The 54,910-nt window shown below is 73.2% G+C and carries 57 protein-coding genes and 1 riboswitch (1 of these 58 cut by a window edge); of the genes, 26 read left to right on the top strand and 31 right to left on the bottom strand.

The window, feature by feature from the left end; all coding sequences use genetic code 11:
• Positions 1-483, bottom strand: the 5' portion of a protein-coding gene (locus tag ACZ6N8_RS28995; RefSeq protein WP_466013949.1) for a response regulator. It extends 198 nt beyond the left edge of the window; the window shows 483 of its 681 coding nt (coding positions 1-483); its start codon is at positions 481-483; its stop codon lies off the left edge, out of view.
• A 224-nt stretch (positions 484-707) separates the two neighbouring features.
• Here ACZ6N8_RS28995 and ACZ6N8_RS28990 point away from each other — a divergent pair, with 224 nt between their 5' ends.
• On the top strand, positions 708-1,535 hold the full coding sequence (locus tag ACZ6N8_RS28990) for a peptidoglycan-binding domain-containing protein (RefSeq protein ID WP_466013947.1): 828 nt from the start codon (positions 708-710) through the stop codon (positions 1,533-1,535).
• A gap of 125 nt (positions 1,536-1,660) precedes the next feature.
• Here ACZ6N8_RS28990 and ACZ6N8_RS28985 read toward each other — a convergent pair whose 3' ends face one another.
• The gene (locus tag ACZ6N8_RS28985; RefSeq protein ID WP_466013945.1) at positions 1,661-2,224 is read right to left on the bottom strand and encodes an AMIN-like domain-containing (lipo)protein; all 564 of its coding nucleotides are present in this window, start codon (positions 2,222-2,224) and stop codon (positions 1,661-1,663) included.
• A 285-nt stretch (positions 2,225-2,509) separates the two neighbouring features.
• Between ACZ6N8_RS28985 and ACZ6N8_RS28980 the strand changes: the two genes are divergently transcribed.
• Together ACZ6N8_RS28980 and ACZ6N8_RS28975 are read left to right on the top strand one after the other, a co-directional pair.
• A complete protein-coding gene (locus ACZ6N8_RS28980) occupies positions 2,510-3,697 on the top strand; it encodes a snapalysin family zinc-dependent metalloprotease (protein WP_466013944.1) in 1,188 nt (395 codons plus the stop codon).
• Between the two features lie 121 nt (positions 3,698-3,818).
• Complete coding sequence (locus tag ACZ6N8_RS28975) at positions 3,819-4,478, top strand: hypothetical protein (protein WP_466013943.1); 660 nt, start codon at positions 3,819-3,821, stop codon at positions 4,476-4,478.
• A gap of 10 nt (positions 4,479-4,488) precedes the next feature.
• On the opposite strand, the gene ACZ6N8_RS28970 is transcribed toward ACZ6N8_RS28975, so the two are convergent.
• The gene (locus ACZ6N8_RS28970) at positions 4,489-5,337 is read right to left on the bottom strand and encodes a DUF3152 domain-containing protein (protein ID WP_466013941.1); all 849 of its coding nucleotides are present in this window, start codon (positions 5,335-5,337) and stop codon (positions 4,489-4,491) included.
• 138 nt (positions 5,338-5,475) lie between these two features.
• Here ACZ6N8_RS28970 and ACZ6N8_RS28965 point away from each other — a divergent pair, with 138 nt between their 5' ends.
• On the top strand, positions 5,476-5,979 hold the full coding sequence (locus ACZ6N8_RS28965; protein ID WP_466013939.1) for a SigE family RNA polymerase sigma factor: 504 nt from the start codon (positions 5,476-5,478) through the stop codon (positions 5,977-5,979).
• Entirely contained in the window at positions 5,976-6,719 is a 744-nt protein-coding gene (locus ACZ6N8_RS28960) for a hypothetical protein (RefSeq protein WP_466013937.1), read from the top strand. Before ACZ6N8_RS28965 ends, ACZ6N8_RS28960 begins: the two co-directional genes overlap by 4 nt.
• A 12-nt stretch (positions 6,720-6,731) precedes the next feature.
• Here ACZ6N8_RS28960 and ACZ6N8_RS28955 read toward each other — a convergent pair whose 3' ends face one another.
• A complete protein-coding gene (locus ACZ6N8_RS28955; protein WP_466013935.1) occupies positions 6,732-9,545 on the bottom strand; it encodes an ATP-binding protein in 2,814 nt (937 codons plus the stop codon).
• Between the two features lie 205 nt (positions 9,546-9,750).
• On the opposite strand from ACZ6N8_RS28955, the gene ACZ6N8_RS28950 reads away from it, so the two are divergent.
• Positions 9,751-11,505, top strand: a complete 1,755-nt coding sequence (locus ACZ6N8_RS28950; protein ID WP_466013933.1) for a M28 family metallopeptidase — start codon at positions 9,751-9,753, stop codon at positions 11,503-11,505.
• A gap of 66 nt (positions 11,506-11,571) precedes the next feature.
• On the opposite strand, the gene ACZ6N8_RS28945 is transcribed toward ACZ6N8_RS28950, so the two are convergent.
• Positions 11,572-12,270, bottom strand: coding sequence for an SDR family oxidoreductase (locus ACZ6N8_RS28945; protein WP_466013931.1), 699 nt, complete (start codon positions 12,268-12,270; stop codon positions 11,572-11,574).
• A 161-nt stretch (positions 12,271-12,431) separates the two neighbouring features.
• Here ACZ6N8_RS28945 and htpG point away from each other — a divergent pair, with 161 nt between their 5' ends.
• The 3 genes from htpG to ACZ6N8_RS28930 all read left to right on the top strand — a co-directional run bounded on the left by htpG (position 12,432) and on the right by ACZ6N8_RS28930 (position 16,085).
• Positions 12,432-14,348, top strand: a complete 1,917-nt coding sequence (gene htpG, locus ACZ6N8_RS28940) for a molecular chaperone HtpG (RefSeq protein WP_466013930.1) — start codon at positions 12,432-12,434, stop codon at positions 14,346-14,348.
• 85 nt (positions 14,349-14,433) lie between these two features.
• Positions 14,434-15,087, top strand: coding sequence for a ThuA domain-containing protein (locus ACZ6N8_RS28935; RefSeq protein WP_466013928.1), 654 nt, complete (start codon positions 14,434-14,436; stop codon positions 15,085-15,087).
• Between the two features lie 154 nt (positions 15,088-15,241).
• A riboswitch (cyclic di-AMP (ydaO/yuaA leader) is annotated at positions 15,242-15,412 on the top strand.
• Positions 15,411-16,085, top strand: coding sequence for a transglycosylase family protein (locus ACZ6N8_RS28930; protein ID WP_466013926.1), 675 nt, complete (start codon positions 15,411-15,413; stop codon positions 16,083-16,085). (Overlaps the previous riboswitch by 2 nt.)
• A gap of 74 nt (positions 16,086-16,159) precedes the next feature.
• On the opposite strand, the gene ACZ6N8_RS28925 is transcribed toward ACZ6N8_RS28930, so the two are convergent.
• The 3 genes from ACZ6N8_RS28925 to ACZ6N8_RS28915 form a co-directional block, all read right to left on the bottom strand.
• Positions 16,160-16,519, bottom strand: a complete 360-nt coding sequence (locus ACZ6N8_RS28925) for a hypothetical protein (protein ID WP_466013924.1) — start codon at positions 16,517-16,519, stop codon at positions 16,160-16,162.
• Positions 16,520-16,625: 106 nt separating this feature from the next.
• Positions 16,626-17,813 carry a DNA polymerase IV gene (gene dinB, locus ACZ6N8_RS28920; protein WP_466013922.1) on the bottom strand — a complete coding sequence of 396 codons (1,188 nt, stop codon included), beginning with the start codon at positions 17,811-17,813 and terminating at the stop codon, positions 16,626-16,628.
• A 65-nt stretch (positions 17,814-17,878) separates the two neighbouring features.
• Complete coding sequence (locus ACZ6N8_RS28915) at positions 17,879-18,316, bottom strand: VOC family protein (protein ID WP_466013920.1); 438 nt, start codon at positions 18,314-18,316, stop codon at positions 17,879-17,881.
• 87 nt (positions 18,317-18,403) lie between these two features.
• Between ACZ6N8_RS28915 and ACZ6N8_RS28910 the strand changes: the two genes are divergently transcribed.
• Positions 18,404-19,402, top strand: a complete 999-nt coding sequence (locus ACZ6N8_RS28910; RefSeq protein ID WP_466013918.1) for a helix-turn-helix transcriptional regulator — start codon at positions 18,404-18,406, stop codon at positions 19,400-19,402.
• On the opposite strand, the gene ACZ6N8_RS28905 is transcribed toward ACZ6N8_RS28910, so the two are convergent.
• The 4 genes from ACZ6N8_RS28905 to ACZ6N8_RS28890 all read right to left on the bottom strand — a co-directional run bounded on the left by ACZ6N8_RS28905 (position 19,371) and on the right by ACZ6N8_RS28890 (position 23,287).
• A complete protein-coding gene (locus tag ACZ6N8_RS28905; RefSeq protein ID WP_466013916.1) occupies positions 19,371-19,865 on the bottom strand; it encodes a GNAT family N-acetyltransferase in 495 nt (164 codons plus the stop codon). The genes ACZ6N8_RS28910 and ACZ6N8_RS28905 overlap by 32 nt on opposite strands.
• Positions 19,862-20,386, bottom strand: a complete 525-nt coding sequence (locus tag ACZ6N8_RS28900) for a GNAT family N-acetyltransferase (protein ID WP_466013914.1) — start codon at positions 20,384-20,386, stop codon at positions 19,862-19,864. The genes ACZ6N8_RS28905 and ACZ6N8_RS28900 overlap by 4 nt, the downstream gene beginning before the upstream one ends.
• Before the next feature lie 70 nt (positions 20,387-20,456).
• A complete protein-coding gene (locus tag ACZ6N8_RS28895) occupies positions 20,457-22,031 on the bottom strand; it encodes a glutamate synthase-related protein (protein ID WP_466013912.1) in 1,575 nt (524 codons plus the stop codon).
• A 125-nt stretch (positions 22,032-22,156) separates the two neighbouring features.
• Positions 22,157-23,287: a peptidoglycan recognition protein family protein gene (locus tag ACZ6N8_RS28890; RefSeq protein ID WP_466013910.1), complete on the bottom strand. Its 1,131-nt coding sequence runs from the start codon at positions 23,285-23,287 to the stop codon at positions 22,157-22,159.
• Positions 23,288-23,476: 189 nt separating this feature from the next.
• Here ACZ6N8_RS28890 and ACZ6N8_RS28885 point away from each other — a divergent pair, with 189 nt between their 5' ends.
• Positions 23,477-24,580 (top strand): mechanosensitive ion channel family protein, encoded by a 1,104-nt coding sequence (locus ACZ6N8_RS28885; protein ID WP_466013908.1) that lies wholly within the window; start codon positions 23,477-23,479, stop codon positions 24,578-24,580.
• A gap of 209 nt (positions 24,581-24,789) precedes the next feature.
• Positions 24,790-26,025, top strand: a complete 1,236-nt coding sequence (locus ACZ6N8_RS28880) for an MFS transporter (RefSeq protein WP_466013906.1) — start codon at positions 24,790-24,792, stop codon at positions 26,023-26,025.
• 43 nt (positions 26,026-26,068) lie between these two features.
• Here ACZ6N8_RS28880 and ACZ6N8_RS28875 read toward each other — a convergent pair whose 3' ends face one another.
• Both ACZ6N8_RS28875 and ACZ6N8_RS28870 read right to left on the bottom strand, forming a co-directional pair.
• Entirely contained in the window at positions 26,069-26,455 is a 387-nt protein-coding gene (locus ACZ6N8_RS28875) for a VOC family protein (protein ID WP_466013904.1), read from the bottom strand.
• Between the two features lie 84 nt (positions 26,456-26,539).
• Positions 26,540-26,959, bottom strand: coding sequence for a YchJ family protein (locus tag ACZ6N8_RS28870; RefSeq protein ID WP_466013902.1), 420 nt, complete (start codon positions 26,957-26,959; stop codon positions 26,540-26,542).
• Positions 26,960-27,034: 75 nt separating this feature from the next.
• Here ACZ6N8_RS28870 and ACZ6N8_RS28865 point away from each other — a divergent pair, with 75 nt between their 5' ends.
• Positions 27,035-27,745, top strand: coding sequence for an MBL fold metallo-hydrolase (locus ACZ6N8_RS28865; RefSeq protein WP_466013901.1), 711 nt, complete (start codon positions 27,035-27,037; stop codon positions 27,743-27,745).
• 19 nt (positions 27,746-27,764) lie between these two features.
• Here the strand turns inward: ACZ6N8_RS28865 and ACZ6N8_RS28860 are convergent, their stop codons facing one another.
• From ACZ6N8_RS28860 to ACZ6N8_RS28850, 3 genes are all read right to left on the bottom strand, one after another.
• Positions 27,765-28,925 (bottom strand): magnesium and cobalt transport protein CorA, encoded by a 1,161-nt coding sequence (locus ACZ6N8_RS28860; RefSeq protein ID WP_466013899.1) that lies wholly within the window; start codon positions 28,923-28,925, stop codon positions 27,765-27,767.
• Between the two features lie 48 nt (positions 28,926-28,973).
• On the bottom strand, positions 28,974-29,585 hold the full coding sequence (locus ACZ6N8_RS28855) for a class F sortase (protein ID WP_466013897.1): 612 nt from the start codon (positions 29,583-29,585) through the stop codon (positions 28,974-28,976).
• A gap of 88 nt (positions 29,586-29,673) precedes the next feature.
• Positions 29,674-30,159, bottom strand: a complete 486-nt coding sequence (locus ACZ6N8_RS28850) for a hypothetical protein (RefSeq protein WP_139582903.1) — start codon at positions 30,157-30,159, stop codon at positions 29,674-29,676.
• 328 nt (positions 30,160-30,487) lie between these two features.
• Here ACZ6N8_RS28850 and ACZ6N8_RS28845 point away from each other — a divergent pair, with 328 nt between their 5' ends.
• Positions 30,488-31,732: a lycopene cyclase family protein gene (locus ACZ6N8_RS28845; RefSeq protein ID WP_466013895.1), complete on the top strand. Its 1,245-nt coding sequence runs from the start codon at positions 30,488-30,490 to the stop codon at positions 31,730-31,732.
• Between the two features lie 10 nt (positions 31,733-31,742).
• On the opposite strand, the gene ACZ6N8_RS28840 is transcribed toward ACZ6N8_RS28845, so the two are convergent.
• Together ACZ6N8_RS28840 and ACZ6N8_RS28835 are read right to left on the bottom strand one after the other, a co-directional pair.
• Positions 31,743-32,852, bottom strand: a complete 1,110-nt coding sequence (locus tag ACZ6N8_RS28840) for a serine hydrolase domain-containing protein (RefSeq protein ID WP_466013892.1) — start codon at positions 32,850-32,852, stop codon at positions 31,743-31,745.
• A gap of 61 nt (positions 32,853-32,913) precedes the next feature.
• Entirely contained in the window at positions 32,914-33,642 is a 729-nt protein-coding gene (locus tag ACZ6N8_RS28835) for a tyrosine-protein phosphatase (RefSeq protein ID WP_466013890.1), read from the bottom strand.
• Between the two features lie 83 nt (positions 33,643-33,725).
• Here ACZ6N8_RS28835 and rnhA point away from each other — a divergent pair, with 83 nt between their 5' ends.
• Positions 33,726-34,199 (top strand): ribonuclease HI, encoded by a 474-nt coding sequence (rnhA, locus tag ACZ6N8_RS28830; protein WP_466013888.1) that lies wholly within the window; start codon positions 33,726-33,728, stop codon positions 34,197-34,199.
• Between the two features lie 19 nt (positions 34,200-34,218).
• Here the strand turns inward: rnhA and ACZ6N8_RS28825 are convergent, their stop codons facing one another.
• The 4 genes from ACZ6N8_RS28825 to ACZ6N8_RS28810 all read right to left on the bottom strand — a co-directional run bounded on the left by ACZ6N8_RS28825 (position 34,219) and on the right by ACZ6N8_RS28810 (position 37,519).
• On the bottom strand, positions 34,219-34,455 hold the full coding sequence (locus tag ACZ6N8_RS28825; protein ID WP_139582895.1) for a preprotein translocase YidC: 237 nt from the start codon (positions 34,453-34,455) through the stop codon (positions 34,219-34,221).
• Between the two features lie 72 nt (positions 34,456-34,527).
• A complete protein-coding gene (locus ACZ6N8_RS28820; RefSeq protein WP_466013886.1) occupies positions 34,528-35,415 on the bottom strand; it encodes a pentapeptide repeat-containing protein in 888 nt (295 codons plus the stop codon).
• Between the two features lie 75 nt (positions 35,416-35,490).
• Positions 35,491-36,588, bottom strand: a complete 1,098-nt coding sequence (locus ACZ6N8_RS28815) for a DUF5919 domain-containing protein (protein ID WP_466013884.1) — start codon at positions 36,586-36,588, stop codon at positions 35,491-35,493.
• A 124-nt stretch (positions 36,589-36,712) separates the two neighbouring features.
• Positions 36,713-37,519: an SDR family oxidoreductase gene (locus tag ACZ6N8_RS28810; RefSeq protein ID WP_466013882.1), complete on the bottom strand. Its 807-nt coding sequence runs from the start codon at positions 37,517-37,519 to the stop codon at positions 36,713-36,715.
• Positions 37,520-37,561: 42 nt separating this feature from the next.
• Between ACZ6N8_RS28810 and ACZ6N8_RS28805 the strand changes: the two genes are divergently transcribed.
• Positions 37,562-38,164 (top strand): MBL fold metallo-hydrolase, encoded by a 603-nt coding sequence (locus ACZ6N8_RS28805; protein ID WP_466013880.1) that lies wholly within the window; start codon positions 37,562-37,564, stop codon positions 38,162-38,164.
• A 49-nt stretch (positions 38,165-38,213) separates the two neighbouring features.
• Here the strand turns inward: ACZ6N8_RS28805 and ACZ6N8_RS28800 are convergent, their stop codons facing one another.
• The 3 genes from ACZ6N8_RS28800 to ACZ6N8_RS28790 are packed head-to-tail and all read right to left on the bottom strand — an operon-like array spanning position 38,214 to position 41,320.
• Positions 38,214-39,635: a DUF6297 family protein gene (locus ACZ6N8_RS28800; protein ID WP_466013878.1), complete on the bottom strand. Its 1,422-nt coding sequence runs from the start codon at positions 39,633-39,635 to the stop codon at positions 38,214-38,216.
• Positions 39,632-40,249 (bottom strand): ABC transporter ATP-binding protein, encoded by a 618-nt coding sequence (locus tag ACZ6N8_RS28795; protein WP_466013876.1) that lies wholly within the window; start codon positions 40,247-40,249, stop codon positions 39,632-39,634. The genes ACZ6N8_RS28800 and ACZ6N8_RS28795 overlap by 4 nt, the downstream gene beginning before the upstream one ends.
• Positions 40,250-40,300: 51 nt before the next feature.
• A complete protein-coding gene (locus ACZ6N8_RS28790; RefSeq protein WP_466013874.1) occupies positions 40,301-41,320 on the bottom strand; it encodes a helix-turn-helix transcriptional regulator in 1,020 nt (339 codons plus the stop codon).
• A gap of 44 nt (positions 41,321-41,364) precedes the next feature.
• Here ACZ6N8_RS28790 and ACZ6N8_RS28785 point away from each other — a divergent pair, with 44 nt between their 5' ends.
• From ACZ6N8_RS28785 to ACZ6N8_RS28770, 4 genes are all read left to right on the top strand, one after another.
• On the top strand, positions 41,365-41,844 hold the full coding sequence (locus tag ACZ6N8_RS28785) for a hypothetical protein (RefSeq protein ID WP_466013872.1): 480 nt from the start codon (positions 41,365-41,367) through the stop codon (positions 41,842-41,844).
• Positions 41,844-42,302 carry a hypothetical protein gene (locus tag ACZ6N8_RS28780; RefSeq protein WP_466013870.1) on the top strand — a complete coding sequence of 153 codons (459 nt, stop codon included), beginning with the start codon at positions 41,844-41,846 and terminating at the stop codon, positions 42,300-42,302. Before ACZ6N8_RS28785 ends, ACZ6N8_RS28780 begins: the two co-directional genes overlap by 1 nt.
• 69 nt (positions 42,303-42,371) lie before the next feature.
• Entirely contained in the window at positions 42,372-43,859 is a 1,488-nt protein-coding gene (locus tag ACZ6N8_RS28775; RefSeq protein ID WP_466013868.1) for a flavin-containing monooxygenase, read from the top strand.
• Complete coding sequence (locus ACZ6N8_RS28770; protein ID WP_466013866.1) at positions 43,846-44,736, top strand: SDR family NAD(P)-dependent oxidoreductase; 891 nt, start codon at positions 43,846-43,848, stop codon at positions 44,734-44,736. The genes ACZ6N8_RS28775 and ACZ6N8_RS28770 overlap by 14 nt, the downstream gene beginning before the upstream one ends.
• Before the next feature lie 12 nt (positions 44,737-44,748).
• Here ACZ6N8_RS28770 and ACZ6N8_RS28765 read toward each other — a convergent pair whose 3' ends face one another.
• The 3 genes from ACZ6N8_RS28765 to ACZ6N8_RS28755 form a co-directional block, all read right to left on the bottom strand.
• Positions 44,749-46,209 carry a cryptochrome/photolyase family protein gene (locus tag ACZ6N8_RS28765; protein ID WP_466013864.1) on the bottom strand — a complete coding sequence of 487 codons (1,461 nt, stop codon included), beginning with the start codon at positions 46,207-46,209 and terminating at the stop codon, positions 44,749-44,751.
• Between the two features lie 78 nt (positions 46,210-46,287).
• Positions 46,288-47,475: a low temperature requirement protein A gene (locus ACZ6N8_RS28760; protein WP_466013862.1), complete on the bottom strand. Its 1,188-nt coding sequence runs from the start codon at positions 47,473-47,475 to the stop codon at positions 46,288-46,290.
• A 22-nt stretch (positions 47,476-47,497) separates the two neighbouring features.
• The gene (locus ACZ6N8_RS28755) at positions 47,498-47,917 is read right to left on the bottom strand and encodes a hypothetical protein (RefSeq protein ID WP_466013860.1); all 420 of its coding nucleotides are present in this window, start codon (positions 47,915-47,917) and stop codon (positions 47,498-47,500) included.
• 183 nt (positions 47,918-48,100) lie between these two features.
• Here ACZ6N8_RS28755 and ACZ6N8_RS28750 point away from each other — a divergent pair, with 183 nt between their 5' ends.
• Together ACZ6N8_RS28750 and ACZ6N8_RS28745 are read left to right on the top strand one after the other, a co-directional pair.
• Positions 48,101-49,186 (top strand): S-(hydroxymethyl)mycothiol dehydrogenase, encoded by a 1,086-nt coding sequence (locus ACZ6N8_RS28750; RefSeq protein WP_466013858.1) that lies wholly within the window; start codon positions 48,101-48,103, stop codon positions 49,184-49,186.
• On the top strand, positions 49,186-49,815 hold the full coding sequence (locus tag ACZ6N8_RS28745; RefSeq protein WP_466013856.1) for an MBL fold metallo-hydrolase: 630 nt from the start codon (positions 49,186-49,188) through the stop codon (positions 49,813-49,815). The genes ACZ6N8_RS28750 and ACZ6N8_RS28745 overlap by 1 nt, the downstream gene beginning before the upstream one ends.
• Positions 49,816-49,839: 24 nt before the next feature.
• Here ACZ6N8_RS28745 and tsaA read toward each other — a convergent pair whose 3' ends face one another.
• Positions 49,840-50,253, bottom strand: a complete 414-nt coding sequence (tsaA, locus tag ACZ6N8_RS28740; protein ID WP_466013854.1) for a tRNA (N6-threonylcarbamoyladenosine(37)-N6)-methyltransferase TrmO — start codon at positions 50,251-50,253, stop codon at positions 49,840-49,842.
• 49 nt (positions 50,254-50,302) lie between these two features.
• On the opposite strand from tsaA, the gene ACZ6N8_RS28735 reads away from it, so the two are divergent.
• The 3 genes from ACZ6N8_RS28735 to ACZ6N8_RS28725 all read left to right on the top strand — a co-directional run bounded on the left by ACZ6N8_RS28735 (position 50,303) and on the right by ACZ6N8_RS28725 (position 52,754).
• Entirely contained in the window at positions 50,303-50,737 is a 435-nt protein-coding gene (locus ACZ6N8_RS28735) for a VOC family protein (protein ID WP_466013852.1), read from the top strand.
• A complete protein-coding gene (locus ACZ6N8_RS28730) occupies positions 50,721-51,836 on the top strand; it encodes a DUF3626 domain-containing protein (protein WP_466013850.1) in 1,116 nt (371 codons plus the stop codon). Before ACZ6N8_RS28735 ends, ACZ6N8_RS28730 begins: the two co-directional genes overlap by 17 nt.
• Before the next feature lie 204 nt (positions 51,837-52,040).
• Positions 52,041-52,754: a hypothetical protein gene (locus ACZ6N8_RS28725; RefSeq protein ID WP_466013849.1), complete on the top strand. Its 714-nt coding sequence runs from the start codon at positions 52,041-52,043 to the stop codon at positions 52,752-52,754.
• A 58-nt stretch (positions 52,755-52,812) separates the two neighbouring features.
• Here ACZ6N8_RS28725 and ACZ6N8_RS28720 read toward each other — a convergent pair whose 3' ends face one another.
• Positions 52,813-54,183: a hypothetical protein gene (locus tag ACZ6N8_RS28720; protein ID WP_466013848.1), complete on the bottom strand. Its 1,371-nt coding sequence runs from the start codon at positions 54,181-54,183 to the stop codon at positions 52,813-52,815.
• 230 nt (positions 54,184-54,413) lie between these two features.
• Between ACZ6N8_RS28720 and ACZ6N8_RS28715 the strand changes: the two genes are divergently transcribed.
• Entirely contained in the window at positions 54,414-54,725 is a 312-nt protein-coding gene (locus ACZ6N8_RS28715) for a MazG-like family protein (RefSeq protein ID WP_387121273.1), read from the top strand.
• Positions 54,726-54,910 lie beyond the last annotated feature (185 nt).

Here is a 54,910-nt window from a genome sequence, read left to right as displayed (position 1 = left end):
CAGCAGCAGGCGGAACTCGGTGGCCGCCAACGCCACCTCGCGGCCGTGCCTGCGCACCACGAAGCCCTCCGGGTCGATCTCGAGGCCGCCGACCTCGATGGTGCTCGACGTGACCGGAGTGCTCGCCCGGCGCAGCACCGAACGGACCCGGGCCACCAGCTCGGGCAGGTCGAACGGCTTGCGCAGGTAGTCGTCGGCGCCGCACTCCAGCCCCACGACCACGTCGAGCGTGTCGGTGCGCGCGGTGAGCATCAGGATCGGCACCTGGCTGGTACGCCGGATCTCCCGGCAGACCTCCAGACCGTCGAGGCCGGGCAGCATGACGTCGAGCACGATCACGTCGACAGGCCCGGCCCGCCACGCCGCCAGGGCGTGCCGCCCGTCGACGGCGGTGTCGACCCGGAAGCCGGCGCGGCGCAGACCGAGGGCGGTGACCTCCCGGATGGAGGCATCGTCCTCGACCACCAGTACGCGGCCCTCCACCAGCCGAGCGTAGACCCGTCGCCACGGTGCGGAGCCTGGCGGAACGGTCGGTCTCCACAGCCCGGCCGGCCTGTTGAGCGGCACGCCGCACCCGGCTGGGCGTGAACTCGGTGGAAGGCGGTCCCGTGGATTTCGTACGCCCCGGCGGGGTGACAACTCAGCCTCCGCATTGAAGACTAGCTTCACTCTGCCATGCAGATTGGTCAATATCTTACGGAGGAAGCGTGCTCACGAGACGAAACCTGCTCGTCGCTGCCGGCGCGGCGGTCGTCGGCGCCGTACCGCTGGCCAGCTCGGCCTCGGCCGCGTTGCCGCAGCTGGACATGGAGGCGCTGATCAAGGCGGCGCAGATCGATCCGCGTCGACCGGACACCGCCCTGACCGAGGGGGCGAAGGACAGTGTCCTGCTCGTGGAGCGCGCGCTGGTGGCGAGAGGGCTGCTGTCGTCGACGTACGTCGACGGGCACTTCGGCACCAGCACGATCGCCGCGTACGCGGCCTACCAGCGGTCCCTCGGCTACACAGGTCTCGACGCGACGGGCCTGCCCGGCCCGTCGTCGCTGCGGTCGCTCGGCGAGGGGCGTTACACGGTGGTCAGGGCGATCTCACCCGGCAGCGTGGTGACCCTGCGCGGTGTGCAGGTCAACACGCGCACCAGGTCGATGCTGCTCGAGGCCGAACGCCTGCTCGGCCGTCAGCTCGGCATCACGCAGGGCTCGTACAGCAGCGGTGTGGGCGCGTCCGCCGGCACGCACGACGGCGGCGGCGCGCTCGACCTCTCGGTCAGCGGCCTCTCCTCGGCCGTGCGCACGGATGTGCTGCGGCGACTGCGGACGGTGGGCTTCGCCGCGTGGCTGCGGACCCCGGACCAGGGGGACTGGGGTTACCACATCCACGCAATCGCGCTGTCCGACACCGACCAGTCGACAGGTGCGCAGAACCAGGCCGGCGACTACTACCTCGGTCGTAACGGCCTGGCCAGCCGGGCCGCCGATGACGGGCCGGCGGTGAGCCCGAAGCGGACCTGGGAGGAGTACCAGCGCACGCTCTGAGAGGGTCGGCGCCGGTCACCTGGCACGACCCGCCTGCGTGGCCTACTGGCGTCCGATCCGCTGGCACCGCACGTCAGCCGACGTGCGGTGCCAGCGCCGATGGGCCGCGCGACGTCCGGCACTGATCACCACTGGTGGGCCACGTCGAGGACGACGCGACTGTGCGCGCCCGGACCGGCGAGGACGAACGTGCGGAACGGCAACCGCGCGCGTACGCCCACCGCGAAGGTGCTGTAGCCCTCGAAGCTGCCGCCGAAGACGACATCACGCAGGGTCGGGTAGCGCAGCAGGTTCGCGGCGTGCTCACCGACCGCGTACGGCACGGTGCCCTGGCGGGCGTCGTCGTACGCCGGCGCGCGCAGTGCGACCCGCAGCAGCGCTCCCCCCGCGGTGTACGGCGACAGCGCCAGCCCCTCTCCCTCGGTCCACGTCTCGCCGTAGCCGACCGTGTAACCGTCGACCGGGCCGGCGAACTCGAACACCACCCGGTCGTAGCAGTCGTGCCGGCCGGTGCGGACCTGGACGAGCGGGGCGTCGCTGAGCGTGCCTGCCGACTTCTCCGCGCTGCCCCAGGTGATGCCGCAGTACGCCGACCCGGTCGTGGTGCCCGCCGCGGCGCTGCTGCCCGCCCCGACGGCCAACCCGGCGAGGACGACCACCACCGCCGTCAGTGCGCCTCTGATCCTCATCGTGGTTCTCCCCTCCAGGGTCGGGGCCACGTGGCGGCGACACTGCCGGTGGCCCTCTGCCGCCACGGTCGTCCCCTCCCGGCACCGGCACTTCGCCGCGGCGTAACCGCTGGGTAACAGTGGCCTCGAGTCGACAGTGGGCGACCCGTCGAGGCGCTGATCGCCGCCGCTTCTCGGCGGTATGACGCCTCCGCTATGCCGGACATCGGCCGGCCGGGCCCTGGCATTCACATACATCGATGACTGGTGGCCGGTGGCCGCCGGGCGACCGCAGGGGAGTGCGTGATGTTCCGACGACAACTGAGACGTACGGCGCTGGCCATGCTCGTGGCAGTCCTGGCGGCGGCAGGTGTGCAGCTCGCCACCGGCGCGCCGGCCGCCGCCGTGCGGACCGTCTACTACGACGCGAGCCGCACCGGCGAGTTCCGCACCAACTTCGACCAGGCGGCGCAGATCTGGAACAGCCGGGTCAGCAACGTCCGGCTCCTGGCCGGCACCCCGGCCAGCATCACCATCTACGTCGACGACGGCTGGCCCCGGGCGCAACCGACAGGCCTCGGCTCGGGCCGGATCTGGATGGGCCGCACGGCCGTCAACCAGGGGTACGACCGCAACCGGATCGCCGCCCACGAGATCGGCCACATCCTCGGCCTGCCCGACAGGCGCACCGGCCTGTGCACCGACCTGATGTCCGGCAGCAGCGCCCCGGTCTCCTGCCGCAACGCCACCCCGAACTCGACCGAGGCGTCCCGGGTGAACTCGCTGTTCGCCGGCACCCTGGCCGCGCCCACCGCTGGCACGACGTACACCTGGACCGGCGAGGCCGGTGACATCGGCCCGCTTGTGGTCGGCGGTCGGCCGGCAACCGAGAACTACCCGTTCATGGTGTACGTCTCCGGCTGCACCGGCACGCTGATCAAGGCCAACTGGGCGGTCACCGCCAAGCACTGCTCCACGCCGTCGTCGGTGCGGGTGGGCAGCGTCAACCGCACCAGCGGCGGGACGGTGGTCCGGGTGACCCGCGCGGTCAACCACCCGAGCGTCGACGTCAAGCTGCTGCAACTGGCCAGCTCGGTCGCGTACGCCCCGGCCCCGATCCCGAGCGCCTCAGGCGCGGTCGGCACCGCCACCCGGATCATCGGCTGGGGTCAGACCTGCGCACCCCGGGGCTGCGGATCGGCCCCGACCGTCGCCAACGAGCTGGACACGTCAATCGTGGCCGACAGCCGGTGCTCGGGCATCAACGGCCCGTACGAGATCTGCACCAACAACACCAACGGCAACTCCGGCGCCTGCTACGGCGACTCGGGAGGCCCGCAGGTGCGCCGGGTCAACGGGGTCTGGAACCTCATCGGCGCCACCAGTCGGGCCGGCAACAACAACTCCACATGCGCCACCGGCCCGTCGATCTACGTGGACCTGCCGTCCATCAGATCCTGGATCTCGACCCAGGTCGGCGGCCTGCCCGTTTGACCACTGTGGATCCTCGGCGGTCGGGGAGGCGAGTGTCCCCGACCGCCACGCCGGGGTGTCACCCACAGGTGACCCGCTGTGCGGTAGCGTGCCTGGCACATCGACACATCCGAGGTGGACCATGCCTGCTGTCGTCGCCCTCGTGCTGACCCTCGCCCTGGCGCCCGCGCCGTCCCCGTCGACCACCTCGGGGCCGATCGGCGACCTTCTCGGGGGCGTCGGGCAGATCGTCGACGACCTGCTGGGCGGCGGTTCGGCGCCGAGCACGTCCCCGACGCCGGCTCCCACCGTGGCGCCCACGCCGAGCACGTCGACGGCGCCCGGCCGGTCGGATCCGGCGGTGCCGGCGAGCACCCCACCGGCCAGGTCGACGCCTCAGGCGTCAGCGGCGCCCGGCCCGCCCGAGCGTCCCGCGAACGGCCCGGGGCCCCGGGAGGCGTCGGTGCCGCTGCGCACCGGCGACGCGCCCGCTCCGGCCGCCCCGCCGACGTTCACCACCCCCACCCGGGGCGGCTGGCCTCCCGCGTACTATCTCGTGCTCGCCGCCGTCTTCGGGGTCCTGGCGCTGCTGCTGCTGTGGCGCCGCCGCCCGGTGGTCGTGGCGGCCGGTCCGACATCGGCACCCGCGCCCACTCCCGCACCCACGCCCGCTCCCGATCTCGATCCGGACCCCGGCCCGGTGCCGGACAATGTCAGCCGGCTGCCGACGAACCTGAACGCCATCTACGAGCTGGGTCGCCTCGACGAGCGGCTCGAGCAGGAGCGCGGGCGCCGGTCCTGAGCGGCGGTGCTCAGTGCGCCGGCCGGGCCCCCTCGGGCGGCGGGATCTCGTCGCGGTACGCCCCCACCGGCCCGGTGTAGCGGTCCGAACCGTGCGGGTACGGCCAGGCGTTGGCGGTGCAGCCGTGCAGGCCCAGCGTCTGCTGCTGCATCACCGGCGCCGCCCGTCCGCGCCCCGGGCACCGTTCGTGTCCCAGCCCGAGCCGGTGACCGACCTCGTGGTTGACCATGTACTGCCGGTAGGTGGCCAGGTCCGCGCCGTAACCAGGCACGGCCTTGACCCAGCGGGCCACGTTGAGCACCACCCGGTCGCCGTTGCGGCACGACGTGTAGCCGTCCGGCACATCCTGGCAGAGCGTGTCGCGGGTGCCGGGGGTCGCCAGGTAGATGGTGAAGTCGGCAGGGGTGCCCGCGCCCACCCGGCGCAGCCGCCATCTCCCGCCGGCCGTCCACCCGCGCGGGTCGTTGAGCGTCGCCGACACCGACGCCGCGACCTCGGCCGCCGGCAATCCCCTGATGTCGCGCTCCACCAGGACCCGGTAGCGCAGCGGGTGGCCATCGCCGCCGGCGCCGGCAGTCGTCTCGGCCGCCGCCGTCGTCCAGCGGTTGCCGCCGGTGGCGGGGTAACTGACCACGACGGGTGGGGGTGCGGCGCCGGCGCTCCCGGCGGCGGCAGCGGGCCGCCCGGTCGGCACCTGTCCCGCCGCGGGCTGCCCGCCGAGCGCCGGGCCGGTCGTGGCAGGCCCGGTCAGGGCCGGCTCGTTCGTACCGGCGACCGGCCTGTCGCATCCGGTGAGCAGTGCCACCACCAGCAACGCCGCGCAGGCGGCGTGACCACGGCGGGTAGCCTTCGTCGACATGTCTCTCCCCTCGCGCGCCGCACGGAGGCGGCGCGGGGGAGAAGACGGGTGATCGCGGCGAAAAGTTGAGGGGATCCGGACTCAACTTTTCGGCGGCCCCGCCCGTCGGTACCGGTGTGGCACGGGGGAGGGCGCGCGGTGGCGCGGGGTGACGCGGAGTTCGTCCAGTTCGCGCAGGCGGCTACCGCGCGGCTGGTGCACGCCGCGTTCCTGATGACCGGAGACCATCACCGGGCCGAGGACGCCGCGCAGACCGCTCTGGTCCGCACGTACGCGTCCTGGTCCCGGATCCGCGACGACGACGCCTACGGCTACGCCCGCCGCATCCTGGTGAACCATCTGGTGGACGGGTGGCGGCGCCCACTGCGGGAGTATCCGACCGAGCAGGTCCCGGAGCAGCGGCGCGACGACGTGGCCGACGAGGTGGTCACGCGGCGCTGGCTGACCGCCATCCTCGGCGCGCTGAGCCCTCGCGAGCGGGCCATCGTCGTGCTCCGCTACTACTTCGACCTTCCGGAGGCGCAGGTGGCCCGGGAACTCGCCATCTCCGTGGGTACGGTCAAGAGCACCAGCTCCCGGGCCCTGGAGAAGCTGCGCGCCGCCGGCCCGTTGACTGTCGACACCCAGGAGGTGCGGCGATGACCGAGCTGGACCGGCTCCGGGACGCCATGCGCACGACCGAGCGTCCCGCCGCCACCCTCGACCTGGCCGCCGTCATGCGGGAGGGACGACGGTTGCGGACCCGTCGACGGGTCGCCGGAGCCGGAGCGGCGACGCTGGCGACCGCCCTGGCCGCCGTCGTCGTCATGGTGGCGGTCGGGCCGCGGCCGGGGGAGCCGCCGCCTGTCGACCGTCCGCCGCCGGTGGCCGTCGCTCCGCCGCCGGCCGCCGTCTCGCCGACGCCGAGGTCGCAGGAGCCCACGCCGCCGCCGTCGACACCACCGCCGAAGCCGTTGGGCCGGACCGTCGACAGTGGGGTCTGGCACGGCACCCACCAGCGGGTGTACTACATGGTCAGGGTGTCGGTGCTCGGCCAGCCCGGGGTGTCCATCGGGCTGGCCGCCGGGCGCCGCGCCCCGGACGGCACCCTGACCACTGACTTCCTGGTCAACGACGTCGAGGGGGCCGACCGCAGTCCGGGCTTCCACCAGATCGGCTACGACGAGCGGTCGTCCGCCGCGCCGGTGCCCGCCTTCGGCTACTTCGTCGGCCCCGCCCACCGGATCGTCGGCACCGTCGGTGGCCGGCAGGTCGACGCCCGACTGGCCCGGTGGAGTCTCGACAAGCAGGTGGTCATCTTCTGGTTCGAGCCGGCCGAGCTGGCCCCGGGGCAGCGGCTGGACGGCATCGTCGCCCGCGACGGCGACGGCCGCCGCCTCTGACGGGTCTGTCGTTCAGGCCGGGTCGTCCAGCCGACGCTCGATCGTCACAGTCGTCCCCTCGGCGGTGGAGACCAGCCGCACGTCGCCGTACGCGTTCATCAGCAACGCCCCGCGCCCCCGGTCCATCGCCGGGCGGCGGTCCCGCCAGGTGCCGAAATCGCGGACCGAGATCCGGATCAGGCCACCGCCGACCTGGAGCCGGACCCGCACCTCCGGGCGACTGGGCCGCTGCGCGTGCTCGACGGCGTTGTTCATGGCCTCGGACGCGGCGAGCAGCAGATCCTCCAGCAGGTCCGGGCCGACGTCCAGATCGGCGAGCGCCAGCCGTACGTCGCGGCGCAGCGCGGCGGCGGAGGTGGGCGCCGAGGGGTACGTCCAACCGGCGTCGAGCGCGTCGCCGGCCGGATCCGTCGGTGCTCCGGTGACCGGTCCGGTGGCGGTGCCGGACAGGTCGGGGCCGTCGGGCGCGGCCGGCTGCGGTTCGACTGTCGACGCCGGCAGCCCGGTGACGACCTCGCCGGGCCCGGTGGTGGCGGGTGCCGGAGTGACACCGCCGGCCGGGGTCGGGCCGGTGGTCGTGCCGGCCCGGGCCCGACGGATGGCGGCCCGCACCCGGGCGATCAGCTCGGCGGCGGCGAACGGCTTCACCAGGTAGTCGTCGGCTCCGAGGCTCAGGCCCGCCACGCTGGCCTCCTCTCCGGCGCGGGCGGAGAGCACCAGCACCGGCAGGGTCCGGGTCGCCGGGTCGGCGCGCAGCTGGCGGACCAGGTCGAAGCCGTCGAGCACCGGCATCATCACGTCGGTGAGGACCACGTCCGGTCGATCGCGGTGGATCGCGTCCAGGGCCTGCCGGCCGTCGTTGACCGCCCGTACCCGCCAGCCCTGGGCGGTGAGCAGCCGACTCAGGTACGCCCGCATGTCGCTGTTGTCGTCGGCCAGCAGGATGTCCGCGCCGGCCAGCTCGTCGGTGGCCGGACCGGACGCCGCGGCGGTCTCCCGCACCTCGTCGGCCGGGTCGGTCAGCCAGCCCATCGCCTCGGCGACCGCCGCGCGGGCCGCGTCACCCCGACCGTTCACCGGTGGGCCGGTCACCGCACGACGTGAGGTCGACCGGGGCAGCGCCACCGTGAAGCTCGTCCCGACGCCGACCTCGCTGGTCACCCGGACCTGCCCGCCCTCCAGGCGGGCCAGCTCGTGGACCAGGGCCAGCCCGATCCCGGTGCCCTCGTGACTGCGTGAACGGGTGCCCTGGACCCGGTGGAACCGTTCGAAGAGCTTCGGCAGGTCCTGTTCGGCGATGCCGATGCCGGTGTCCGCGACGGTGAGCCGGACCTCCTCGTCGTCGGCGTCCAGCGCGACCCGGATCCGCCCGATGAATGTGTACTTCAGGGCGTTGGAGAGCAGGTTGGTGACGATCCGTTCCCAGTTGACCGGGTCGACGGTGACGGGGCCGGGCAGCGGAGGGCAGTCGACCTCCAGCACCAGGCCGGCCCGCTCGACGGCCGCCCGGAAGACCCCTGCCAGCTCGGTGGTGAGCGCCGCGAGGTCGATCACGCGGGCCTCGCTGGAGGCCCGCCCGGCCTCCAGGCTGGAGAAGGTCAGCAGGCTGTTGACCAGGGTCAACAGTCGGGTGGCGTTACGCCACGCGGTCTCCACCCGTTCCCGCTGCGCCGGCGCGAGCGGCGCGGCGGCGTCGGTGAGGGCGTCACCGAGCGGACCGAGCATGAGGGTCAACGGGGTACGGAACTCGTGGCTGACGTTCGTGAAGAAGGTGGTCTTCACCCGGTCCAGCTCGGCCAGCGCCTCGGCCCGACGACGTTCCTGCTCGTACTCCCGCGCGTTCCGCAGGGCCACGGACACCTGCTGGGCCAGCAGGTGGTAGAAGGACCGGTACGACTCGTCCAGCCCGCGGCTGGGACTGACCCCGGCGAGCAGGACGCCGAGCGGCTGCTCCTGGTCGGCCGAGGGCAGCGGCAGCGCCAGCGCGGCGCGCACCGGGTCGTCCCACGCGCCGCCGGACAGCTTCAGTCGTTCGGCGATCCCGGTCACCTCGGTCGGACGGCCCTCGGCGGCGTCCGGCAGCCCCCAGGCGTGGCCGGTCCGGCCCGGCTCGTCCAGGTGTACGGCGTCCGGGAGCCCGTGCGGCACCGTGGGGTTGTCCGGTTCGCCGCCGACGCAGGCGGCACGCCTCAGCACCGCGCCGTCGCGCAGGTAGATCGCGGCGAACGGCACGTCCAGCGGGTGACCGCCGATCGCGGAGATCAGGCGGGCGCAGGTGGCGTCCACGTCGACGGTCCGGCCGTCGCCGCGTACGGACAGGTCGCGCAGCAGCCGCAGCCGCCGTTCGCCAACCACCTGCTCGGTGACCTCGCTGCACACGGTCAGCACGCCGACGGTCCGGCCGTCGTCGTCGCGGGCCGGGGCGTGCGAGACGCTGAAGTACGCCTCCTCGCGGTAGCCGGCCCGATCCAGCAGCAACCGCAGGGCGGGCACCCAGCTGGCGACCCCGGTGGCCATGGCCTGCTCGATCAGCGGGGCGAGGACGTCCCAGCCCTCGGCAAGCGTCACGCGTACGTCGCCGCCGAGCGCGGCGGGGTGCTTGTCGCCGATCAACGCGGAGTACGCGTCGTTGTAGAGCTGGGAGAAGCGCTCGCCCCAGAGCAGCAGCATCGGGTAGCGGGAGGAGAGCACCACCCGGACCCCGGCGCGCAGGCTCTGCGACCAGCCGCTGACCGGTCCGAGCGGAGTGCCGGCCCAGTCGAGGTCGGCCATGAGTCGGCCGGTCTCGCCGCCGTCGGTGAAGAGATCCGTTCTGGGTCGTGTCACGTTCGACCCGGCCCCATCGCAAGCCCCCCGTTCCGGGCCCGTCGACCCCTGCTGGTGTTACCTACCCATCCTGGCATCTCTACTCACCTGTGCTGACGCCGGCACCTACCGTCGAAGCGGTGGTGGTTCCGGACGAACGACCGATGCCCGCTACATCGATATCTGTCAGTGTCGCGGTTATCTCTCCAACCCCCGAGGAGCCCTCATGAGAGGCAGAACGCTGAGCGCGGGAACCGCGCTCGCCGTGTTCGCCATGACGGTGACGATGGCCGCCCAGCCGGCGACCGCGTCGCCCACCACCACGACGACGCTGGCCCGGCCGATCGCCGCGTCCGCCGCCGCCCTGGCCGCACCTGACATCTCCGTCACGAACGTCCAGGCCCACCTGACCCAGTTCAACTCCATCGCCACCAGCAACGGCGGCAACCGGCGGGCCGGCTCGGCCGGGTACACCGCCTCGCTCAGCTACGTCAAGAGCAGGCTCCAGTCGGCCGGCTACACGGTCAGCGAGCAGTACTGCTCCAGCTGCACGTACCCCTCGAACAACCTGATCGCGGAGTGGCCCGGCGGCCCGACCGACCAGGTGGTCATGTTCGGCGCCCACCTCGACGGCGTCTCGGCCGGCCCGGGCATCAACGACAACGGCACCGGCTCGGCCACCCTGCTGGAGAACGCGCTGGTCCTGGCCGCGCAGAACCCGACTATGACGAAGAAGGTCCGGTTCGCCTGGTGGACCGACGAGGAGCAGGGGCTCAACGGCTCCCGCTTCTACGTGAACTCGCTGAGCGCCACCCAGCGCGGCTACATCAAGGGCTACTACAACTTCGACATGGTCGGCTCGACGAACGGCGGCTACTTCATCAACCGGGTCAGCTCGACCACCGCCGCGCCGTTGAAGGCGTACTGGGACTCGTTGGGCCTGCAACCGGAGGAGAACGTCGAGGGGCAGGGCCGCTCCGACGACTACTACTTCCAGCAGGCAGGCATCCCCACCTCCGGCTACGCCGCGGGCGCCAGCGCCCGCAAGACCAGCGCCCAGGCGGCCAAGTGGGGAGGCACCGCCAACTCGGCGTACGACCCCTGCTACCACCGGTCCTGTGACACCACAGCCAACGTCAGCGCCACGGTGCTGAACCGGGCGGCGGACGGCGTCGCGTACGCGCTGTGGCAGCTCGCGGTGGGTGGCGGCACCCCGACCAACGACTTCTCCGTCGCGGTCAGCCCCACCACGCGCACCGTGGCCCGGGGCGCCAGCACCACCGCTACGGTCTCCACCGCCACCACCGCCGGCTCGGCGCAGTCGGTGAGCCTCTCCGCTTCCGGGGCGCCCAGCGGGGTGAGCGTGTCGTTCAGCCCGTCCTCGGTGACCTCCGGCGGCTCGTCGACGATGACACTTACCGCTTCGTCAAGCGCCGCTACGGGCACCTTCACAGTGACGGTCACCGGGACCGGCTCGGTCACCCGGACCGCCACCCTCACCCTCACCGTGACCGGCACCGGCGGCTGCGCGGCCGCCCAGGTGATCGGCAACGGCGGCTTCGAGAGCGGCGCCACCGTGTGGACGGCGTCCTCCGGGGTGATCACCAACTCCAGCAGCAAGCCGGCCCGCACCGGGTCGTACAAGGCGTGGCTCAACGGGTACGGCAGCACCCGCACCGAGACCCTGTCCCAGTCGGTGACCGTGCCGGCCGGGTGCGCCAGCTACACGCTGTCGTTCTGGACGCGCATCGACACCGCCGAGACCACCACGTCCACGGCGTACGACAAGCTGACCGTGCGGATGGGTTCGACAACGCTGGCGACGTACTCGAATCTGAACGCCTCGACCAGCTACGTCCAGCGCACGCTCAACGTGGCCGCGTACGCCGGGCAGACCGTGACGCTGACGTTCACCGGCACCGAGGACGCCTCACTGCAGACCAGCTTCGTGATCGACGACGTGACGTTGCAGGCGAGCTGACCGCGTACCCGACATGAGGGAGGGCCGCCGTCGGGAACACCCGGCGGCGGCCCGTCGCGTCGGAGGTCAGGGGAGCTGCGGGTAGAGCGCGGCGACGCCGCCGGCCAGCCCGGCCTGCACCTGCCGGCTCAGGTCGTCGGCGACGATCTCGTACGCGTCGGCCTCGATGCCGTCCACGGCGATCCGGGCGATGGCGGCCGGGTCGGACTTCGGGCCGGTGGCCGTGGCGGCCATGTCGGTGTCCAGGTAGCCGACGTGCAGGCCGGCGACCCGGACGCCCCGCTCGGCGAGTTGGACGCGCAGCACGTTGGTCATCGACCATTCGGCGGACTTGGCGACGCTGTAGGCCGGGTGGGCCGGGGAGCCGAACCAGGACAGCACGCTCAGCACGTTGAGGATCGTCCCGCCGCCGTTGCCGGCGATGACCGGCGCGAACGCCCGGATCGTCGACAGGGTGCCGATGTAGTGGGTCTCCAACTCCAGCCGGACGAGGTCCAGGTCGCCGTCGAGCAGGTCGGTCCGGGTGTCGATGCCCGCGTTGTTGATCAGCAGGTTCACGTCGCCGGCCAGCTCGGCGGCGGCGGCCACCGAGGCGGGGTCGGTGATGTCGAGGCGTACCGGCGTCACGCCGGGCAGGTCGACGGTGTCGGGGTTGCGGGCGGCGGCGTAGACGGTGGCGCCCCGGGAGGCGAGTTCGGCGGCGAGGTGGCGGCCGAAGCCACGGTTGGCGCCGGTGACGAGGGCGGTGCTTCCAGAGATCTTCATGGGCGTCAGGCTATCCGGGCTGGCTTATGCTAGCCAAAGTCAGCTACGTCACGAGGGCGGCGCGCCCGGATCGGGAATACGACCCGGACGCCCCCACCGCCCACCCGGTGACGACTCGTATCCTTTGCGCGAACCTCCGCACGTGACAGAAGGGAGACGGTGTGAGCAACCAGGCCGAGACGTTGGAGTTCCAGGCCGAGGCGCGTCAGCTCCTCCAACTGGTCGTCCACTCGATCTACTCGAACAAGGACGTCTTCCTGCGGGAACTCATCTCGAACGCGTCCGACGCGCTGGACAAGCTGCGGCTGGCCACCATGGTCGACAAGGACCTCGTCGCCGACACCGACGACCTGCACGTCGCCATCGAGGTAGACCGGGACGCCCGCACCCTCACCGTCCGGGACAACGGCATCGGGATGACCCGCGACGAGGTGGTCGGCCTCATCGGCACCATCGCCAAGTCGGGCACCGCCGAGCTGCTGCGCCAGCTGCGCGAGTCCGCCGACGCGCGCGCCTCGCAGGACCTGATCGGCCAGTTCGGCGTCGGCTTCTACGCCGCGTTCATGGTCGCCGACCGGGTCACCCTGCTCACCCGCAAGGCCGGCGAGACCGGCGGCACCCGCTGGGAGTCCGCAGGCGAGGGCACGTACTCGGTCGAGGGAGTCGACGAGGCGCCGCAGGGCACGTCTGTCACCCTGCACCTCAAGCCCGCCGACACCGAGGACAACCTGCACGACTACACCTCCGAGTGGACCCTCCGCGAGATCGTCAAGCGTTACTCCGACTTCATCGCCTGGCCCATCCGGATGACCGTCGAACGCCCCGGCGCCGACGGTGCGGACGCCACGAGCGAGGTGCAGACCCTCAACTCGATGAAGGCGCTCTGGGCGCGGCCCCGCGACGAGGTCGACGCCGCCGAGTACAACGAGTTCTACAAGCACGTCAGCCACGACTGGGCCGACCCCCTCGAGGTCGTGCACATGAAGGGCGAGGGCACCTTCGAGTACGAGGCGCTGCTGTTCCTGCCCAGCCACGCCCCGCTCGACATGTTCGCCCCGCAGGGCCGCCGCGGCGTCCAGCTCTACGTCAAGCGCGTGTTCATCATGGACGACTGCGAGGCGCTGGTCCCCACCTACCTGCGCTTCGTCAAGGGCGTGGTCGACGCGCACGACCTGTCGCTGAACATCTCCCGCGAGATCCTGCAACAGGACCGGCAGATCCAGATCGTCCGCCGCCGTCTGGTCAAGAAGGTCCTCGCCACGGTCAAGGACCTCAAGGCCAACCACCCCGAGCGGTACCGCACCTTCTGGACCGAGTTCGGCACTGTCGTCAAGGAAGGGCTGATCGACGACACCGACAACCGGGACACCCTGCTGGAGATCCTGTCGTTGGCGTCCACCAACGACCCGGCCGAGCCCACCGACCTCGCCGGCTACGTCTCGCGGATGAAGGACGGCCAGAGCGACATCTGGTACGCCACAGGCGACTCCCGGGCCACCATCGAGAACTCTCCGCACCTGGAGGCGTTCCGGGCCAAGGGCCACGAGGTGCTGCTCCTGACCGACCCCGTCGACGAGGTGTGGGTCGAGCGGGTCGGCACCTACGACGGCCGGCAGTTGCGCTCCATCGCCAAGGGCGAGGTCGACCTGGACACCGACGAGGAGAAGCAGCAGGCCGAGACCGAACGTGAGCAGCAGCGGCAGGAGTTCGCCGCGCTCGTCGAATGGCTGGGCGCCACCCTCGCCGACAGTGTCCGGGAGGTCCGCCTGTCGTCGCGGCTGACCACCTCACCGGCCTGCGTCGTCGGGGACGCGCACGATCTCACCCCGACGCTGGAGAAGATGTACCGGGCGATGGGGCACGAGATTCCGTCCACCAAGCGGATCCTGGAGATCAACCCGGGTCATCCGCTGGTCGCCGGGCTGCGCAAGGCCCACGAGCAGGGCGACTCCTCCGAAACCCTGACCGAGACGGCCGAGCTGCTGTACGGCCTGGCGGTGCTCGCCGAGGGCGGCGAACTGGCCGACCCGGCCCGCTTCACCCGGACGCTCGCCGACCGGCTGGCCCGCACCCTGTAGTCGCTCCGACCGGCGGGGCACCCGGCAGGGGCCCCGCCGGTACGCGACCCTGACCTCTGCCCGAACGTCGATTCCGGGAGGGCCCGTGCCTGTCGGCACAGTGATCTTCAGCGGCCAGGGGCCGCACGGCGACCCCTGGCACCCGTTGGCGCAGACCAGCGCCATCCTCGCGGACATGATCGGTGGTGCCGCCGTCGTGACGTCCGTCGACCGGCTCGCTACCGCGCTCGACGGTGCCCGACTGCTGGTGGTGAACGCGAGCGCCGACCGGTCCTCCCCGGTCCCCGACGACGCGCTCTTCGGGCTCGTTCTCGACGGCTTCCTGGCCGGCGGCGGCAACCTGCTCGCCGTCCACAGCGCGACCCTCGCGTTCCCCCGGGTGCCGAGCTGGCGTGCCACGATCGGCGCCGCCTGGGAGCACGGCCGTTCGTTCCATCCGCCGATCGGTTCCAGTCTCATCCGGCGGACCGCCGTCGCGCATCCGATCACCGAAGGGCTCGGCGACATCGAGGTCTTCGACGAGCGCTACACCGACCTGGAACGGGTCGATGGCGTCCACATCGAGCCGCTCTACGGGCACCGGGAGGGCGGCGTCTTCCACCCGCTCGTCTGGGCCCGCACGGCAGGGGACAGCCGGATCGTCTACAGCGCCCTCGGCCACGACGGCCGGTCGTACGAGTCGCCAGGCCACGTCGAGCTGCTGCGTCGAATCGTCGCCTGGCTCCGCCCAGAGCGCTGATCGCAAACGGTCCATCGTGGTCACTGCACAGTGCCGCGAGGCCCGCAACCGGTGGGCGCAACGCGGAGCGCTGCCCGGTGAAGAACTTCACAGCGAGTGGGCGTTCGTCACCGACCGTGCCTAACGTCGGTCGGGTTCGCCACTGCGGACACCACGGCCGGCAACGCCAAATCCTGCCCCCGGTCGTCGGAACCCAGTCCACCGGGCAGGAGCGGGGGACCCAGGTTTTCCGGTGCACGTCACCTCGGGGTGAAGCCGCCACCGCGCGGCCGGGCTCCTCGGCCCGAACCCGACAGCTCACCTCGCCGGCGTGGAGGAAATTCATGACTTCTGCTCACACGCCCCGTCATCGACGGGTCACCACCCGCCGCCTCGCCGTCGGCACCCTTGCCGTCGGCGCGGTCACCGGTGCTGTCGCCCTCTTCGGCCCGGCCGCCCCGGCGCAGGCCGGCGTCAACTGGGACGCGATCGCCAAGTGCGAGTCCGGCGGCAACTGGAAGACCAACACCGGTAACGGTTACTACGGCGGGTTGCAGTTCTCGCAGAGCACCTGGGCCGGTTACGGCGGCAAGAAGTACGCCGCACGCGCCGACCTGGCCAGCCGCGGCGAGCAGATCGCCGTCGCCGAGAACGTGCTCGACGGGCAGGGCATCGGCGCTTGGCCGACCTGCGGCAAGAAGGGCGGCTCGTCGGGCGGCTCCGCCACCAAGTCAACGAAGTCCACCAAGTCAACGAAGTCGACCAAGTCAACGAAGTCGACGGAGTCGAGCTCGAAGCCCGGGCCGTCGCGCGGCGAGAAGCCGGCGACGCGCGACAACGAGCGCACCGCGCCCGCGGCGGGCGGCGAGACGTACACCGTCAAGCCGGGCGACACCCTGTCGGAGATCGCCGACCGCCAGCGCTCGACCGGCGGCTGGCAGGCGCTGTACGAGCGCAACCGGCAGCTGATCGGCGCCGACCCGGGTCTGATCTTCCCGGGTCAGCGGCTCAGCCTCTGACGCACGACGCATGACGCACGAACGCTCGGCCGGGTCACCGGCCGAGCGTTCGCGCGTGACGACGCGGGTCGCGGTCAGGCCGCGGTGGCGGACGCCCTCTGCTCCCGCTGCTGTGCGGGCAGCGGCCCGGCGTTGCGGCCCCAGCGCGGCGCGGTCCCGCCGGGCCAGCCGGGGCGGCTCTCGTCCCGTACGTCGTCGACTGTCATCTCGACCGACGTGGACTCGCCGCGGGCCAGCCGCAGCGAGTGCTCGGCGCCGGTGCGGGCCTCGCACGGCCACCCCTGGCCGGCGCACTGGAGATTGCGGCAGTGCCCCTCGTCGTCCGGCTCGTGGGCGCTCAGCACGTCGACCGCGAGCTGCCAGAGCAGTGGGTCGGTCACGTCGTGCGGACGCTCGACGCGACGGCTCGGTCGGTTGCTGGTGTCGTCGGACATCGTAGGGCCCCCCTCGTCAGGCTGTTCCCCTCAAGGGTCACCCGTGGGCGGTCGGCTAAACCGCCGACCTGCTGTGATGTGTCACCGATCGCAGGAAACGCGGCCATCAGTCGGGCAATAGCGGCATCTCGACGCCGGGATCGCGGCCGAGCAGCACCGCCCGGGTGAGGGCCGCCGATCCGAACCGGTCGCGGACCGCGTCGACCGCCGCGTCGAGGTCGGTGCCGGGGTCGGGTTGGAAGGGCAGCTCCGGCTGGACCGGGTTGTCGTCGAGGTTGCCCACCGAGACGCCGATCAGGGTCACGCCCCGCCTGTCGATCTCGGGCTGGGTCGCCCGCAGCAGCGCCCGTGCGGCGGCGAGCACCTGTGTGGTGTCCGCGGTCGCCTTGCCCACCGTGTGCGAGCGGGTGGCCCGCGTGTAGTCGCCGAAGCGCAGCCGCAGCACCACCGTGCGTCCGGCCCGTCCGGCGGCCCGCATCCGCCTGGTGACCCGGTCGACCAGGCCGGCGAGGATCGCGTCCAGCTCGGCCGCCGCGTGCGGGGCGCGGCTCAGCGCGTGCTGCGCCCCCATCGACCCACGCCTGCGGCCCACCTGCACCGGCCGGGGGTCACGGTTGTGGGCCAGAGCGTGCAGGTGCCGGCCCGCGCCCGCGCCGAGCAGCGAGACCAGCGCCGCCTCACCGAGCCGGGCCACGTCGCCGACCGTACGGATCCGGCGTTCGCGCAGCCTCGCGGCGGTGATCGGACCGACACCCCAGAGCCGCTCGACCGGCAGCGGATGCAGGAACGCCAGTTCGCCGTCGGGTGCGACCACCAGCAGCCCGTCCGGTTTCGCCACCCCGCTTGCCACCTTCGCCAGGAACTTCGTCCGCGCCACGCCCACCGTGATGGGCAGGCCGACCTGCTCGCGGACCTCCCGACGCAGACCCTCGGCGATGTCGGCCGGGGGCCCGACCAGGCGGCGCAGGCCGCCCACGTCCAGGAACGCCTCGTCGATGGAGAGCCCCTCGACCAGCGGGGTGGTCCGCCGGAAGATCTCGAACACCGCTCGGCTCGCCACCGTGTACGCCGACATGCGCGGTGGCACCACTATCGCGTCGGGGCACAGCCGGCGTGCCTGCTGGCCGCCCATCGCGCTGCGGACGCCCCGTGCCTTCGCCTCGTAGCTGGCCGCGAGCACCACCCCGCCGCCGACGATCACCGGGCGTCCTCGCAGGCGTGGGTCGTCGCGCTGCTCGACCGACGCGTAGAAGGCGTCCAGGTCGGCGTGCAGGATGGTGGCCCCGGGCGACACGTACACATGTTCGCATAGCGCCTGTCGCCACGACAGTGACCTGGGCGAACGCGGTCACGTGTCGATCAGTCGAGGCAGAATTCGTTGCCCTCGGGGTCGGCCATGACGAGGTGGCCGGTGCCCAGCGGGGGAGCGGGTTCGTGTCGGGCGAGCCGGGTGGCGCCGTACGCGACGAGCCGTTCGGCCTCCGCTTCGAGGGCCGCCATCCGCTCGTCCCCGGCGAGGCCCGGCGCCGCGCGGACATCCAGGTGGACGCGATTCTTGACCTGCTTGCCCTCGGGTACGCGCTGGAAGAACAGCCGTGGTCGGGAGCCCTCGGGGTCGACCACCGCCGAGGCGTCGTTGCGGTTCTCCGGCGGAACGCCCATCGCGTCGAGTGCCTGCTCCCACGACTCGAAGCCGCCGGGCGGGCCCTGCAGCCGGTAGCCGAGCGCCTCGGCCCAGAACCTGGCCAGCGCGGCCGGGTCGGCGCAGTCGAACGTGATCTGCACGTCGCGTGGCATGGCAGCTCCCTGATCTCGTCGGTCATGGTCCCAGCCTTTCGGAAATCGCGGACAGGATCGTTCCTAGATCCGTGCAACGATCGGCGGGTGAGTGTCGAGGCGACCACCGAGCGGGTTCTGCGGTTGTTGGCGCTGCTGCAACGACGACCGTCCTGGACGGCCGCCGACCTCGCCGCGCAGCTGCGCGTCACCGACCGCTGCGTCCGCCGCGACGTGCAACGCCTGCGGACGCTCGGGTATCCGGTGCGCGCGGTGTCAGGTGTCGGTGGCGGCTATCAGCTCGGCGCGGGCACCCGGCTGCCGCCGTTGCTGCTTGACGACGAGGAGGCGATCGCGACCGCCGTCTCCCTGCGGCTGGCGTCCGGGGGCACGGTCACCGGGGCGGGCGACGCGGCCCTGCGGGCGCTGGCCAAGCTCGACCAGGTGATGCCGTCACGGCTGCGCGCCGAGGTGCGGGCGGTGCACGGCGCCACGGAGACGCTCATCGGGCCGGTCGTCGAGATCGACGCGGAGCTGCTGGTGATGCTGGCACGGGCCTGCCGCGACGCGGTGCGGGTGCGGTTCGGCTACCCCGGACGGGACGGGGAGCGCGAGCGGACGGTCGAGCCGGTCCGGATGGTCACCACCGGCCGACGGTGGTACCTGATGGCCTGGGACGTCGATCGGGCCGACTGGCGGACGTTCCGCCTGGACCGGATGCGTACGGCGGTGGCCACGACCTGGCGCTTCCGGCCCCGCGCGCATCCCGACCCGGTCGCCTTCGTGCAGCGGTCGGTCACCGGGTCGCCGTACCGGTACGTCGCCCGGGTGCGGGTACGCGCCCACCCCGACCAGGTGCGGGCGTCGGTGCCGCCGCAGGTGGGCCGCGTCGAGGACGACCGCGACGGGTGGTGTGTGCTGCTCGTCGGCGGCGACGATCTGGACTGGCTCGCCGCGCACATCGCCCGCCTGACCTACGAGGTGCAGGTGGTGGAGCCCGCGGAGCTGCGTGACGCCGCCGCCGGTCTGGCGCGCCGCCTGGCGGCGATGGCCGAGCCCGCCGAACCGGGCCCGGTCAGTCCGGGGCGGGCCGGGCGCGGACGGTGAACTCCCGCAACGACACCGGGCCGCCGTCCGGAGCGGTCCACGGTGCCGTGCGGGTGCCCGTGCACCGCCACCCGGTGCGTTCGTAGAGCGCGACGGCAGCGGCGTCCCGCACGGCCACCTCGAGCACCAGGTCCATCGCGCGCTCGTCCGCCCACCGTCGGGCGCGGGCCAGCAGCGCGTCGCCGAGCGCCAGCCCGCGCGCGGCCGGCGCCACGAAGAGGCGCGCCACCTCGGCTGTCGGCCGGTCGGCCTCGGACAACCTGTGCACCGCGACATGTCCCACGATGGCCGCGTCCGGCGCGACGGCGACCCAGGCCCGTGCCGGTCGCGGTTCGCACAACCACCGGTGCGGGTCGGCGGGCCAGTTCATCGGGTACCCGTCGACCCGGTGCACCTCGGCGAGGGCCGCGACACATCCATCCAGGTCGGTGGCGCGGCGGCGGCGGACGTGCGGCGGGATCACAGGTCGTCGAACGGGCGGGCGTAGCGGAACTCGCCCCGGATCGTGTCGCGCCACGCGTTCATCGGGCGGGCCATGAAGTACTGCGGGCCCCACGGCCGCGGCGGGGTGACGCCCACCTCGACCGCCGGCCGGAACCCGAAGCGCGGGTAGTAGTCGGGGTGCCCGAGCAGTACCACCAGGGGTTCGTCGCGCGCGTCGGCCGCGCCGAGCACCGCGTGCATCAACGCGCTGCCCACCCCGCGCCGCTGCCACCCGGGCAGCACGCCCAGCGGCCCCAGGCCCACCGCCACGGGCTCACCGGCCACCCGGGCGCGGGTGCCCACCACGTGCCCCACCACCTGGCCGTCCGCGTCGGTCGCCACCAGGGAGTACGCGGGTAGCCAGCAGTCGTCGGCGCGCAGCGCGTCGACGAGGGTGGCCTCGACGGGGACGCCGTCACCGCCGGCCGGCGCGACGAAGGCCGCGGAGTGCACCGCCCGGATGGCATCGACGTCGGCGGGTGTCTCGCGTCTGATCAGCACCGCGCCACCATAGGCGTGCGGCGCCGCCGGCCGCACGGGGTTATCGCCCCTGCCGACCTGGGGCGGGAGGTCAACCGACGGCGGTGGCCGACGGCGGGGCGCTGCCGCCCTGCGGCACCTCCGGGGTCATCAGTCGGATGATCTCCGCCTGGTCGGCGGGCGACGGCAGCCCCCATCCCGGTCGGTAGCCGTACACCTCGTGCAGTGGGGTGGAGCCGGTGCGACCGTCCAGGATCTCCACGGCGTCGGTGTCGATCAGGCCTGGGTGTTCGACGCCGCACGCCTCGGCGACCTTGGTGAGGTCGCGGCGCAGCGTCGCCAGATAGTTGGCCGCCCGGACCGACTTCAGGGTCGGGTCCAGGCCTCGGGCCAGCCAGGCGTTCTGCGTCGCGACGCCGGTGGGGCAGGTGTCGGTGTGGCACTTCTGCGCCTGGATGCAGCCGATCGAGAGCATCGCCTCCCGACCCACGTTGACCATGTCGCAGCCCAGCGCGAAGGCCACGATGGCGTTGTCCGGCAGGCCGAGCTTGCCGGCGCCGACGAACACCACCTGTTCGTGCAGGTCGTGCTCGGCGAAGACCTTGTAGACCCGGGAGAAGCCCTGCTGGAACGGGAGAGACACCGAGTCGGTGAAGATCAGCGGCGCGGCGCCGGTGCCGCCCTCGCCGCCGTCGATCGTCACGAAGTCGACGCCCCGGCCGGTGTCGCGCATCAGGGTGGCCAGTTCCTGCCAGAAGCCGAGGTCGCCGACCGCTGACTTGATGCCGACCGGCAGGCCCGTCTCGGCGGCCAGCAACTCCACCCAGTCGAGCAGGCTGTCGCAGTCGGAGAACTCGGCGTGCCGGGACGGGCTGACGCAGTCCTCTCCGGCCGGGATGCCCCGGGTCGCGGCGATCTCGGCGGACACCTTCGCGCCGGGCAGCAGCCCGCCGAGGCTGGGCTTGGCGCCCTGGCTGAGCTTGATCTCCAACGCCCGCACCGGTGCGCCGGCGACCAGGTCCTTGAGCCGGTCCAGGCTGAACCGGCCGTGCTCGTCGCGGCAGCCGAAGTACGCCGTACCGAGCTGGAAGACCAGTTCACCGCCGTTGCGGTGGTACGGCGACAGGCCGCCCTCGCCGGTGTTCTGGAGGCAACCGGCCAGCGCCGCCCCCTTGTTGAGCGCGGTGATCGCGTTGCCGGAGAGCGAGCCGAAGCTCATCCCGGAGATGTTCACCACCGACTCGGGCCGGAACGCGTGGGCGCGCCCCCGGGCCGCGCCGAGCACCTTCGCGCACGGCAGCCGCACGTCGTGCCCGGCGCCAGGAGTCGACGGCGGCACGGCCCGGCCGAACGTGCGGTGCTTGATGATCGGATAGCCGGGGGTGTACTCGATGTCGTTGTCGGTGCCGAACCCGAAGTAGTTGTTCTGCTGCTTCGCCGACGCGTACACCCAGCGGCGCTGGTCGCGGGTGAACGGACGCTCCTCGTTGTTGCCGGCCACGATGTACTGCCGAAGCTCCGGCCCGATGGCCTCCAGCAGATATCGGGCGCGACCGACCACCGGGAAGGTGCGCAGCAGCGCGTGGTCGCGCTGGAGGAGGTCCCGCGCGGCGAGCGCCGCCATGGCGGCGGCGACGGCGGGTACGGCTCGACGGGCCCATGTCATGCCCGGCTCTCTTTCCGGCCGGACGGCGGATCAAACCGGCCGAGAGAGACGCGGTGCTGGTCAGCCCCGTGACTGGGTGCGGGCCGGGCGGCGGTGCGGTGTGCCCCGCACCGCCGCCGTTCGGCTCAGCGGTGCCGCAGGCTCTGGCGGACCGTACCGCCGACGATCGCGCACCACGTGCTCGTGCTGAGCTTGCCGTTGCGCGGCAGGTTGTGCAGCGCCTGGAGGTCCTGCACGGCCGCCCGGGTGGCGTGGTCGTACGCGCCGGTGACGGTGAGCGCGTACCCCTTGGTGGCCAGGATCTCCTGCACGGCGGTGACCGGCGCGCCGGTGGCGTGCTGGTCCAGCTCCGGCGCCAGGGTCTCCCAGGTCGGCGTGGTGAGCGTGGCGTCCACGTCCACGGCGATGCCGTTGCGGGCCTGCCAGTCCTGCACGGCGGCGACTGTCGCGGCGTCGAACGTGCCGCTGACCGTCACCGCGTAGCCTCGGAAGGCGAGCAGGTGCTGCACGACCCGGACCGACGGGGAGTTGACGAAGCGCCACAGGTCCGGCCAGCGGCGCGCCGGCACGTCACCGGGCTTGGTGCCCAGGGCCGTGTGCACCCGGCGGCGAAGCTCGGGGAACTGCCTGTAGAAGGCCGCGCCGGGGCACTGGGTGGTGCGGAAGTCCCAGTGTCCGAAGATGTCGTACGCGTGCAGACCGTACTGGCGGCAGATGGCGACGCACAGCTTGACAAGCGAGTCGGTGAGCGCCTCCGGTGGCGTCTCGGTGACGTAGGTGCCCTCGTTCTCGATGCCGATGGCCCGACCGTTCTCGCCGGGGCAGTGCGCGGAGATCATCTGCCTGTCGCCGGCTTCGAGGCGTTCCAGGCTGCCCCGGCGGCCCTCCAGCACGTAGCCGCCCCGGCTGACGGTGAAGTGCTGGCCGGTGTCGGACCAGCCGTTGCCGTCCATGTGCAGGTCCTGGCAGTCGTGGGCCAGCTTGACCGCCTGCTCGCGGGAGTAGTCGGTGACGTTCGGGAACGCCATGTGATGCACGATGATCTTGTTGGTGGGAATGGCGCTTATCGACAGCGGGTCCTTCGGCGGCCGCGCCGCCCACTCGTCACAGCTGATGATCCAGTCCAGATCGGCGCCCGGAGCGGCCTGAGCCGTGGCGGGAAAGGCCAGCTCGCTCCCGACGACGGCGACCGTGGCGGCGCCGAGACCGGCCCGCAGCAGCGTCCGGCGGTCCACTTCGGAGTGGTCGACGTGCATGAAAGTCTCCTCCTGCGGCCGACGGCGGGGGGATGAAAAGTAGCTCCAGTGGCCGCACGCACTCCGGAGAATATTGCCAAGGCTGTCCCCGCGCCAGACCCCGTGTCACCAAGCGCGGCGTTTCCCCGCCGGTGCTCGGGGGTAGGTCGGGGCTGACCGTTCGGCTGTCCCGCGTGAAGGAATGACCAGATGAGTGACAACGTCAGCGACGCGGTGGGCGACGCCCTGCGCTCGGTGATGCTCTTCCTGCCCAAGGCCGTCGCCTTCCTGGCGATCCTGGTGGCCGGATGGCTGATCGCCAAGGCCGTGCTGAAGATCGTGGAGAAGGTCCTCGAACGCGTGGGCTTCGACCGCGCCGTCGAACGTGGCGGCGTGCGCCGCGCGTTGAGCCGATCCCGGTACGACGCCAGCGACATCGTCGCGAAGCTCGCCTACTACGCGGTGCTGCTGTTCACCCTCCAGCTCGCGTTCGGCATCTGGGGCCCCAACCCGATCTCCGACCTGCTCGGCGCGGTCATCTCCTGGCTGCCCCGCGCGTTCGTGGCGATCGTCATCGTCGTGGTCGCCGCGGCCATCGCCAACGCCGTGAAGGACCTCATCAGCGGCGCGCTCGGCGGCCTGTCGTACGGCCGGGTGCTGGCCACCATCGCCTCGGTGTTCATCCTCGGCCTCGGCGTCATCGCCGCGCTGAACCAGATCGGCGTGGCCACCGCGGTCACCACCCCCGTGCTGATCGCCGTGCTGGCCACCATCGGCGGCATCCTCGTCGTGGGCGTGGGTGGCGGTCTGATCCGTCCGATGCAGAGCCGCTGGGAGGCCTGGCTGACCCGCGCGGAGCAGGAGTCGCAGCAGATCGCCGCGCACGCCCGCGCGTACCGGGCCGGCCGCCGCGACGCCGAGGCCGAGCTGGCCCGCGCGTCGGCACCCACAAGCGATCCGGAGGAGACCCAGATCGTGACGCGGCCGGTCGACCCGGACGCCACCCAGGTGGTACGCCCGTCCGCCGACTCCGAGGCGACCCAGGTGGTGCGCCCGTCGGCCGGCTCCGAGGCGACCCAGGTGGTGCGCCCGTCGGCCGACTCCGAGGCCACCCAGGTGGTACGCCCGTCCGCCGACTCCGAGGCCACCCAGGTGGTCGTCCGCCCCGCCGATCCGGACGCCACGCAGGTGGCGAGCGTCGACCCGGAGGCGACCCAGGTGGTCCCGGGTGGCACCGACCGCGCGGTGCCCGAGCAGCGCCTCGGCGACGACAGCGAGGCCACCACAGTCATCCCGCCGGTCGACCGGCGCTGACCGTCAGCGGCACGAGGCGGGGCGGGATCCCGGAAGATCCCGCCCCGCCTCGTCGTACGCCATGCCCAAAACGCTGGCCGGGGCCGGGAGGCTTGTCTAGCATCGCCGACATGACCTGGCGATGTTGATCCAGCGGCGTAGGCCGATCCCGTGGACCGCCACGGACACCGCATGTCCGGTGTTCGTCTCGACTCCCACGGGAAGGCCAGATGATCCACACGACCTCGCGCGTGCCCGGCCCGGCGCTCCGCCGGCTGACGACAACCCTCTACGGGTACGCGTTCCTCAGTGACCTCGTCCTGCTCTACCCGCTGTACGTGGTGTTCTTCGCCGACACCGGGCTGTCGGTGGGGCAGATCTCGTCGCTCTTCGTCCTCTGGTCGGCGGCCGGCATCCTGTTCGAGGTGCCGTCCGGCGCGTGGGCCGACGTGGTGTCCCGCCGGCTGCTGCTGTGCCTCGCCCCGCTGGTGACCGCCGGCGGGTACGCGCTGTGGGTGCTGCTGCCGTCGTACCCCGCGTTCGCGGTCGGGTTCCTGCTCTGGGGGGCCGGCGGCGCGTTGGTCTCCGGCGCGCTGGAGGCGCTGGTCTGGACCGAGATGGACCGGCTCGGCGCGGCCGACCGGTACGCCCGCGTGCTGGGGCGTGCCCGCACGGCGGGCGTGCTGGGAGTGGTGCTCTCCGGGGTGCTCGCTGGTCCGGTGCTCGCGGCCGGCGGCTACCCGGCGGTGGGTGCGGCAAGCGTGCTGGCCTGCCTGCTCGCCACGACTGTCGCCGCGCGGTTCCCGGAGCACCGCGCCGTGCCCGCCGCACCCGACGACGATGGTGACCTGGGCTGGTGGGACACCCTGCGGGCCGGGGTGGCGCAGGTCCGTACCCGCCCGCCGGTGCGCTCCGCCGTGCTGCTGGTCGCCGTGGTCGCCGCCGACTGGGGCGCCCTCGACGAGTACACCCCGCTGCTGGCCCTGGACACCGGCGTCGGGCCGCGCGCCGTGCCGCTGCTGCTCCTGCTGCTCTGGGCCGGGGTCACCGTCGGCGGCCTGCTCGCCCCGGTGGGGGAGCGGTGGGGCGCCCGGGGCTACGCGGCGCTGCTGGGCCTGGTCGGTGTCGCGCTGGCCGGGGGTGCCCTGCTCCGGCACCCGGCCGGGTTCGTGCTGCTCGCGGTGGCATTCGGAGCCGCGCAACTGGCCACGGTGCTGGCCGACGCGCGGCTCCAGGCCCGGATCACCGGCGACAGCCGTGCCACAGTCACGTCGCTCGCCGGGATGGCCACCGACCTGCTGGTCATCGGGATGTACGCGGTCTACGGCCTTCTCGCCACGGAACTGGGCAACGCGGTGGCCTTCGCGGTGACGGCCGGGCCGTACCTCGTCGTGGCAGTGGTCCTGCTGCGCCGCCGCCGGCGCTCGGCGGCAGTGCCCGTCGCCGCCGCGCCCGGGTCGACCTGAGCGCCGCCCGGCGGCGGCCTCTTCCGGTCGCCGGGCGGCACGCTCAGCTCGCCAGGTGCAGGAACGACCACTGGTGGCCGTCGAGGTCCCGGAAACCGCGCATGTACATCGGCCCGTCGGCGACCCCTGGGCCGAGCGGCTCCCCACCGGCGACCGCGACCCGGTCGACCAACTCGTCGACCTGCTCGCGGCTCTGCGCCGACAGCCCCACGATGACCTCCCGGCTGGTCGCCGTGTCAGTGGCGGCGACCCCCGTGTACGCCTCGAAGGCCGAGCGGACGTGCAGCATCAGCCGGGTGGTGTCGGAGATGGTGAGCATCATGCTGTCGCCGGCCGGCGCGGTCTGGTCGCTGGTGAAGCCGATCGCCCCGTAGAACTCGGCGGCGAGGGTCAGGTCGCTCACCGCCAGGTTGATGAACGTCATGGTCATCGGAGGTCTCCGTTCAGCTCGGTGGGCTCCGGTCAGCTTCCCGCGCGGGACGCCGACCCGGCCCTCGACGCGCCGACGGCGGCGTCAGCGCTGGTCACCGTCGAGGTAGACCCACCGGCCGTCCTCGCGGACGAACCGGCTGTGCTCGGTGAGCGTGCCGGGCCGACCCGCATCCCGGTAGTGGGCGTGGAACGTCACGGTGCCGGCGCTGTCGAGCAGGCCGCCCCGCTCGGTGTCGACGATCTCCAGCCGGGTCCACCGCTGCCCCGGGTCCAGGTCGAGAAGGGCCGGCCGGGTCGAGGAGTGCCAGCTGCGCAGCAGGTAGCCGGAGTCGCCGAGGGCGAAGGCGCTGAACCGGGACCGCATCAACGCCTCGGCCGTCGGGGCCTGCGCCGCGCCGCCGTGCACCGGGGCGCAGCAGTGCGCGTACGCCTGCCCCGACCCGCACGGGCAGGCCCGCCCCGTTGTCGCGTTCGCCCGCCGCCGCGCACCACCCTTGCCCACGCCCTCATCCTGCCGCACCCGTCCGCGGGCCCCGACGCTGGCCGAGGGGTTGACGCTCGTCCCTAGACTCGCGGCATGACGCGCTCGCCCGCCGTGCCGCTCGCCCCCGACGTCTGGCGCATCCCCACGGTGGGCCGGTCGGCAGTCAACTCGTACGCCTTCGTCGACGACGACGGCAGTGTCACCCTCGTCGACTGTGGGCTGGCCAAGGCGCCGGCCCGGATCGTGCGGGGGCTCGCGGCGATGGGCAAGGTGCCCGCGGACGTCACCCGGATCGTGCTCACCCACGCGCACCCCGACCACGCGGGTGGCGCGGCGGAGATGTCCCGCCGCACCGGCGCCCCGGTCTCGGCGCACACCGCCGACGTGCCGTACGCCGAGAAGGGCCGCTCGCCGACCGGTGACCCGGCGGTGACCGGCGGCCGGTTCTTCGCCCGGGTCGCCGACGGCCGGTTCCCGGCGGTCGAGGTGGCGCAGCCGCTGGCCGACGGCGACGTGCTGGACGTCGGCGGTGGCCTGCGGGTGGTGCACACGCCCGGTCACTCGCCAGGTCACGTGTCGCTGCTGCACGAGCCGACCCGCCTGCTGATCACCGGGGACGCGCTGTTCAACGTGCTCGGGGTCCGCTACTCACCGAAGATCCTGTGCAGCGACTTCCGGATGACGCGGCAGACCGCCCACGTCCTGGGCGAGTTGGAGTACGACACGGCCGCCTTCACCCACGGCCCGGAGTTGACCGACAACCCCCGGGCCCGGATCCGCGCCTTCCTGTCCCGCCACCGGTGAGCACGGCGGGCCGCCGCCGTCAGAGCCAGCCGGAGCGCCGGAACAGGCGGTACAGGGCCAGGGCTGCCGCCGCCATCAGCGCCACGGCGCCCGCGTAGCCGTAACGCCAGGCCAGCTCCGGCATGTGCTCGAAGTTCATGCCGTAGATGCCGGCGATGCCGGTCTGGGTCGCCGCGATGGCAGCCCACGCCGCGATCTTGCGCATGTCGTTGTTCTGCTCGACCGCGAGCTGCGCCAGGCGGGACTGGACGATCGAGGTGAGCAGGTCGTCGTACGCGGCCACCCGGTCGACCGCGCGGCTCAACCGACCGTCGACGTCCACGAACCAGCGGTGCAGCGTACGCGGCGGGCCGGCGGGGCCGTCCGGGGTGAGCAGCGTGCGCATCGGCGCCTGCAACGGCAGGACCGCCCTCTTGAACTCCACCACCTCCCGCTTGAGCTGGTAGATGTGCTGGATGTCGGCGGAGCGGTCGCGGGCGAACACGGCCTCCTCGACCCGTTCCAGGTCCCGTTCCACATGCCCGGCCACCTCCAGGTAGGAGTCGACCATCCGGGCGCAGACCGCGTACGCGACCGCCCACGGGCCGGCGGCCAGCAGCGCGGGCCGGCGTTCGATGTCGGCCCGTACGCTGCGCAGCGCCCCGGCGGCGCCGTGCCGCACGGTGATGGCGAACCGGTCACCGAGCAGCACCATCACGTCGCCGGTGTCGATCACCTCGGAGGTGTCGGTCAGCTCGTCGTGCTCGACGTACCCGGCGGTGCGCAGCACCAGCAACGTCACCGGCCCGTGTGGCTGCACGGTCGGCCGGTGCCCGTCGGCGAGCGCCTGCTCGACGGTCAGCTCGTCGAGGCCGAAGGTCCGGCCCACCGCGGCGAGCGCCGCCGGACCCGGGTCGTGCAGGCCCAGCCACACGAAGGCGTCACGACCGCGCCGGGCCCGGGTGTACGCGTCGGCGTAGTGCGGGCGGCCGGGCTCCCGTCGTCCGTTGACGTAGACGGCGCAGTCGACCACGGCGTCCGGGTTGGACAGGCGCGGGGTGGGGGAGTCGTCCTCGGCGCGTCCGAGCAGTCGACGGGCCAGCGCGCGTACGCCCCGACCGGCCCGGTCCCGTACCGTCCGCCCGTCCGCCACCGCGTGCCCCCGTCGCCGCCGTACCGCCCCGATCACCGATCGTGTCACCGCATTCTGCCCAGCGGGGTCGGGCGTGCGACAGGCGGGCGGCAGGGCTCAGGCGGTGCGGGTGGCGAGGACGACGATGTTGTCCACGTAGTTGCCGGTGGCGGCGTCGAAGCGCCCGCCGCAGGTGATGAGACGCAGGGCTGCGACGTCCGCCGGGCCGTAGACGAGCGCGGTGGGGAACCGGTCCTTGGGGTACGCGCGCACGTCGTCCACAGTGAACGTGGTGACCCGGGCGTCGGCCCTGGTGACCTCGATCTCCTGGCCGGCGCGCAGGCGACCGAGGTCGAAGAAGACCGCCGGGCCGGTGGGTGAGTCGACGTGTCCGACCAGGACGGCGTTGCCGGTCTCGCCGGGGCTGACCCCGTGCCGGTACCAGCCGGCGAGGGCGGGCCGGTCCAGGGGTGGCACCTCCAGCACCCCTGCGGTGTCCGCGCCGACGGGGACGATCTCGGCGCGTACGTCGATGGCGGGTATCCGCACCCGGACCGGCGCGGAGCGCGACATGGGCGGCAGGTCCGGCGCGGGGTGGGTGCGGGTCGGCGCGTGGGCCGGCGGCTGTGGTGGCCGCGCCGGGTCGGCGGTGAGGCCGACGGTGATCAGCCCCAGCCCGGTCACGCCGAGCACTGCGACCACGGCTGGCAGGGTCCGCCGCCACCACACGTGCGTGCCTCCGTACGGGATCGTCGGGGTGCCCGCGCCGGTGTCACCGGCACGGGCACCCGTCCTCAGGGATGGAGCGGGTCGCCGGTCAGGCGACGGCGGACGCCGGTCGGCGCCGGCGGAACAGGACCACCGCGCCGGCCAGGGCGGTGCCGAGCAGCGTGCCGCCGGCGGCGAGGGCGCCCGTGTCGCGGCTGTCGCCGCCGGAGCCGGCAGGTGCGCCGCCGATCGGCGTGACGGTGAACGTGGCGCTGCCGGCTGAGCTGCCGTCGCCGCAGGTGGCGGCCACCGTGTACGTGCCCAGGGTGAACCCGGCGGTGAAGAGTTCGGCGCTCAGGCCGCCGCCGGCGGCGGCCGTGGTGGATCGGACGTTCTGGTCGCGGTTGGGGCCGGTGACGCGGAAGAGGGCGTCACCCGACTTCGGGTTGCAGGTCGTCGCGGTGAGCACGACGGTTCCACCGACCGGGGTGGTGGCCGGTGACACGGTGGTGTCGGCCAGCGCGGCGCCTGGCAGCAGGAGCGTGCCGAGGCCCACGCCGAGCGCCGCTGAGCAGAGTGCTGTTGAGACCTTCATACGCGTCTTCCCTCACTTTTCGTCCGCTGACTGCGTGGGACGTCGTTCGGGTGGCCAACTCCGTGACTAGCACCGGTGTGCCCAACACTAGGTGGGTTGGGACCTCGATCCGGTGAAAATGAGAAATCCTCGTTGCCGTCACGTGTCCACCCGAAGGCGGGGAGAGCTGCCCAAAGGCCCGGACGGGCCGACCGGCACCGGTGCTCCGTCGATGTCTCCTGCGGGCAAGCTGTCGTCGCTGGGCCGATGGCGAGGTATCGCGTCGCCTGTCCCAACGGTGCCGGATGCGGCGCGGAACAGGGCGGGGCCGTGTGGCAGCGTGGTGCGGGTGACCGACTCCGCGCCACTCGACGTCGACCTCGCGCTGCTCGGCGGCGGCGGCGCCGCGTCGCTGCTGCTCGCCGCACTGGACCGGCACCACGTCCGCGACCTGCGGATCGCCGTCGTCGACCCGGTGCGCCGACGCGGCCAGGACCGCACCTGGGCGTTCTGGGGCAGCCCGCACGACGACCTGGACCCGCTGCTCAGCGCGAGCTGGCGGCAGGTCGAGGTGGCCACGCCCGCGCGGCGCCGCGTCCTGGACCTCACCCCGCTGCGGTACGCCATGCTCCGCTCCGGCCCGGTCTACGACCGGGCTGCCGAAGCCGAGCACCGCCTGGGCGCCACCCGGATCGTCGCGCCCGCCCAGGCGGTGACCGACGACGGCAGCCGCGTGGTGGTGCGCACCGGCGACGGATCGGTCGTACGGGCCGGCTGGGTGCTCGACTCCCGCCCCCGTCCACCGGCGCGCGCGGGTCGTACCACCTGGTTGCAGCACTTCCGCGGCTGGTGGCTGGAGGCCGACCGGCCCGTCTTCGACCCGGAGCGGGCCGTGCTGATGGACTTCCGCACCCCGCAGCCGCCCCGGGGCGTCTCGTTCGGGTACGTGCTGCCGGTCAGCGACCGCTACGCCCTTGTCGAGTACACCGAGTTCTCCCCGGAACTGCTCACCGACGCCGGCTACGACACGGCGCTCGCCGCGTACCGGGACCTGCTCGGGTTGGACCCGGCCGGGCTGCGGGTACGCGAGGTGGAGAACGGGGTGATCCCGATGACCGACGCGCCGTTCCCGGCCCGGCCGACACCCCGGGTGGTCCGCCTCGGCACGGCCGGCGGCGCGACCCGGCCGTCCACCGGGTTCACCTTCTCCGCCATGTACCGCCAGGCCGACCAGGTGGCCCGCGCGCTCGCCGCCGGTCGCCCACCGGTGCCGGCACCCGCGTACCCGCGCCGGCACCGCTGGATGGACGCGGTGGCGCTGCGCGCGCTGGACCGTGGTGGGGTCGGTGGACCGGAGTTCTTCGACAGGCTCTTCGACCGCAACCCCGCCGAACGGGTGCTGCGCTTCCTCGACGGGGTCACCACCCCGGCCGAGGAGGTCGCGATCATGAACTCCACCCGGCTGCTGCCGATGATCACCGCCACGGCCGGCGACGCGGCGCACCGACTGCGCGACCGCCTGCGCCCCACCCGGCCCGCGCCGGCCATCCCGGCGGCAGTGGTGGGCGGCGCGCCGACGATCCCGCCGAGCTGATCCGGGCAGGTCAGCGCCGGGCGGCCACCGCGTCGCGGACGAGCACCCGCAGGTCCTCCATCGGGTCACCGTCGCCGGCACCGAGCAGTGTCTTCGTCGCCGCGACGGTCAGCCCCAACCCGGGGTAGGCGTAGGCGAGACTGCCACCGCTGCCGGCCGCGCCGAACGAGCCGTCGGGATCCACCGCGTACCCGAGGCCCCAGGTGCCCTCCTGCCCGAACACCCACTCCGGGCCGGGCAGGTCGGGGGTGGTGGCGGCGCGCAGCCGGATCGGCGAGATCAGCCGGACGCCGTCCACCTCGCCGATAAGCGCGGCGAGCATCCGGGCCGCGGCGCGGGCCGTCATCGTGCCGGTGGCCGGCACGTCGGCGGTGAGGACATCGGCGCGGGCGCCGATCTCCGCGCCGGGGCGCACACCGGGCGGGGCGACCCGGTCGAAGTTCGGCAGGTTCGCGCCGGCGTACGCGAACAGCGCGGACAGGTTGCGGTCCTCGACCCGCGCCAGCCGGCTCAGCTCGGTCGGCGGGACCCCGAGGTACAGCTCGTCGCGTACCCCGAGCGGGCCGGCGACGTCCTCGGCGAGCACCTGCGAGACTCGCCGGCCGGTGACCCGGCGGACCACCTCGCCGACCAGCCAGCCGAACGTCCACGCGTGGTACGCCTTCAGCTCCCCGGGCCCGGCGATCGGCTCCGCGTCGGCGACGAGGGCGCACATCCGGTCCCAGTCGGTGAAGTCCTCAGGCGTGACGTCCGCCGGGAGCACGGGGACTCCCGCCGTGTGGGTGAGCGCGTGCCGCAGCGTGACGCCGCCCTTGCCGTGCCTGGCGAACTCCGGCCACACGTCGGCGATCCGCAGGTCGTAGTCCAGCTCCCCGCGTTCGACGAGCACGTGCACCACAGTCGCGGTCAACGCCTTGCCCGTGGACGCGCTCCAGACGGGCGTGCCGGCGGTCAACGCCCGGCCGGTGGCCCGGTCGGCCAGCCCGGCGTGCACCTCCAGGATCGGCTCACCGTCGAGGTACGCGGCGACCTGCACACCCGACTCCCGACCGGCGGCGATCAGCTCGTCGATCCGCCGGCGCACCTCGGCCCGCAGGCCGTCCCAGTTCCCGTCGTCCATGACGATCGACTCTGGCAGACCGGCCGGAGCAGCGCGCGTGATTATCGGTGGCCGCGCCGACTCAGTGGTCCAGCAGACGCTCGCGCAGCCGAATGGTCAGCGCCTCGTCCACGCCGAGCCGGTCGGTCACGTACCCGACGACGGAGCCGTGCGTGGCCGTCAGGTCGGCCAGGAAGTGCCTGATGATCGCCTCCGGCGCCCGCCCGTACCCCGGCCACCGCAGCTCACGGTCGGGATTCAGGGCCCGCCAGTCGGCGACCAGCCGTTCGGTGGCCAGCTCGGTGCGCGCGAAGTCGGCGGCGATCTGGTCCTCGTCCACCCCGAGCACCGCCAGCAGCAGCGCTGCCAGCAGGCCGGTGCGGTCCTTGCCGGAGGCGCAGTGGAAGACAAGCGGACCGTCGGCGGCGGCGATCACCTCGAGCGCCTGGCGCAGCTCGTCCACCCCGTCCTCGGCGACCTCGGCGTACCGGTCGGCGAGGTAGCGCCACGGGTCCAGCGCCGGGTCGATCGTCGCCTGGTCGTAGGGACGGTGCTCGACGCTGAGGTTGTGCCAGGTGAGCCCCGCCATCTCCGGTGCCCGGCCGCGCGCGGCGATCTCCCACGGGTACCGCAGGTCGATGACCGTGCCGACCCCCAGAGCCCGGAACCGGTCCAGGTCACCGCCGCTCAACTTGCCAAGGGAATCCGAGCGGTAGAGCAGGCGCCAGCGCACCGTACGCCCGTCGTCGGTGCGGTAACCACCGAGGTCGCGGAAGTTGTGCAGGCGGTCGAACGTGACGTGTCGATCCATCCGGCCGACCCTAGCGGGCCCCGCCCGGCGTGGCGGCCCCCCGAGCGCCGGGCGTGGCATCGCCGCCCGGTAGGTTCGCCTGCATGGTGGACGCGGCGGCCGGCAGGGGCGTACAGATCTGGACCGACGGGGCGTGCAGCGGCAACCCGGGGCCCGGCGGCTGGGGTGCTCTGCTGCGCTACGGCGACCACGAACGGGAGCTGTGCGGCGGCGAGGCCACCCCGACCACCAACAACCGGATGGAGCTGATGGCGGCCATCCAGGCGTTGGAGAGCCTGAACCGCCCGGTCACCGTGGAGCTGCACACCGACAGCACGTACGTGCGCAACGGCATCACCAGTTGGCTCGCGTCGTGGAAGCGCAACGGGTGGCTGACCGCCGCGAAGCAACCGGTGAAGAACGCCGACCTGTGGCAGCGACTGGAGGCGGCCTGCGAGCGGCACCAGGTCACCTGGCTGTGGGTCAAGGGGCACAACGGGCACCCGGAGAACGAGCGCGCCGACCGGCTCGCCAACAAGGGCATGACCGAGGCGCGGGGCGCGCTGGCCAGCCGCTGAAACCGCGCCGGGCCCGCCCTCAGCGGGTCGCGTCCGGATGCCCCGGCATGCTCGACCCGCCTCCGCTGCTGCCGGACGAACCGCCGGTCATGCCCGAGCTGTTGTCCTCGGTCACGATGTCCGGTGGCACGTCGGTGTCGTCCGGCGGCGGGACCTCGGTGTCGGCCTCGACCTGCACCAACGGCACCTGGCCCGCCTCGTCCTCGGCATGTGCCGGGTCAGCCGGCAGCTCACCGTCGCGCTTTCGGTAGCCCACGCCGTGCCCCCCGTCGATGCCGTACCGCGTCGGCGGTGGCTACCCGGCGTGGTCAGGGCCGAAACCTCGCGCTCAGCGGTGCCGGCTCCGTCGGCCGCGACCGCCGGCCCGCGACGCCTGGCCCACCGGGGTGAGCGCGAGTGCCGTCCAGTGCGCCGGCCGGGTGCGGGTCGCCGGCAGCCCGGTGCGGACGTCTCCCCGCGCGGCATCGAGCTGGGCCTGGTGCAGGAAGAGGGTCGTGCGCAGGTCCGCGCCCCGCAGGTCGGCGCCGCGCAGGTCCGCGCCTGTCACGTCCGCCAGGCCCAGGTCGACGCCGCGCAGGTCGGCGCCGACCAGCAGCGCGCCGCGCAGGTTGGCCCGGCGCAGGTCGACCCGGCGCAGGTCGGCCCCGAGCAGAGGCGCGCCGCGGTGGTCCGGGCCACCCGGGGAACGCGCCGCCTCGCTGGCCCGCGACAGCAGCGGGTTGATCCGCTCCCGCTGCGCGGCGACGTCCACCGCGCGGAGCCGCGCGGGATCCCCCACAGTGAGCGCCGCGATCTCGGCGCGGGCGCGGTCCAGCTCGGCGCGCAGGTCGGCCGGCGGGCGCAGCGCGACCGCCTCGGTGAGGTACCAGAGCAGCTCGTGCAGCGGGCGCAGCACGGTGAACGCCTCCGCCATCGCCGGCAGCGTCTCCGGTGCGTCGCGCCAGTCCCGCCCGCCGAAGGTGACCTGGGCGACCTGCTGCCCGGCGCCGAAGCAGTCGAACACCGTGCAGCCGGGGAACCCGCGCTGCCGCAGCTCGGTGTGGATGCCGCAGCGGTGGTCGGCGCCCAGGTTGGGGCAGGGCTTCCCGGCGGGCTTGTCGATGGCGAAGTCCGCCGACCTGGCGAACGCGGGCACCACGCAGCACAGCCCGAAGCAGCGCCCGCAGTCGGCGCGCAACTGCGCCGAGCCGGGCGGCGGTGCGGGGCTGGACGGCACGGGGGACGTTCCTTTCGCCAACGGACGCGGGTGCCCCGATTGTCCCGCGTGCCGACCCGTCCGACCGGTCGGGGGTCACCGTCCGTGCGTGTCGCCGGCCGCCGAGGAGCGGGGTGCCGGCGTACGGGGACCGCCGGGTGACGGCACCAGCCGGCGGATCGCCCGTTCCCCGCCGTCGTGCCCGTACTTCTGGTCGAACTGCCGTGCCACGACGGCGGCCGGCGTACGGTCCCCGTCCACCGGCTCGGCCAGCTCGAACACCGCGGGGGTTGCCCCCGGCGCGCGGGGCGGCAGCACGGCCCGCACGGTCAGCGGCCCGGTCACCCGGAAACCGCTGCAGTCGACCCAGTGCTGCCCGTCCACGGTCACGTAGGGCACCCGCACCTCGACCACGTCCAGGTCGTCGTGGCGCAGTGTGACCGCCACCGACAAGTACCGCTCCAGGTCCAGGGTGGCCTGCGGGTGCTCCCACAGCTCCTCGAACCGGGCGTGCACGAACCCGCCCCACGGGCTGTCCATGTCCACCTCCAGCTGGGGCACGTTGAACGAGAGTTTCCCGATCGGGAAGAACGAGATGAGGGCACGCCCGTCCCACTGGTAGAGCTGGATCGACGGGGACGCGTCGTAGAGCCGGACCTGCAACCGGTGTCGCAGCCGGGCGTCGAGGGTGTCGGCGAAGGCGGCCAGGTGGCGCAGATTGGTACGGATCTGTCGCGGCACGTCCACCCGCTGCCGCTCCAGTTCCTCGGAGCGCTGCTGGGCGGCGGTGCAGTCCGGGTCGAGCAGGAGCAACTGCACCTGGGCGCCGTTGGTGAGCGCCGCGCGTACCGCGGTAAGGGTCTCCTCGCGGTGCCGCTGCTCCAGCAGGATCGTCCACGTGTCGAGGATGCGTACCCGACGGGCGGAGCGGTGCAGTCGCGTGACGAAGGCCTGCTGGTCGAAGCTCAGGTGCTCCTGCACCCGCGCCTTGCGGGCCTCCTCGAACAGCGGGTCGAAGATGACGTACGAGATGGCCGCGAGCACCACACTGGCACCCAGGTTGAGCAGGAGGTCACTGAGGAAGCCGCTGCTGCGCCAGGCCGCCAGCAGCATCACGACCGCCACCGCGAGCAGCGGCCCGCCGACGAGCAGGGCACGTCGTTGGCGGCCACCCCGACCAGCCCACCCGGGCATCCGGTTCCCCCTTCGCCGTCGGTCGACGCCACCGCCGATCACCGGAATGCGGAGGATACGTGCCCGCTTTGCCGCCCGCTGTCCCCTTCGCGACCGGCCGCGCCGGGTCGTCCCGCCCGTCCGTTCAGACCTGGCGCCAGTCGTCGGTGGTGAGGGCGTTCGCCTGTGGTCCCATCAGCAGCATGCCGCCGTCGACAGGCCAGGACGCCCCGGTGACGTACGCGGCGGCGGGGGAGGCGAGCAGGGCGACCACGGCGGCGACCTCCCGGGCGTCACCCGGCCGACCCACAGGTACGCCCGGCCTCCGCTCGGTGAACGGGTCGACGTCCTCCTGACCTGTCATCGGCGTGGCGATCTCGCCGGGGGCGACCGCGTTGACGGTGATCCCGTCGGCGGCCAGCTCCTGTGCCATCACCCGGGTCAGCAGGCCCAGCCCGCCCTTGGCGGCGCAGTACGCGGCGGAGCCCACCCGGGGTGCGTGCTCGTGCACGCTCGTGATGTTGATGATCCGTCCGCCGAGGCCGCCGGCCCGCATCCGTCGCGCGGCGCGTTGCGCGCACAGGAACGGCGCGTCGAGGTCGACGGCGAGCACCTCGCGCCACTGCTCCCACCCCGTGTCGACGAACGGCGTCGAGGCGCCGGTGCCGGCGTTGTTGACGAGCACGCCGATGCCGCCCAGCCGGTCGGCCAGCTCGTCCACCACCTCGGCCGCGTCCGGCAGGCCGGTCAGGTCCACCTCGGCCACCTCGCAGCGTCGACCGGTGGCGCGGACCTCGGTCCCGGTCCGCTCGGCGCCGTCCGGGTCGCCGTACCAGGTGATGCCGATGTCGAAGCCGGCTTGCGCCAGGGCGACCGCGCAGGCCTTGCCGATGCCGGAGTCCGCGCCGGTGACCACGGCGATCCTCGGGTAGTTCTCGTATCGCTGAGGCATGGGTGGGCGATACCCCGGGGCGGCGCGACGTACCGTCGCCGGATGCGGATCACCAAATTCACCCATGCCTGCGTCCGGGTCGAGCACGACGGTGGGGTGCTCGTCGTCGACCCGGGCACCTGGAGCGAGCCCCGGGCGCTGGCCGGGGCCGACGCCGTCCTGGTCACCCACGAGCACACCGACCACGTGGACGTGCTGCGGCTGGCCGGCCTCGGTGTCCCCGTGTACGCCCCCGAGGGCGCCCGCCTGCCCGACCTCGCCCCGCTGCCGGTGACCCCGGTGCGGGTGGGGCAGCGCTTCACTGCGGCCGGGATCGAGGTCAGCGCCCACGGTGGCCGGCACGCCACCATCCACGAGGGTCAGCCCGACTGCCCCAACCTGGGTTACCTGATCGGTGACGGGCTCTACCACCCGGGCGATTCGCTGCACGTGCCGGACGAGCCGGTGCACACCCTGCTCGTCCCGGCGCAGGGGTCCTGGATGCGGCTCGACGAGGCGATCCGGTTCGCCCACGCGGTGGGCGCCGAACGGGCGTACCCGATCCACGACGCGCAGCTCAACGAGCGCGGCCTGGCGAGCGTCGCCGGCTGGTTCGGCGAGACGATCCCCGGATACCGCCACCTCGTTCCCGGCGACACCGCCTGAGCCCGCCCAGGGCTTGAGCACAGGCACGCCCTGGGCGACGAGCGCCCGGTCAGCCCAGGAACAGCTGGACGAGGACGAGCACGGCGAGCAGCGCCGGCCCGCGTGCGCCCTGCCTCATCAGGTCGACGGGGACCATGCCGAACGGCGTGTTGACGGTCGCGCCGCCGTAGTCGATGGGTGGGCGGGTGGCGGCGCGGAAGGCGGCGGCCACCACGCCGAGCGCCAGGGTCGGCGCGAGCCACGCCGGCCCGGGCTCGACCGTCGGCAGGGTCGCCAGCCACCACAGGCCCGCGCCGAGCGCCGGCACCACCACGTGGATGCCGCGCAGCAGGGCGTCGCTGCCGCCGAGCGCCCGGCGCAGCCCGGTCGACCTGCTGATCGCGCGCAGTCCGCCGGTCAGCCGGGCGGCGGCGAGGTACGCGAACACCACCTGCGCGGCGCCGGCCAGCCCGGGCAGGGCGAGCGCGGCAGCGTACTGGACCCCGATCAGGGCCGCCCAGATCAGCAGGGCGCTGGGGTGGCGGCGCAGCCGGCGCACGTCGGCCTGGAGCAGCGCCCACCAGCCCGGGCCGGGCAGGAAACGGCCGCTGCGTACCCGGCCGATCCGGCGCCACCGGCGGCTCTCCACCAGACCGGTGAGCAGGCTCGGGTCGAGCAGGATGGTGGCAGTGGCGGCAGCGTTGGCGAACTGCGCGCCGGTGGTCAGGGTGGCCCGGTCGACCCGCGGCAGCGCCCGTACCGCGAGGACCGTGCCGACCACCGCGAGGGGCACCCCGAGGGCGACCAGGGCGATCGTCGGCGTCGACGCCGGCCGGGGCAGCCCGTCGCCGAGGCGACCGGTGAGCACCACGAGGGCGGTGATGACGGCGGCGGCCACCATGGGGACCGCTCCGGCCACTGTGGGCCATCGTCGACCCGCCCGGCTGCTCTGGGCGACGACGCTCAGCGCCAGCGCGGCGGCACCCCAGCCCGCGCCGGCGCCCGCCGCCCAGCCGAGCGCCGCCGGGTCGCTGACGCCGCCGAGCGCCGCCACGGCCACGCCGAGCAGCGCGGTGCCGGCGGCGGCGCCGGCCAGCAGGACCGCGAGGCGCGGCGCCAGCCAGGCCCGCCTGTCGACAGGCGCGCTCGTCACCCAGCTCTGGGTGGCCGGGGTGACCAGCAGCGGGCCGAACGCGCGCAGGCCACGCCAGGCCAGCCCGGCGCCGGTGAGGAGCGCGGCGACGGCCAGCCACCACCGCACTCCCGGCTCGGCCTGCCCCACGGTGGGGGAGGCCAGCATGTCCCGGCTCGCGCTTATCGCGAACCAGCCGTACATGCCGACGAACAGCACCATCACGTACGCGTCGCCCAGCACGTCGCCGAGGGAGTGCTCGTGGTGCCGGCGGCGGGCCAGGCGCAGGTGGGTACGGACCTGGCGGGCCGTGGGCAGCCCGGCCGGCGCCTCGGCGACGGTGGCCGGCGGGGCGGTCACCTGCCGATCTCGATCCGCTCGTCGACGACCGCGTCGATCAGTTCCGGGTCGTGCGAGGCCAGCAGCACCGTGGTGCCGGCGTCGCGTTCGCGGCGCAGCCGGTCGGCGAGCCACTGCCGGCCGCCGACGTCGAGGCGCTGCTCCGGCTCGTCGAGGATGAGCACCCGACGGGGCCGGACGAAGCACGACGCCAGGGCGAGCCGTCGGCGCTGCCCACTGGACAGGGTGACAGGCAGTTGGTCGCGGGCCGGCCCCAGGCCCAGCTCGGTGATGACCTCCTCGACCGGCTCGGCGCTGCCCCCGTGGGCGTACGCGACGAGTTCCAGGTGCTCGACGACTGACAGGTCGGGGAAGAAGTCGATGTCGTCAAGGGCGGCGGCCATCAGCGCCCGTACCTGCGGGTCGGTCTCGTCGGCCCGGTAACCGTGCACCCGCACCTCGCCCGCGTCCGGCCGGTCGGCGCCGACGACGCAGCGCAGCAGTGTGGTCTTGCCGCTGCCGTTGGGGCCGAGCACCACGGCGATCCGCCCGGGCGGAAGCGTGAAGCTCACGTCGTCGAGCACCACCAGGTTGCCGAAGTTACGGCTGAGTCCCCGTACCGCTAGCGCGTCCACGAGCACACACTCTCCCAGACCCGTGCAACCGGCCACCACGAGCGGCCTACGTCACCCCCGGTCACCTGCCGTATCGGCGCGGGTGTCCGGTTGCGGGGCGGGTGCGTAGAGGGCGGCCAGCCCCGACGCCGTGGCGGCCAGCCGCTCGCGGAGCGCGACAGGTGTCAGCACCTCCACCTCCGCGCCGAGGCGCAGCAGGTCGCCGTGGGCGTGGGTGAGCGACTCGATCGGCAGCACCGCGGTCACCCAGCCCCGGGCGTCCGGCGGACCGGCGCTGGCGTCCACGGCTGCCACCACCGGATCGCTGCCGATCTCCCGCAGCCGTTCCCGGCCGGCGGGGGAGAGCCGGACGGTGGCCTCGTCGCGGTGCAGTTCCGCCCGGAACCGGGCCACGTGCGCCCGCCACCAGGACGGCAGGTCGAAGTCGGCGGGCCTGTCGAACTCCTCGGTCAGGGGGGTCAGCGCCCGGATCTGGTTGACCCGGTAGGTCGCCGGTCGGCCCCGGCCCGGCTGGTCGGCCACCACGTACCACCGGCCGCCCTTGAGCACCAGACCGTACGGCTCCAGCACCCGTGTCACGTCGCCCTTCCAGCTGCGGTAGCGTACCTCGACGCGGTGCTGGCGCCACACCGCCTCGGCGGTGCGGGCCAGCTCGGGTGAGGTGTCGCCGTCGGCGTACCAGCCGGGCGTGTCCAGGTGGAAGCGTTGCTGGAGTTGGGTGGCCCGGTCGCGCAGGGGGGCCGGAAGCGCGGCGTGCAGCTTGAGTCGCAGTGCCGCCACCACGTCGCCGTAGCCCAGCTCGTCGGCGGGGCCGGGCAGCCCGGCCAGGAAGAGCCGGTCGGCCTCCTCGGCGGTGAGACCGGTCAGCCGGGTGCGCCAACCGTCGACGAGCTGGTAGCCGCCGGCGTGCCCGGCCTCGCCGTACAGCGGGATGCCGGCGGCGTGCAACGACTCGACGTCCCGGTAGATGGTGCGGGGGGAGACGGACAGCCGCTCGGCTAGCTGCGCGGCGGTCAGCCGGCCGTGCGCCTGGAGCAGCAGCAGGACGGAGAGGAGTCGACTGGCCCGCACTTCACTGACACTAGCTGTCAGGGAAGGGGTCCTACCGTCCCGGCATGGCATTTCGCGACAAGGACCTGCGAGCACCCGGACCGGTCACCGTGGACGGTCGGCAGCTCAAGCGCTATCACATCGACCAGCCGCAGCGGCCCCTCGAGCCGGAGGTGCAGAAGGCCGCGTACGACATGCTGCCCGCGCTGCTGGCCGACGTCCCGGACGACGGCACCCCGGCCGCCGGGTGGGTGGTGCTGCACCGGGGCGCGGACACGGGCGCCTACCTGCTGGCGTACACCTGGGTGTGGGACAACGCGGTGGAGGTGCGCGTCGCGGCGGCCGGGCAGCCCGCGCTGGACTGCCTGGACCAGGACCCGACGAACTTCGTGACGCTCCGCCGCCCCGCAGTGGGCTGCGTCTGGGAGTTGGCGGTGTTCGAGCACGAACGGGCCGCCTGGATACGGCACATGCTCGCGCCGGAACGTCCCGACCTGACCGGTTATCTGGGCGACACGCGAGCGGAAGGGCCGGTGGGCCGCTGATGGGCGACTTCGACTTCTTCGTGGGCACCTGGAACGTGGTCAACCGCCGGCTGCGCGAGCGGCTGGCCGGCTCCGACGAGTGGGAGGAGTTCCCGGGGGTGTCGGTCGCGCACGGCTTCTTCGCCGGCGGCGGCCACTTCGACGAGATCACCTTCCCGACGAAGGGTTTCTCCGGCGCGACGCTGCGGATCTTCGACCCGGCCACCGGGCAGTGGTCGATCTACTGGATGAACAGCTGTCGCGGCGAGTTGGAGCAACCCCCGATGGTGGGCCGTTTCGTCGACGGGGTGGGCCGCTTCTACGCCGACGACCAGCACGAGGGGCGTCCGGTCCGGTGCCGGTTCATCTGGTCGGACATCAGCGCGAGCACCGCGCGCTGGGAGCAGGCGTTCTCGGTCGACGGCGAGCGCACCTGGGAAACCAACTGGATCATGACGTTCAGCCGGGCGGCCGACTGACTCCGCCCGGCGACGGGGCGGTGGGCGCGGTGTTAGTGTCCGTCCACCGCCCCGGATCCAGGAGCGCCCATGACCCCCGACCACGTCGACGTGCTGATCATCGGTGCCGGCCTGTCCGGCGTCGGCGCCGCCTGCCACCTGCGCCGCGACTGCCCCGACAAGACGTACGCGGTGCTGGAGGCGCGCGACGCCGTCGGCGGCACCTGGGACCTGTTCCGCTATCCGGGCATCCGGAGTGACTCGGACATGTTCACCCTCGGCTACTCCTTCAAGCCGTGGACCGCGCCGAAGGCCATCGCCGACGGCGGGACGATCCGGGAGTACGTCCGGGACACCGCCCGCGAGTACGACGTGCAGCGGCACATCCGCTTCAACCACCGGGTGACGCAGGCCGACTGGGACAGCGCCACCGCCCGCTGGACGGTACGCGCCCAGCGCACCGACACCGGCGAGCCGGTCGTCCTGACCTGCTCGTTCCTGTTCGCCTGCACCGGTTACTACCGCTACGACGAGGGTTACACCCCACCGCTGCCCGGCCTCGACGCGTACGCCGGCCGGCTGGTGCACCCGCAGCACTGGCCCGACGACCTCGACTACGCCGGCAAGCGGGTGGTGGTGATCGGCAGCGGCGCCACCGCCGTGACACTGGTGCCGGCGATGGCCGAGCGGGCCGCCCACGTGACGATGCTCCAGCGCTCACCCACGTACGTCCTGGCCCTGCCCTCGCGCGACAGGCTGGCCGACGCGCTGCGGCGCGTCCTGCCGGCGACCGTCGCGTATCCGGTCGTGCGCTGGAAGAACGTGCTGATGTCCACGATCACCTTCCAGCTCAGCCGGCGGGCGCCGCGGCTGGTGAGGCGGATGCTGCGCCGGGCCACGACGGGCCGGCTCCCGGTGGGGTACGACGTCGACAGGCACTTCTCACCCCGCTACGACCCGTGGGACCAGCGGCTCTGCGTGGCACCCGACGGCGACCTGTTCACGGCCGTGGCCCAGGGCCGGGCGTCGGTGGCCACCGACACCATCGACACGTTCACGCCGCACGGCGTCCGGCTGACCTCCGGCGCCGAGCTGCCCGCCGACGTCGTGGTCACCGCCACCGGGCTCAACCTGCTGGCCATCGGCGGGCTGACCCTGCGCGTCGACGGTGTCGAGGTCGACCTGGCCGACGCCGTCGCCTACAAGGGCATGATGCTGTCCGGGGTGCCGAACTTCGCGTTGACCCTCGGCTACACGAACGCGTCGTGGACGTTGAAGGCCGACCTGGTCGCCGGTTACGTCTGCCGGCTGCTGCGGCACCTGGACCGCACCGGCCAGCAGGTCGTCACCCCGCTCCCGCCGCCCGACGACGAGCGGGTGCCGCTGATCGACCTGCGCTCCTCCTACGTGCTGCGCAGCGTCGACGCGCTGCCCCGGCAGGGCGCGAACGCGCCGTGGCGGCTGTACCAGAACTACGCCCGTGACGTGCTTCTCATGCGACACGGCCGGCTCACCGACGAGGGGGTGCGGTTCTCCCGCGCCACCCGGCAGGAAAGGAGCACCCGTGCGCAGGTTTGAGTTCACCGGCGCGACAGCCGTCGTCACAGGCGCGGCCAGCGGCATCGGCGAGGCGTTGGCGCAGGCGCTGGCCCGCCGGGGCAGCGACCTGGTCCTGCTGGACCGCGACACCGAACGGCTGGACGCGGTCGCCGCGGCGATCCGCGCCGAACACCCGGGCCGGCGGGTGCACACCCACGTCGTGGACCTCGCCGACGCGTCGGCCACCGCCGCGGTGGCCGAGGAGATCCGCCAGCGGCATCCCCGCGTACGGCTGTTGGTGAACAACGCGGGCGTCGGCCTCGGCGGCCGGTTCGACCAGGTGACGTTCGCCGAGTTCAGCTGGGTCATCGACGTCAACTTCAGGGCCGTGGCGCAGCTGACCCACGCGCTGCTGCCCACCCTCAAGGCGGAACCCGGCGCGCACCTGGTGAACATCTCCAGCCTGTTCGGGCTGATCGCGCCGGCCGGGCAGACCGCGTACGCGGCGAGCAAGTTCGCGGTGCGCGGCCTCACCGAGGCGCTGCGCCACGAACTGGTCGACGACGGCATCGGCGTGACGTCGGTGCACCCCGGCGGCATCCGTACCCGGATCACCGAGAACGCCCGGATCGGCAGCGGCGTCTCGCACGAGGAGTACGCCGCCGGCCGCGCCCAGTTCGAGAAGCTGCTCACCATCGCGCCGCAGCGGGCCGCCGAGGTGATCCTGCGTGGCGTCGAGCGGCGCCGGGGCCGGGTGCTGATCGGCTGGTCGGCGAAGGTGCCCGACCTGCTGGCCCGGGTCCTGCCGGCCTCGTACAACAGGCTGCTGGTGACCGGCCTCAACCGCGGAGTCGTCCGGCCGGCCCCGCCCGTGCCCGCGCAGCGCTCCGCCGACACCGCCCGCGACGCGGTGTGACGGCAGGTCCGCTCACGGCGGCGTGCTGCCCCGCTTCTCCTCCTGCGCCAGCACCGCCTCGCGGTGCTCCGGGTCGTCGCGGCTGTCCAACTCGGCGGCGAGCCGCGGATCGGCCACCAACCGCTCCCGGTTGCGGTGCAGGAAACTCTCGAAACCCCCGGTGTACGGGCAGGCCAGGTCGCCCAGCGCCCGCTCGGGGACATAGCGGCACCCGGCGCAGTAGTCACTGATCTCGTCGATGTCGGTGCCGCCCACCGCGTACGGGCGGGTGTCGATCCGGGCCAGGTCGGCGTACTGGCTCATCCCGACGACAGTCGCGTTCATCACCCAGTCGGTGCCGTCGACGAAGCACAGCTGGAACCAGTCCGCCAGCTCGGACGGGCGCCAGCCGCGCTGCAACGCGTAGTTGCCGAGCACCAGCAGGCGGGGGCTGTGGTGGGTCCACGCCCGGTCCCGTACGGCGGCGAGCACGTCGGCCAGGCAGCGCGCCTCCACCGCGTCGGCGTCCAGCTCGACGAACCACTGCGGCAACGGCTCGGTCGCGCCCAGCCAGTTCGCGCCCCGGTACGGCGGCTCGAAGTACCAGTACAGCTGCCACAGGAACTCCCGCCAGCCGAGCAGGCCCCGGATGAACGGCTCCACCGCCGTCCGCGGGGCCGCGCCGCTGCGCCACGCCTGTTCGGCGGCGCGGATCGCCGGCTCCGGGTCGAGCAGTCCCAAATTGAACGAGGACGAGAGCGCGGAGTGCGCCAGCAGCGGGTCGTCGACGCTCATCACGTCGGCGTAGCGGCCGTAATCCGGCAGTCGGTGGGTCAGGAAGTGCGCCAGGCGGGCCTGCGCCTCGGCGTGCGTGGCCGGGTGTCGGCGGGGGCCGTCGCGGCCCACGAAACGCACCCCGTCGGCGGCCCACCGGTCCAGGTCGCGGCGTACCTGCGCGTCGATCTCGTCCTCGACGATCGGCGGCGGTACGGGCGGCGGCGTCGGCACGCCGTGGTCCTCGGCGCGGGTACGCCGGGCCGCCCCGGCCCCGCCGGCCGGGGCGGTCAGCACGTCGTGCCGGCGGCGGGCGTGCCGGTAGAAGTCGGCCATCCGCAGCGGACCGCGCCGGGTGCGGTCGGCCCAACCGGCGAAGTCGGCCTGGCTGGTGACGAAGCCGCGCGGGGGCAGCACGGTCAGCTCCGGCACCGACCGGGCGAAGCGCAGCGCCGCCCGGGAGTGCGGATGGCACACCTCCAGGGGCTCACCGACCTGTGCCAGCGCCTCCCGGAAGGTGTCGGTCCGCAGCACCAGCGCCCGGTCACCCAGCTCGGCCGCACGGTGGCGCAGCGCGGAGAGGATCAGGTGCGCCTTCTGCCGGTGCATCGGCCGGCGGCGGAACAGGTCACGGATCTCCACCAGCAGCACCGGCTGATCGGGGTCGTCGAGGAAGTGCGGCCCGAGTTGATCGGCCAGCAACCATCGGCGGCGAAGCATGTCGCAATTCTGCCCACCTTCGGGCCGACGCGCCCATCGGCAGGCCGGCCGGGCGCGTCCGGGTCCATACCGGTCGGATCATCCCGAACCGACGCCGGGCACCGCCGGCGCGGGCAGCACGTCGCGCCGGCGCAGCAGCACGGTAAACGCCACGAGTGCCACAAGCAGCAGCGCGACCGCGTACACCGGGGCCGGACCCAACGGCGTGAGCAGCGCGAGCAGTGCCACCACCGGGAACGCCACGACCACCGCGCCGTGCTGTTGTCGACGGACGTGCAGCACCCAGATGGTGAGCAGGAAGGCGGCGACGGGGACGGCGAGCGCGTACCCGGCGGTGGTGCCGGAGATGTGCGCGAGGTGCCGCTCGTGGTCGACGGCCACACCCAGGCCGGCGCCGACGGCCGCGACCGCAGCGAAGACCAGGTAGTGGCCGTAGCCCCAGACCAACGAGTACGGCAGTTGGTCGGGCGCCTCGATGGGCCTGTCGAAGTAGAGCCACCACAGTGCGAACACGATCACCGTTGCAGCCGCCGCCAGCGTCCAGAGCTGACGGTCTCCCGCGTCCACTCCGGTCTGGATGGCCACCGACGTGGCCAGCACCACGTCACCGAGCACGATGAGGGTGAACAGCCCGTACCGTTCGGTGATGTGCCCGGGGTGCCAGGGGGTCATTCCGGGCCGTTCGGCCACCGCCGGCACCAGCAGGTCGGCCAGGGCCAGCACCAGGAACGACGCGGTGCCCCACTCCTGTGGCAGGACCAGCCGCAGCAGCCAGCCGAGCTGGACGACCGTGACACCGATGGCGTACCGCGTGGCCGCCGGGCGGTGCACCGGGTCACCGGCCGCGGCCCGGGACCAGTGCACGACTGCCGCGAGCCGCATCACCACGTAGCCGTACGTGATGATGCTGAAGTCGCCGTCGCTGAAGGCCCGTGGCACCCCGGCGGCGATGATCAGGGCACCGGCGATCTGCACGAGGGTCGTGATCCGGTAGACGTCGTCGTCGGTGTCGTAGGCCGACGCGAACCAGGTGAAGTTCATCCACGACCACCAGATCGCGAAGAAGACCATCAGGTAGCTGGTCAGCGCGTGGACGAGGTGCCCCTCGGAGACGTCGTGGTGCAGGCTGCCGGCCGCCTGCGCCACGGCCACCACGAAGCACAGGTCGAAGAACAGTTCCAGCGGGGTTGCCGCCCGGTTCGGCTCGTCCCGGCTGCGGGGCCGCATCGGCCGGTAGAACGGCCGTACCGACGGGGTCCTGGTCACCGCGGCTCCTCGGCAGGTGCGGTCAGTGTCGCCGGCGGCCGTGGGTCAGACCCTCCAGCACCAGGGTCAGCCCCGCGCCGACCAGCCAGACGTCCTTGGCGAGACCGGTGCCCTGCTGGGTCGGGCGGACGCTGCCCGGCTCCCGCATCCCCGGTGTCTTCAGGTACAGCTGCACCAGCCCCGCGCCGAACGCGGTCAGGCCGAGCCCGACCAGGGGCGCCGGGACGAACGGCGTGAGCAGCGCGGCCCCCAGGGCGATCTCCGAGTACGACAGCAGCTTCGCGAACCGCGCCGGCTCGAACTGATTGAGCTGGGGCATGGCGGCCACCGCCATGCCGTGCATGCCCTCCGCGGCGGCGCCCTCCAGATTCCGCTTACCCAGACCCGAGTTGAGGATGTACGCGCCGATGCTGACCCGCAGCGGCAGGTGCGCGAGCTTCATTGTCACTCCCGGTGGCCGTGGTCGAATGCGGCACGCGTACCCGGGACGGCCGGCGATAACCCGCCGGGGTGGCTGGGCTGGTCGTGGTGGTGGCGGTAGGTTCGCCCCAGGGCCCACCGCCGAGCCCGGCGCACCCGCTGACCCGGCGTCCGGCCCCGCCGCACACCACCAGCAGGAGGCCACGTGAGCCAGGAAGTCCGGGGAGTCATCTCCCGCAGCAAGGGAGTGCCGGTCGAGGTCACCACCATCGTGGTGCCCGATCCGGGCCCCGGTGAGGCAGTCGTCCGGATCCAGTCCTGCGGGGTCTGCCACACCGACCTGCACTATCGCGAGGGCGGCATCAACGACGACTACCCGTTCCTGCTCGGTCACGAGGCGGCGGGCATCGTCGAGCAGGTGGGCGCCGGCGTCACCGACGTCGCCCCCGGTGACTTCGTGGTGCTCAACTGGCGCGCGGTGTGCGGGGTGTGCCGGGCCTGCCGTCGCGGCCGGCCGTGGTACTGCTTCGACACCCACAACGCCACGCAGCGGATGACCCTCACCGACGGCACCGAGCTGACCCCGGCGCTGGGCATCGGCGCGTTCGCCGAGAAGACCCTGGTGCACGCCGGTCAGTGCACGAAGGTCGACCCGGCCGCGCGGCCGGCGGCCGTGGGCCTGCTCGGCTGCGGGGTGATGGCCGGGCTGGGCGCCGCCATGAACACCGGAAACGTCACCCGGGGCGACTCGGTCGCGGTGATCGGCTGCGGTGGCGTCGGGGACGCGGCGGTCGCCGGCGCGGCCCTCGCGGGCGCCACGACGATCGTCGCGGTGGACACCGACAGCCGCAAGCTCGACTGGGCCCGCAGGTTCGGCGCCACGCACACCGTGAACGCCTCCGAGACCGACCCGGTCGAGGCGATCCGCGCCGCCACCGGTGGCTTCGGCGCCGACGTCGTGATCGACGCGGTGGGTCGCCCGGAGACGTGGAAGCAGGCCTTCTACGCCCGGGACCTGGCCGGCACGGTGGTGCTCGTCGGCGTACCGACCCCGCAGATGCGGGTCGAGCTGCCGCTGCTCGACGTCTTCGGCCGTGGCGGCGCCCTCAAGTCCAGCTGGTACGGCGACTGCCTGCCCAGCCGCGACTTCCCGATGCTCACCGAGCTGTACCTTCAGGGCCGACTCGACCTGGACGCCTTCGTCACCGAGGAGATCGCGCTCGACCAGGTCGAGAACGCGTTCGACCGGATGCACGGCGGTGACGTGCTGCGTTCGGTGGTGGTGTTCTGATGACCGCCCGGGTCGACCGTACGGTCACCGCGGGCACGTTCTCCCTCGACGGCCAGACCTTCGACGTGGACAACAACGTGTGGGTCGTCGGCGATGACAGCGAATGCGTCGTGCTTGACGCGCCGCACGACGTGGAGGCGATCCTCGCCCTGGTGGGGGACCGCCGGGTCCGGGCCATCCTCGCCACCCACGCGCACGACGACCACGTCCGGGTGGCGCCCGAACTGGCCGAGGCCACAGGCGCGCCGGTGCTGCTGCACGCCGCCGACCGGGTGCTGTGGGACATGGTCCACCCGCACCTGCCGCCGCACGGCGAGCTGCACGACGGGCAGGGCATCGAGGTGGCCGGCACCACGCTGCGGGTGCTGCACACCCCCGGGCACAGCCCCGGCGCGTGCAGCTTCCACGCCCCGGGTCTGGGCGTGGTGTTCACCGGCGACACGCTGTTCAACGGGGGGCCGGGCGCGACCGGGCGCTCGTTCAGCGACTTCGACACGATCGTCAGGTCGATCCGTACCCGCCTGCTCACGCTGCCGGCTGAGACGGTCGTGCACCCGGGGCACGGCGACGACACCACGATCGGCGCGGAGGCGCCGCACCTGCCGGAGTGGCTGGCCCGGGGCCACTGAGCCCCACGCGTGCCGGCGGGCGCGTCAGCGCTCGTCGGCCGCGCCCAGCACCGGCTTGACGTCCAGGATCGGGGTGCCGTCGAGTGCCTCCAGGTCGGCCACCCGCAGGCGCAGACCGTCCACGGCGAGCACCCGCACCCGGTGCAGGCCGATGGGGTTGGGCCGGTGTGGCGAGCGGGTGCTGAACACGCCCGTCTCCGGGCGGCTCTCGTCGCCGCGCGGACGCACCGCCAGCACGTCCCGCCGCGCCCGGTCCAGCCAGGTCAGCACCAGCAGGTCGCCGCCGACCCGCAGGTCGCGCACGGCGCGCTCGACCTGCGGGTCGAAGACCAGCCATGCCTCCGGCGCGCCCTCGTCGCCCTGCCGTGGCGCGGACGCCGCGTCGGTAAGCGGCGAAGAGACCCGGCCGACCGCTCGCAGGAGGTGTTCGTCGGCCATCCGTACTCCCTTCCGGACGGTGTCAGCCTACGGCGTTACGATCGCCCGCATGCCCGCCGAGCACCAGGTACCCGCCGTCCGTCAGCTGCGCCTCGTGGTGGAGGCGGCCGATTACGACGCCGCCGTGGCGTTCTTCCGCGACGCGCTGGGCCTGCGCGAGGAGGCGGCGTTCAGCGGCGAGGGGGACGCCCGGGTGATGATCCTGGACGCGGGCCGGGCCACCCTGGAGATCGCCAACCCGGCGCAGAAGCGCATGATCGACGAGGTCGAGGTGGGCCGGCAGGTGGCGCCGCGCATCCGGGTGGCCTTCGAGGTGGACGACGCCGAGGCGACCACCGCCCGACTGGTCGCCGCCGGCGCGAGCGAGGTCGCGCCGCCGACGCGTACCCCCTGGCAGTCGCTCAACTCCCGCCTCGACGCCCCGGCCGACCTGCACATCACGGTCTTCGAGGAGTTGGGGACGGCTGATGACGGCGACGACTGACGCGGGAGGGGTCCACGCCACGACCGGCCGGGCCGCGCAGGCGGCCGCCGTCGCGTACGTGCGGTCGCTCGCCGTGGTCGAGCGTCCCGCCGCGCTCGCCACAATCGTGCGGGAGTTCGCCGCCGCCGACGTCCACCATCGGCCCGAGCAGGTGCTGACCTCGGTCGTCGGGCATGGCCGGCTCACTGTGAACTTCCATCCGGACCGGCTGGGCGCGGACGGGCGGACGGTGGCCGCCGCCCTCGCCGACGACGGGGTGTACCGCAGTCAGTTCGTCACAGGGATCTCCAACGGCGGGCTCAGCCCGTACCCCGGCGGCGACCGGGACCGCTGGGAGCGGCGGATGTTCGACGGGGCGTACCAGCGGCCCGGGGTGACACCGGCGGACCGGCCCACCTACGGCGGGCTGAACCTGCTCGACCATCCGGACGGCGCCTGCCCCCGCTTCGGCTCCTGTCACCTGCGGCTGCGTCCGGCGGTGCTGTCCCGGGCCACGTTCTGCCTCGGCGACAGCCACCTCGGCCCGGGTGTGGTGGGCACCGCCGACGCGTTCGAGGCGGTGCTCGCCGGGTTGCTGACCGCCACCGCCGCCACCGGGGCCTGCCTGGGACGCGCGGGAACGGACGTCGGCACCCTGGTACGGACGGTTGTGGACGCGCCCGGCACACCGGCCACGGCGGGTCGCGCGCTTGACGACTACGTGGAGGCTCAGGTCCACGGCACCCTGGACCTCGCCACGGACGTCGAGGAACTGGTGGCGGATCCGTCCTTCGCCGGCACCCCGACCGGCGCGACGCTGGAACAGATCGCCAGGCGGTACGGTTTCCCGCTGCGGTGGCACGCCGGCTTCACGCTCGCGGTCGATCGGGTCGACCCGGACTTCCGGGGCCCCGCGATCCCGGTGTTGGCGGCGCGTCTGCACCGCGAGTTCGCCCGACCGGGCGCACCTGTGGACGCGGCGCTGATCGGCCGGGGCGCGGCGTCGGCGGTCACCGAGCCGGCCCGTTGGGCGGACCGGGGCCCGATCGCGGACACCCTTCAGCATCTCAAGCAGCTCTGGCACGTTCTCGTCCGGTTCGGCACGCCGCACGCCGGCTGACCGGTCCACAGCCCGTCCACACCGATCGTCCGGTTCGCCCGGGTGACCGGGACCGCATGCTGCGCCAGCTCGGGCATTTCCGGAATGCCCGACACGCCAAGCTGGTTGTGTCCCCCGTACCGCCGGAGCCCAAACCCTTTCCGCGGTCATCTCCCGAGGAGTGTTCACCCCGGAGCGCTCCGCACGATCGAAAGGGCAACCATCGTGAAGGTCGACTTCACTCGATGGCTCCCCGCCATCGCTAAGGACTCGTACCGCAAGACCGCGCTGAGCGTGGTGGGTGTGGCTGCCCTCGGCGGCCTGGCGCTCGCGCCCACCGCGGCTGCCGCCCCGGTCACCTCAGGACCGCACCAGGGCGCCGTCGCCGCCATCGACCTCGCCACCGGCAAGGCCGCCACCTCTGCGCGGCAGGAGGACCAGCCCGCCGAGTCGGGCCTGACCACCGGCTCCGCCACCGGCAAGCCGCCGGCCGGCAAGCCCAGCCGGGACCAGCTCATCCCGCACGGCATCGAGGGCGCCCAGTCGCGCATCCCGCTCGACAAGGCGCAGCTCGACAACGCGCGGGCGATCGTCGACGCCGCCAAGAAGACGGGCGTCGGTGACCGGGGCGCCGTGATCGGCGTCGCCACCTCGTTGCAGGAGTCGAAGCTGTACAACCTCGGCCACCTCGGCGCGTACAACGACCACGACTCGCAGGGCCTGTTCCAGCAGCGCCCGTCGTCCGGTTGGGGCACGCCCGAGCAGATCACCGACCCGGAGTACTCGGCCACGGCGTTCTTCACCGCGCTCAAGAACGTGGGCGGCTGGCAGGACCTGCCGCTGACCACCGCCGCGCAGACCGTGCAGGTCTCCGCCTTCCCGTACGCGTACGCGCAGTGGGAGGAGCAGGCGGCGGACATCGTCCAGCAGCTCTGGTGACACCCGCACACGAGAACCGGCCGGCTCCCCGCACGGGAGCCGGCCGGTTCTCTCGTACTCAGCAGGCGGGGTAGAGGCGGCGAGTGCCGACGCCTGCGGCGTACGCGGCCCGGTCACTGAACCGGCAGCCGTAGTCGGCCCGGGCCACCACCGCCGGATCGGTCACGGTGTCACCGGCCGGACGCTTGCCGGTGCGTACCCAGGACACCAGGTCGTCCCACGCGGCGCCCGCCTCGCTCGGGGTGAACTCGCAGTGCTGCGTGGCACGGATGGCCCGCTGCACCACCAGCCGGCCGCGACCGTTGCGGGCCACATCGGTGGCGTACGCCTGCTCCATGCTGAACGGCACGAACAGGTCACCGAGACCGTGCAGGCTGAGCACCGGCGCGGTGGGCCGGCCGGCGATCCGCGGCACCTCGGTAAGCGTCGGCAGGAGTCGCTGCACGACGTTCTCCGGGGCGACCCGCAGCACTGTGGCGTTGACGTCCACCGGGCTGTTCGGGGTGTAGCGGGTGAGCAGGTTGGTGGACAGCTGCCCGGGCCGCTGGGCGGGGGAGTTGCCGCTCCCGGTGGGCACGCTGATGGAGAAGAGGAAGTCCTTCCACACCGCGAACGCGGCGTCGGCTCCCGGACGCGGCCCGCCCGAACGGTTCACCGTGATGGCCCGCAGCTGCTTGCCCCGTTCGGTAGTGGTGTCCGGCCCGGTGGGGGTCAGCCCGGCCAGGCCGAGCGCCACCTGGATGCGCGGGACCGCGTTGCTCAAATAGTCGGCCGGCGTGGGATAGGCAGGCACCTCGGCCAGGGCCTGCGCGACCAGGTTGTAGTCCAGGTAGAAGTCGAGCAGCGTCTGGTCGCCGAGCACCCCGCACATGGGCAGCGCCCCGTCGTAGAAGCCCGGGTACTGCTCCAGGGAACGGCCGATGACGTACCCGCCCATCGACACACCGGCGAGGTAGGTGCGGTGCGGCTTGCGGACGGTCCGTCCGAAGTGGTCGGCCAGGTCTCTGGTGCCCAGCACCCCGGAACGGATGTCGAAGCCGTTGCGGTCGTACGACGAGGACGCCCACGCGTACCCCTGCTCCAGCAGGCGCTGGCGCAGCTCGTACGCGGGAGGCTCCGGCGAGAGCACCGTGCCCTGACCGCGGTAGCCGTGCGCCCACAGCACCAGGTCGCCGTTCCACCGGGCGGGGACCTCGATGATGTACCCGGCGTGGCGGTGCACGCCCTGGCGTACCGTTGTCGGCCGCCCGCCCACGACCAGCGGGGCCAGCGGCGGGTTCTCGATGGTGTACCCGGGCAGCGGCTGGCCGCCCCCGGGATCGCGGCCGGAGGCGGCGGCTGGCGCGGCGCCGGCCAGCCCGACGGCCAGAATGAGGGTCGCGGTGGCCGCGACCAGGCGGCGCAGGGTACGAACGGGTGTGGACAGCATCGACGCTCCCCATCGGACGGATGTCGCCTCCGGGGGCGACCAGGCGGGACGGTTGCCTACCGGCCGGTAGCGCCCTGAACCTAGGACCGCCGTAGACCGGAGTCAATGGGTACGCTGACCGGCCGCTCAGACGCGACTGTCCGGCCGGTCAGGTCGGGCCGGACGGGTGCCCGTCTCCGTTACCGGCCCGGGTACGCGCTCGGGCCGGGCGGTCGGGTTGACTGGTCCCCGTGGACGACTCGATCTGGGACGCGGTCCGAGCGATGCGCGGCTGGCTGGACGCGGCGAACGGCACCGGGCAGACGGAACTGACCTGCCGCATCCTCAAACTGACCGAGGAGGCGGGGGAGGCGTCCGCCGCCTGGATCGGCCTGCTCGGACAGAATCCGCGCAAAGGCGTCACCCACACCCGCGAGGACGTGGCGGCGGAGTTGGCCGACGTGGCACTCACCGCGCTCGTGGCGATCGAGAGTCTGGGGCTCGACGCGCAGACGATCCTGGACACCTCCGCCAGAAAGGTCCGCTCCCGCCTCGCGGGGTGAGGCCTGTCGGCCCCCGCCCGTTTCATGATCGACGCCAAGTCGCCGATGTGGCGGTGTCTCGGTGTCCTGAATGGCACCGTATCGGCGATTTGGAGTGGATCATCGTCCTGGGCGCCCGGGGTGCCCCCGCCCGGTGTCCGGCTGGGGTGTTTGTCTGGTCTGGGGTCGTGTGGGTTGTGACCGGT

This window comes from Micromonospora sp. NPDC047521 (assembly GCF_055587305.1).
This window is presented reverse-complemented; position numbering and strand designations above follow the sequence as displayed.

What these genes read in the sequence shown, in the direction of transcription:
- ACZ6N8_RS28850 (WP_139582903.1), bottom strand. Translation starts at nt 30,159, where the DNA reads ATGAAGGTCTCAACAGCACTCTGCTCAGCGGCGCTCGGCGTGGGCCTC.
- ACZ6N8_RS28945 (WP_466013931.1), bottom strand. Translation starts at nt 12,270, where the DNA reads ATGAAGATCTCTGGAAGCACCGCCCTCGTCACCGGCGCCAACCGTGGC.
- ACZ6N8_RS28895 (WP_466013912.1), bottom strand. Translation starts at nt 22,031, where the DNA reads ATGACATGGGCCCGTCGAGCCGTACCCGCCGTCGCCGCCGCCATGGCG.
- ACZ6N8_RS28775 (WP_466013868.1), top strand. Translation starts at nt 42,372, where the DNA reads ATGACCCCCGACCACGTCGACGTGCTGATCATCGGTGCCGGCCTGTCC.
- ACZ6N8_RS28720 (WP_466013848.1), bottom strand. Translation starts at nt 54,183, where the DNA reads ATGCTGTCCACACCCGTTCGTACCCTGCGCCGCCTGGTCGCGGCCACC.
- ACZ6N8_RS28810 (WP_466013882.1), bottom strand. Translation starts at nt 37,519, where the DNA reads ATGCCTCAGCGATACGAGAACTACCCGAGGATCGCCGTGGTCACCGGC.
- ACZ6N8_RS28785 (WP_466013872.1), top strand. Translation starts at nt 41,365, where the DNA reads ATGGCATTTCGCGACAAGGACCTGCGAGCACCCGGACCGGTCACCGTG.
- rnhA (WP_466013888.1), top strand. Translation starts at nt 33,726, where the DNA reads ATGGTGGACGCGGCGGCCGGCAGGGGCGTACAGATCTGGACCGACGGG.
- ACZ6N8_RS28835 (WP_466013890.1), bottom strand. Translation starts at nt 33,642, where the DNA reads ATGGATCGACACGTCACGTTCGACCGCCTGCACAACTTCCGCGACCTC.
- ACZ6N8_RS28745 (WP_466013856.1), top strand. Translation starts at nt 49,186, where the DNA reads ATGACCGCCCGGGTCGACCGTACGGTCACCGCGGGCACGTTCTCCCTC.
- ACZ6N8_RS28915 (WP_466013920.1), bottom strand. Translation starts at nt 18,316, where the DNA reads ATGCCACGCGACGTGCAGATCACGTTCGACTGCGCCGACCCGGCCGCG.
- ACZ6N8_RS28865 (WP_466013901.1), top strand. Translation starts at nt 27,035, where the DNA reads ATGACGCGCTCGCCCGCCGTGCCGCTCGCCCCCGACGTCTGGCGCATC.
- ACZ6N8_RS28925 (WP_466013924.1), bottom strand. Translation starts at nt 16,519, where the DNA reads ATGTCCGACGACACCAGCAACCGACCGAGCCGTCGCGTCGAGCGTCCG.
- ACZ6N8_RS28780 (WP_466013870.1), top strand. Translation starts at nt 41,844, where the DNA reads ATGGGCGACTTCGACTTCTTCGTGGGCACCTGGAACGTGGTCAACCGC.
- ACZ6N8_RS28765 (WP_466013864.1), bottom strand. Translation starts at nt 46,209, where the DNA reads ATGCTTCGCCGCCGATGGTTGCTGGCCGATCAACTCGGGCCGCACTTC.
- ACZ6N8_RS28980 (WP_466013944.1), top strand. Translation starts at nt 2,510, where the DNA reads ATGTTCCGACGACAACTGAGACGTACGGCGCTGGCCATGCTCGTGGCA.
- ACZ6N8_RS28805 (WP_466013880.1), top strand. Translation starts at nt 37,562, where the DNA reads ATGCGGATCACCAAATTCACCCATGCCTGCGTCCGGGTCGAGCACGAC.
- ACZ6N8_RS28735 (WP_466013852.1), top strand. Translation starts at nt 50,303, where the DNA reads ATGCCCGCCGAGCACCAGGTACCCGCCGTCCGTCAGCTGCGCCTCGTG.
- ACZ6N8_RS28985 (WP_466013945.1), bottom strand. Translation starts at nt 2,224, where the DNA reads ATGAGGATCAGAGGCGCACTGACGGCGGTGGTGGTCGTCCTCGCCGGG.
- ACZ6N8_RS28875 (WP_466013904.1), bottom strand. Translation starts at nt 26,455, where the DNA reads ATGACCATGACGTTCATCAACCTGGCGGTGAGCGACCTGACCCTCGCC.
- ACZ6N8_RS28840 (WP_466013892.1), bottom strand. Translation starts at nt 32,852, where the DNA reads ATGGACGACGGGAACTGGGACGGCCTGCGGGCCGAGGTGCGCCGGCGG.
- ACZ6N8_RS28890 (WP_466013910.1), bottom strand. Translation starts at nt 23,287, where the DNA reads ATGCACGTCGACCACTCCGAAGTGGACCGCCGGACGCTGCTGCGGGCC.
- ACZ6N8_RS28730 (WP_466013850.1), top strand. Translation starts at nt 50,721, where the DNA reads ATGACGGCGACGACTGACGCGGGAGGGGTCCACGCCACGACCGGCCGG.
- ACZ6N8_RS28880 (WP_466013906.1), top strand. Translation starts at nt 24,790, where the DNA reads ATGATCCACACGACCTCGCGCGTGCCCGGCCCGGCGCTCCGCCGGCTG.
- ACZ6N8_RS28885 (WP_466013908.1), top strand. Translation starts at nt 23,477, where the DNA reads ATGAGTGACAACGTCAGCGACGCGGTGGGCGACGCCCTGCGCTCGGTG.
- ACZ6N8_RS28970 (WP_466013941.1), bottom strand. Translation starts at nt 5,337, where the DNA reads ATGTCGACGAAGGCTACCCGCCGTGGTCACGCCGCCTGCGCGGCGTTG.
- ACZ6N8_RS28815 (WP_466013884.1), bottom strand. Translation starts at nt 36,588, where the DNA reads ATGCCCGGGTGGGCTGGTCGGGGTGGCCGCCAACGACGTGCCCTGCTC.
- ACZ6N8_RS28960 (WP_466013937.1), top strand. Translation starts at nt 5,976, where the DNA reads ATGACCGAGCTGGACCGGCTCCGGGACGCCATGCGCACGACCGAGCGT.
- tsaA (WP_466013854.1), bottom strand. Translation starts at nt 50,253, where the DNA reads ATGGCCGACGAACACCTCCTGCGAGCGGTCGGCCGGGTCTCTTCGCCG.
- ACZ6N8_RS28975 (WP_466013943.1), top strand. Translation starts at nt 3,819, where the DNA reads ATGCCTGCTGTCGTCGCCCTCGTGCTGACCCTCGCCCTGGCGCCCGCG.
- ACZ6N8_RS28755 (WP_466013860.1), bottom strand. Translation starts at nt 47,917, where the DNA reads ATGAAGCTCGCGCACCTGCCGCTGCGGGTCAGCATCGGCGCGTACATC.
- ACZ6N8_RS28930 (WP_466013926.1), top strand. Translation starts at nt 15,411, where the DNA reads ATGACTTCTGCTCACACGCCCCGTCATCGACGGGTCACCACCCGCCGC.
- ACZ6N8_RS28950 (WP_466013933.1), top strand. Translation starts at nt 9,751, where the DNA reads ATGAGAGGCAGAACGCTGAGCGCGGGAACCGCGCTCGCCGTGTTCGCC.